Annotated in this window: 51 protein-coding genes and 17 pseudogenes (1 of these 68 cut by a window edge); 32 read left to right on the top strand and 36 right to left on the bottom strand. The window is 69.0% G+C overall.

Annotation, left to right across the window (positions count from 1 at the left end; all coding sequences use genetic code 11):
- Both ACIOHC_RS19915 and ACIOHC_RS19910 read left to right on the top strand, forming a co-directional pair.
- On the top strand, window positions 1-1,553 hold the 3' portion of the coding sequence (locus tag ACIOHC_RS19915; RefSeq protein WP_365692125.1) for a hypothetical protein. It extends 349 nt beyond the left edge of the window; only the last 1,553 of its 1,902 coding nucleotides appear in the window; its start codon lies off the left edge, out of view; it ends in the stop codon at window positions 1,551-1,553.
- Window positions 1,550-2,506, top strand: a complete 957-nt coding sequence (locus ACIOHC_RS19910; RefSeq protein ID WP_365692123.1) for an aldo/keto reductase — start codon at window positions 1,550-1,552, stop codon at window positions 2,504-2,506. Before ACIOHC_RS19915 ends, ACIOHC_RS19910 begins: the two co-directional genes overlap by 4 nt.
- 339 nt (window positions 2,507-2,845) lie before the next feature.
- Here the strand turns inward: ACIOHC_RS19910 and ACIOHC_RS19905 are convergent.
- Window positions 2,846-3,388, bottom strand: a pseudogene (locus ACIOHC_RS19905) (hydrolase); the annotation flags it as partial.
- 36 nt (window positions 3,389-3,424) lie between these two features.
- Here ACIOHC_RS19905 and ACIOHC_RS19900 point away from each other — a divergent pair.
- From ACIOHC_RS19900 to ACIOHC_RS19890, 3 genes and pseudogenes are all read left to right on the top strand, one after another.
- A pseudogene (locus tag ACIOHC_RS19900) lies at window positions 3,425-3,991 on the top strand (DUF4139 domain-containing protein); the annotation flags it as partial.
- A 554-nt stretch (window positions 3,992-4,545) separates the two neighbouring features.
- On the top strand, window positions 4,546-5,271 hold the full coding sequence (locus ACIOHC_RS19895; protein ID WP_401843339.1) for a DUF4139 domain-containing protein: 726 nt from the start codon (window positions 4,546-4,548) through the stop codon (window positions 5,269-5,271).
- Between the two features lie 8 nt (window positions 5,272-5,279).
- Window positions 5,280-6,842, top strand: a complete 1,563-nt coding sequence (locus ACIOHC_RS19890; RefSeq protein WP_365694302.1) for a DUF4139 domain-containing protein — start codon at window positions 5,280-5,282, stop codon at window positions 6,840-6,842.
- Here the strand turns inward: ACIOHC_RS19890 and ACIOHC_RS19885 are convergent.
- Window positions 6,829-7,761: an oxidoreductase gene (locus ACIOHC_RS19885; RefSeq protein WP_351072850.1), complete on the bottom strand. Its 933-nt coding sequence runs from the start codon at window positions 7,759-7,761 to the stop codon at window positions 6,829-6,831. The two genes, ACIOHC_RS19890 and ACIOHC_RS19885, sit on opposite strands and share 14 nt — an antisense overlap.
- A 104-nt stretch (window positions 7,762-7,865) precedes the next feature.
- Between ACIOHC_RS19885 and ACIOHC_RS19880 the strand changes: the two genes are divergently transcribed.
- From ACIOHC_RS19880 to lnt, 4 genes are all read left to right on the top strand, one after another.
- The gene (locus ACIOHC_RS19880) at window positions 7,866-8,468 is read left to right on the top strand and encodes a TetR family transcriptional regulator (RefSeq protein WP_351073213.1); all 603 of its coding nucleotides are present in this window, start codon (window positions 7,866-7,868) and stop codon (window positions 8,466-8,468) included.
- Window positions 8,469-8,933: 465 nt separating this feature from the next.
- The gene (locus tag ACIOHC_RS19875; protein ID WP_365694304.1) at window positions 8,934-9,797 is read left to right on the top strand and encodes a universal stress protein; all 864 of its coding nucleotides are present in this window, start codon (window positions 8,934-8,936) and stop codon (window positions 9,795-9,797) included.
- A 67-nt stretch (window positions 9,798-9,864) separates the two neighbouring features.
- On the top strand, window positions 9,865-10,362 hold the full coding sequence (locus ACIOHC_RS19870) for a nuclear transport factor 2 family protein (protein WP_351072854.1): 498 nt from the start codon (window positions 9,865-9,867) through the stop codon (window positions 10,360-10,362).
- Window positions 10,363-10,461: 99 nt separating this feature from the next.
- The gene (gene lnt / locus ACIOHC_RS19865) at window positions 10,462-12,192 is read left to right on the top strand and encodes an apolipoprotein N-acyltransferase (protein WP_351072856.1); all 1,731 of its coding nucleotides are present in this window, start codon (window positions 10,462-10,464) and stop codon (window positions 12,190-12,192) included.
- Here the strand turns inward: lnt and ACIOHC_RS19860 are convergent.
- The 3 genes from ACIOHC_RS19860 to ACIOHC_RS19850 all read right to left on the bottom strand — a co-directional run bounded on the left by ACIOHC_RS19860 (window position 12,143) and on the right by ACIOHC_RS19850 (window position 14,811).
- Window positions 12,143-12,490, bottom strand: coding sequence for a hypothetical protein (locus ACIOHC_RS19860; RefSeq protein ID WP_351072858.1), 348 nt, complete (start codon window positions 12,488-12,490; stop codon window positions 12,143-12,145). The genes lnt and ACIOHC_RS19860 overlap by 50 nt on opposite strands.
- A 126-nt stretch (window positions 12,491-12,616) precedes the next feature.
- A complete protein-coding gene (locus ACIOHC_RS19855; RefSeq protein ID WP_351072860.1) occupies window positions 12,617-13,516 on the bottom strand; it encodes a Gfo/Idh/MocA family oxidoreductase in 900 nt (299 codons plus the stop codon).
- Between the two features lie 83 nt (window positions 13,517-13,599).
- Complete coding sequence (locus ACIOHC_RS19850; RefSeq protein ID WP_351072862.1) at window positions 13,600-14,811, bottom strand: FAD-dependent monooxygenase; 1,212 nt, start codon at window positions 14,809-14,811, stop codon at window positions 13,600-13,602.
- Between the two features lie 83 nt (window positions 14,812-14,894).
- Here ACIOHC_RS19850 and ACIOHC_RS19845 point away from each other — a divergent pair, with 83 nt between their 5' ends.
- Both ACIOHC_RS19845 and ACIOHC_RS19840 read left to right on the top strand, forming a co-directional pair.
- A complete protein-coding gene (locus ACIOHC_RS19845; protein ID WP_351072863.1) occupies window positions 14,895-15,608 on the top strand; it encodes a TetR family transcriptional regulator in 714 nt (237 codons plus the stop codon).
- 75 nt (window positions 15,609-15,683) lie between these two features.
- A complete protein-coding gene (locus ACIOHC_RS19840; protein WP_365694306.1) occupies window positions 15,684-16,136 on the top strand; it encodes a hypothetical protein in 453 nt (150 codons plus the stop codon).
- 54 nt (window positions 16,137-16,190) lie between these two features.
- Here the strand turns inward: ACIOHC_RS19840 and ACIOHC_RS19835 are convergent, their stop codons facing one another.
- From ACIOHC_RS19835 to ACIOHC_RS19785, 11 genes and pseudogenes are all read right to left on the bottom strand, one after another.
- Entirely contained in the window at window positions 16,191-16,676 is a 486-nt protein-coding gene (locus tag ACIOHC_RS19835) for a hypothetical protein (protein WP_365694307.1), read from the bottom strand.
- 135 nt (window positions 16,677-16,811) lie between these two features.
- Window positions 16,812-17,495 (bottom strand): uracil-DNA glycosylase, encoded by a 684-nt coding sequence (locus ACIOHC_RS19830; RefSeq protein ID WP_351072868.1) that lies wholly within the window; start codon window positions 17,493-17,495, stop codon window positions 16,812-16,814.
- A gap of 88 nt (window positions 17,496-17,583) precedes the next feature.
- On the bottom strand, window positions 17,584-19,164 hold the full coding sequence (locus tag ACIOHC_RS19825; protein WP_351072870.1) for an ABC transporter substrate-binding protein: 1,581 nt from the start codon (window positions 19,162-19,164) through the stop codon (window positions 17,584-17,586).
- A 118-nt stretch (window positions 19,165-19,282) separates the two neighbouring features.
- On the bottom strand, window positions 19,283-20,038 hold the full coding sequence (locus tag ACIOHC_RS19820; protein ID WP_351072872.1) for an SDR family oxidoreductase: 756 nt from the start codon (window positions 20,036-20,038) through the stop codon (window positions 19,283-19,285).
- A 20-nt stretch (window positions 20,039-20,058) separates the two neighbouring features.
- Window positions 20,059-20,820 (bottom strand): 3-oxoacyl-ACP reductase FabG, encoded by a 762-nt coding sequence (gene fabG, locus ACIOHC_RS19815; RefSeq protein WP_351072873.1) that lies wholly within the window; start codon window positions 20,818-20,820, stop codon window positions 20,059-20,061.
- A 235-nt stretch (window positions 20,821-21,055) separates the two neighbouring features.
- Window positions 21,056-21,439: a DUF3037 domain-containing protein gene (locus tag ACIOHC_RS19810; RefSeq protein WP_351072875.1), complete on the bottom strand. Its 384-nt coding sequence runs from the start codon at window positions 21,437-21,439 to the stop codon at window positions 21,056-21,058.
- On the bottom strand, window positions 21,436-22,290 hold the full coding sequence (locus ACIOHC_RS19805) for a HipA family kinase (protein ID WP_365694309.1): 855 nt from the start codon (window positions 22,288-22,290) through the stop codon (window positions 21,436-21,438). The genes ACIOHC_RS19810 and ACIOHC_RS19805 overlap by 4 nt, the downstream gene beginning before the upstream one ends.
- Window positions 22,291-22,787: 497 nt before the next feature.
- Window positions 22,788-23,021, bottom strand: a pseudogene (locus tag ACIOHC_RS19800) (hypothetical protein); the annotation flags it as partial.
- Between the two features lie 81 nt (window positions 23,022-23,102).
- The gene (locus ACIOHC_RS19795; protein WP_401843335.1) at window positions 23,103-23,837 is read right to left on the bottom strand and encodes an IS630 family transposase; all 735 of its coding nucleotides are present in this window, start codon (window positions 23,835-23,837) and stop codon (window positions 23,103-23,105) included.
- Window positions 23,838-23,858: 21 nt separating this feature from the next.
- Complete coding sequence (locus ACIOHC_RS19790; RefSeq protein ID WP_401843333.1) at window positions 23,859-24,089, bottom strand: helix-turn-helix domain-containing protein; 231 nt, start codon at window positions 24,087-24,089, stop codon at window positions 23,859-23,861.
- Between the two features lie 640 nt (window positions 24,090-24,729).
- Window positions 24,730-25,539: a transposase family protein gene (locus tag ACIOHC_RS19785; protein WP_401843330.1), complete on the bottom strand. Its 810-nt coding sequence runs from the start codon at window positions 25,537-25,539 to the stop codon at window positions 24,730-24,732.
- A 384-nt stretch (window positions 25,540-25,923) separates the two neighbouring features.
- Here ACIOHC_RS19785 and ACIOHC_RS19780 point away from each other — a divergent pair, with 384 nt between their 5' ends.
- Entirely contained in the window at window positions 25,924-27,195 is a 1,272-nt protein-coding gene (locus ACIOHC_RS19780; RefSeq protein WP_401843329.1) for an MFS transporter, read from the top strand.
- Window positions 27,196-27,680: 485 nt separating this feature from the next.
- Here ACIOHC_RS19780 and ACIOHC_RS19775 read toward each other — a convergent pair.
- The 5 genes and pseudogenes from ACIOHC_RS19775 to ACIOHC_RS19755 all read right to left on the bottom strand — a co-directional run.
- Window positions 27,681-27,956, bottom strand: a pseudogene (locus ACIOHC_RS19775) (helix-turn-helix domain-containing protein); the annotation flags it as partial.
- 49 nt (window positions 27,957-28,005) lie between these two features.
- The gene (locus ACIOHC_RS19770) at window positions 28,006-29,451 is read right to left on the bottom strand and encodes a sugar porter family MFS transporter (protein WP_351086024.1); all 1,446 of its coding nucleotides are present in this window, start codon (window positions 29,449-29,451) and stop codon (window positions 28,006-28,008) included.
- Window positions 29,452-29,491: 40 nt separating this feature from the next.
- On the bottom strand, window positions 29,492-29,875 hold the full coding sequence (locus ACIOHC_RS19765) for a sensory rhodopsin transducer (RefSeq protein WP_351086023.1): 384 nt from the start codon (window positions 29,873-29,875) through the stop codon (window positions 29,492-29,494).
- A gap of 36 nt (window positions 29,876-29,911) precedes the next feature.
- Window positions 29,912-30,700 carry an SDR family NAD(P)-dependent oxidoreductase gene (locus ACIOHC_RS19760; RefSeq protein WP_351086021.1) on the bottom strand — a complete coding sequence of 263 codons (789 nt, stop codon included), beginning with the start codon at window positions 30,698-30,700 and terminating at the stop codon, window positions 29,912-29,914.
- Window positions 30,697-31,374, bottom strand: coding sequence for a GntR family transcriptional regulator (locus tag ACIOHC_RS19755; protein WP_351086019.1), 678 nt, complete (start codon window positions 31,372-31,374; stop codon window positions 30,697-30,699). Before ACIOHC_RS19755 ends, ACIOHC_RS19760 begins: the two co-directional genes overlap by 4 nt.
- A gap of 289 nt (window positions 31,375-31,663) precedes the next feature.
- Here ACIOHC_RS19755 and ACIOHC_RS19750 point away from each other — a divergent pair, with 289 nt between their 5' ends.
- From ACIOHC_RS19750 to ACIOHC_RS19730, 5 genes and pseudogenes are all read left to right on the top strand, one after another.
- Window positions 31,664-32,803: a mandelate racemase/muconate lactonizing enzyme family protein gene (locus ACIOHC_RS19750; protein WP_351086017.1), complete on the top strand. Its 1,140-nt coding sequence runs from the start codon at window positions 31,664-31,666 to the stop codon at window positions 32,801-32,803.
- A gap of 29 nt (window positions 32,804-32,832) precedes the next feature.
- Window positions 32,833-33,429, top strand: a complete 597-nt coding sequence (locus tag ACIOHC_RS19745; RefSeq protein WP_401843488.1) for a 2-dehydro-3-deoxyphosphogluconate aldolase — start codon at window positions 32,833-32,835, stop codon at window positions 33,427-33,429.
- Between the two features lie 54 nt (window positions 33,430-33,483).
- Window positions 33,484-33,714 (top strand): annotated as a pseudogene (locus tag ACIOHC_RS19740) (PfkB family carbohydrate kinase); the annotation flags it as partial.
- Window positions 33,715-33,799: 85 nt separating this feature from the next.
- A pseudogene (locus tag ACIOHC_RS19735) lies at window positions 33,800-33,964 on the top strand (transposase); the annotation flags it as partial.
- A 90-nt stretch (window positions 33,965-34,054) separates the two neighbouring features.
- Window positions 34,055-34,213 (top strand): hypothetical protein, encoded by a 159-nt coding sequence (locus ACIOHC_RS19730; protein WP_351086032.1) that lies wholly within the window; start codon window positions 34,055-34,057, stop codon window positions 34,211-34,213.
- 34 nt (window positions 34,214-34,247) lie between these two features.
- Here the strand turns inward: ACIOHC_RS19730 and ACIOHC_RS19725 are convergent.
- Window positions 34,248-34,785, bottom strand: a pseudogene (locus ACIOHC_RS19725) (transposase); the annotation flags it as partial.
- Window positions 34,786-35,151: 366 nt separating this feature from the next.
- Window positions 35,152-35,817 carry a GntR family transcriptional regulator gene (locus tag ACIOHC_RS19720; protein WP_351086016.1) on the bottom strand — a complete coding sequence of 222 codons (666 nt, stop codon included), beginning with the start codon at window positions 35,815-35,817 and terminating at the stop codon, window positions 35,152-35,154.
- Between the two features lie 120 nt (window positions 35,818-35,937).
- On the opposite strand from ACIOHC_RS19720, the gene ACIOHC_RS19715 reads away from it, so the two are divergent.
- The 3 genes from ACIOHC_RS19715 to ACIOHC_RS19705 all read left to right on the top strand — a co-directional run bounded on the left by ACIOHC_RS19715 (window position 35,938) and on the right by ACIOHC_RS19705 (window position 39,775).
- Window positions 35,938-37,308 carry an MFS transporter gene (locus ACIOHC_RS19715; protein ID WP_401843327.1) on the top strand — a complete coding sequence of 457 codons (1,371 nt, stop codon included), beginning with the start codon at window positions 35,938-35,940 and terminating at the stop codon, window positions 37,306-37,308.
- A complete protein-coding gene (locus ACIOHC_RS19710) occupies window positions 37,308-38,948 on the top strand; it encodes an amidohydrolase family protein (protein ID WP_401843325.1) in 1,641 nt (546 codons plus the stop codon). The genes ACIOHC_RS19715 and ACIOHC_RS19710 overlap by 1 nt, the downstream gene beginning before the upstream one ends.
- 629 nt (window positions 38,949-39,577) lie before the next feature.
- Window positions 39,578-39,775: a hypothetical protein gene (locus tag ACIOHC_RS19705; protein ID WP_351086010.1), complete on the top strand. Its 198-nt coding sequence runs from the start codon at window positions 39,578-39,580 to the stop codon at window positions 39,773-39,775.
- Window positions 39,776-39,870: 95 nt separating this feature from the next.
- Here ACIOHC_RS19705 and ACIOHC_RS19700 read toward each other — a convergent pair.
- The 3 genes and pseudogenes from ACIOHC_RS19700 to ACIOHC_RS19690 form a co-directional block, all read right to left on the bottom strand.
- Window positions 39,871-40,134: pseudogene (locus ACIOHC_RS19700) on the bottom strand (transposase); the annotation flags it as partial.
- 54 nt (window positions 40,135-40,188) lie between these two features.
- A pseudogene (locus tag ACIOHC_RS19695) lies at window positions 40,189-40,317 on the bottom strand (CBS domain-containing protein); the annotation flags it as partial.
- A gap of 36 nt (window positions 40,318-40,353) precedes the next feature.
- Window positions 40,354-41,442, bottom strand: a complete 1,089-nt coding sequence (locus tag ACIOHC_RS19690) for a glutamate--cysteine ligase (RefSeq protein ID WP_351086008.1) — start codon at window positions 41,440-41,442, stop codon at window positions 40,354-40,356.
- A 359-nt stretch (window positions 41,443-41,801) separates the two neighbouring features.
- Between ACIOHC_RS19690 and ACIOHC_RS19685 the strand changes: the two are divergent.
- Together ACIOHC_RS19685 and ACIOHC_RS19680 are read left to right on the top strand one after the other, a co-directional pair.
- Window positions 41,802-42,017 (top strand): annotated as a pseudogene (locus tag ACIOHC_RS19685) (IS630 family transposase); the annotation flags it as partial.
- A gap of 182 nt (window positions 42,018-42,199) precedes the next feature.
- A complete protein-coding gene (locus ACIOHC_RS19680; RefSeq protein ID WP_401843323.1) occupies window positions 42,200-42,607 on the top strand; it encodes an SH3 domain-containing protein in 408 nt (135 codons plus the stop codon).
- A gap of 22 nt (window positions 42,608-42,629) precedes the next feature.
- Here ACIOHC_RS19680 and ACIOHC_RS19675 read toward each other — a convergent pair whose 3' ends face one another.
- Window positions 42,630-43,178: an IS3 family transposase gene (locus ACIOHC_RS19675; protein WP_401843322.1), complete on the bottom strand. Its 549-nt coding sequence runs from the start codon at window positions 43,176-43,178 to the stop codon at window positions 42,630-42,632.
- Between the two features lie 142 nt (window positions 43,179-43,320).
- Between ACIOHC_RS19675 and ACIOHC_RS19670 the strand changes: the two are divergent.
- From ACIOHC_RS19670 to ACIOHC_RS19655, 4 genes and pseudogenes are all read left to right on the top strand, one after another.
- Window positions 43,321-43,691 (top strand): annotated as a pseudogene (locus tag ACIOHC_RS19670) (hypothetical protein); the annotation flags it as partial.
- A 72-nt stretch (window positions 43,692-43,763) separates the two neighbouring features.
- Window positions 43,764-43,946 carry a hypothetical protein gene (locus ACIOHC_RS19665; RefSeq protein ID WP_389636934.1) on the top strand — a complete coding sequence of 61 codons (183 nt, stop codon included), beginning with the start codon at window positions 43,764-43,766 and terminating at the stop codon, window positions 43,944-43,946.
- The gene (locus tag ACIOHC_RS19660; RefSeq protein ID WP_389636935.1) at window positions 43,943-44,605 is read left to right on the top strand and encodes a HemK2/MTQ2 family protein methyltransferase; all 663 of its coding nucleotides are present in this window, start codon (window positions 43,943-43,945) and stop codon (window positions 44,603-44,605) included. The genes ACIOHC_RS19665 and ACIOHC_RS19660 overlap by 4 nt, the downstream gene beginning before the upstream one ends.
- Before the next feature lie 37 nt (window positions 44,606-44,642).
- Window positions 44,643-44,852, top strand: a complete 210-nt coding sequence (locus ACIOHC_RS19655) for a CDGSH iron-sulfur domain-containing protein (RefSeq protein WP_401843486.1) — start codon at window positions 44,643-44,645, stop codon at window positions 44,850-44,852.
- Here the strand turns inward: ACIOHC_RS19655 and ACIOHC_RS19650 are convergent.
- The gene (locus tag ACIOHC_RS19650; protein WP_351086003.1) at window positions 44,829-45,806 is read right to left on the bottom strand and encodes an iron-containing redox enzyme family protein; all 978 of its coding nucleotides are present in this window, start codon (window positions 45,804-45,806) and stop codon (window positions 44,829-44,831) included. The genes ACIOHC_RS19655 and ACIOHC_RS19650 overlap by 24 nt on opposite strands.
- 501 nt (window positions 45,807-46,307) lie before the next feature.
- Between ACIOHC_RS19650 and ACIOHC_RS19645 the strand changes: the two genes are divergently transcribed.
- Both ACIOHC_RS19645 and ACIOHC_RS19640 read left to right on the top strand, forming a co-directional pair.
- Window positions 46,308-46,871, top strand: a complete 564-nt coding sequence (locus ACIOHC_RS19645; protein WP_365694342.1) for a hypothetical protein — start codon at window positions 46,308-46,310, stop codon at window positions 46,869-46,871.
- A gap of 296 nt (window positions 46,872-47,167) precedes the next feature.
- Window positions 47,168-47,353 carry a hypothetical protein gene (locus ACIOHC_RS19640; RefSeq protein ID WP_365694344.1) on the top strand — a complete coding sequence of 62 codons (186 nt, stop codon included), beginning with the start codon at window positions 47,168-47,170 and terminating at the stop codon, window positions 47,351-47,353.
- A 14-nt stretch (window positions 47,354-47,367) separates the two neighbouring features.
- Here ACIOHC_RS19640 and ACIOHC_RS19635 read toward each other — a convergent pair.
- Both ACIOHC_RS19635 and ACIOHC_RS19630 read right to left on the bottom strand, forming a co-directional pair.
- Window positions 47,368-47,595 (bottom strand): annotated as a pseudogene (locus ACIOHC_RS19635) (IS5/IS1182 family transposase); the annotation flags it as partial.
- Window positions 47,596-47,640: 45 nt separating this feature from the next.
- Entirely contained in the window at window positions 47,641-48,099 is a 459-nt protein-coding gene (locus ACIOHC_RS19630) for a transposase (protein WP_401843319.1), read from the bottom strand.
- A gap of 231 nt (window positions 48,100-48,330) precedes the next feature.
- Here ACIOHC_RS19630 and ACIOHC_RS19625 point away from each other — a divergent pair, with 231 nt between their 5' ends.
- Window positions 48,331-49,173, top strand: coding sequence for a DUF6461 domain-containing protein (locus ACIOHC_RS19625; RefSeq protein WP_365694689.1), 843 nt, complete (start codon window positions 48,331-48,333; stop codon window positions 49,171-49,173).
- 79 nt (window positions 49,174-49,252) lie between these two features.
- Here the strand turns inward: ACIOHC_RS19625 and ACIOHC_RS19620 are convergent.
- A pseudogene (locus ACIOHC_RS19620) lies at window positions 49,253-50,063 on the bottom strand (IS5 family transposase).
- A gap of 369 nt (window positions 50,064-50,432) precedes the next feature.
- Here ACIOHC_RS19620 and ACIOHC_RS19615 point away from each other — a divergent pair.
- Window positions 50,433-51,374 carry a Rieske (2Fe-2S) protein gene (locus ACIOHC_RS19615; protein WP_365694691.1) on the top strand — a complete coding sequence of 314 codons (942 nt, stop codon included), beginning with the start codon at window positions 50,433-50,435 and terminating at the stop codon, window positions 51,372-51,374.
- Between the two features lie 16 nt (window positions 51,375-51,390).
- On the opposite strand, the pseudogene ACIOHC_RS19610 reads toward ACIOHC_RS19615, so the two are convergent.
- The 4 genes and pseudogenes from ACIOHC_RS19610 to ACIOHC_RS19595 all read right to left on the bottom strand — a co-directional run.
- A pseudogene (locus ACIOHC_RS19610) lies at window positions 51,391-51,606 on the bottom strand (plasmid stabilization protein); the annotation flags it as partial.
- Between the two features lie 47 nt (window positions 51,607-51,653).
- Window positions 51,654-51,902 (bottom strand): annotated as a pseudogene (locus tag ACIOHC_RS19605) (GvpL/GvpF family gas vesicle protein); the annotation flags it as partial.
- Window positions 51,899-52,345, bottom strand: coding sequence for a gas vesicle protein GvpJ (gene gvpJ / locus ACIOHC_RS19600; RefSeq protein WP_365694693.1), 447 nt, complete (start codon window positions 52,343-52,345; stop codon window positions 51,899-51,901). The pseudogene ACIOHC_RS19605 and the gene gvpJ, both read right to left, overlap by 4 nt.
- 94 nt (window positions 52,346-52,439) lie before the next feature.
- Window positions 52,440-52,674, bottom strand: a pseudogene (locus ACIOHC_RS19595) (gas vesicle protein); the annotation flags it as partial.
- Between ACIOHC_RS19595 and ACIOHC_RS19590 the strand changes: the two are divergent.
- Window positions 52,653-53,036 (top strand): annotated as a pseudogene (locus ACIOHC_RS19590) (site-specific integrase); the annotation flags it as partial. The pseudogenes ACIOHC_RS19595 and ACIOHC_RS19590 overlap by 22 nt on opposite strands.
- 140 nt (window positions 53,037-53,176) lie before the next feature.
- On the opposite strand, the gene ACIOHC_RS19585 reads toward ACIOHC_RS19590, so the two are convergent.
- Window positions 53,177-53,638, bottom strand: coding sequence for a hypothetical protein (locus tag ACIOHC_RS19585; protein WP_365694695.1), 462 nt, complete (start codon window positions 53,636-53,638; stop codon window positions 53,177-53,179).
- A gap of 343 nt (window positions 53,639-53,981) precedes the next feature.
- Between ACIOHC_RS19585 and ACIOHC_RS19580 the strand changes: the two genes are divergently transcribed.
- Window positions 53,982-54,323, top strand: a complete 342-nt coding sequence (locus ACIOHC_RS19580; protein WP_351087184.1) for a hypothetical protein — start codon at window positions 53,982-53,984, stop codon at window positions 54,321-54,323.
- The last annotated feature ends 92 nt before the right edge of the window (window positions 54,324-54,415 follow it).

The following is a 54,415-nucleotide window of genomic DNA, read 5'->3' as shown; positions in this document are numbered from 1 at the left end:
TTGAGCGCGGCTACGACTGGTTCCACCAGGGTGAGGGGCTGCTCCTCTTCTACGGTCTGTGCCTCGCCGACCCCGGCGACGCCCAACTGCGCGAAATGGCGGGCCGCTTCGCCGACCTCTACCTGCCGGGCGGTCCCAACTACGACGCCGAGCACCGGGTGATCCGTGCCCCGCACAACGGCTCCGCCGGCCCGCGCTGGGGCTTCAGCGACCACGACACGTACTTTCCGTGGAGTCTCGCCCTGCGCCCCTACGGGCTGCCGCTCGACGGGATCGACGACGTCACGTCCTTCGACGAGCTGGCCGCCTCCCCCGAGCGCGCCCGCGCCTACGGCCGGGCGATGTGGGACCGGATGGGCCGCGGCGACACCCTCGTGAACCTGGCCGCGACGGGGCTCGCCACCAACGCGTACCTGCTCGGCGGGGACCGGCGCTACGCGGACTGGGTGGCCGAGTACGTCGGCGCGTGGCGGGAGCGGCTCGCCGGGCACGACGTCGTACCCGACAACGCCGGGCTGCACGGTGAGGTGGGCGAGTATCTGGACGGCCGGTGGTACGGCGGCCACTACGGCTGGTCGTGGCCGCACGGGCTCTCCCCGGTCGGGAGCGCCACCCTCGTCGGAGCGTCCAACGCGACGCTGCTGACCGGCGACCGGTCCTTCCTCGACCTGGCCCGCAACCCGCTGGACGCGGTGCTGCGCCGGGCCGAGCACCGGAGCGCCGACGAGATGGGGACCCTGGGCGAGCGCTGGGAGCCGCATCTGCGGGCGATGGCCGACGAGCGCACGCTCATGGTGCCCCAGCGGCACAACGACTCCGGCTGGTTCGACTTCACGATCATGCCCGGCCAACTTCCCTTGTCGCTCTGGCACTTCAGCCGCGATGCGGTGGATCGGGAACGCATCGAGCAGCTGCGGGCCGGATCCAGCTGGGACTGGACAGCGGTGCACACCCAGCGCATCAAGGACGAGGCCGGGCACGAGGAGCCGTGGTACGAGTTCCTCCAGGGCCGCAATCCGGACTTCCCCGAGCGGATGCTGCTCAGCGCCATGGCCTCCTGCGCCGAACGGATGGAGGCCATCGAGAACGACCCGGTGGATCCGACCGTGGGCCCCGATGCCCTGGACATCCATCACTGGCAGCATCTCAATCCCGTGGTCACCGAGGCCCTGCTGCAACTGACCACCGGATCGCCACAGGTGCTCTACAACGGCGGCCTGGCCCAACTGCATCTGCGCTACCACGACGCCCTCGACCCACGGCCCGGACTGCCCCCGGACGTCGCGGCGCTCGTGTCCGACATCCGCCCGGACCACACCGTGGTGGAGCTGGTCAACCTCGGCGCCACCGATCGCTCGGTGATCGTGCAGGCGGGTTCGTTCGCAGAACACCTCGTGCGCACCGTCCGTGTCGACGACGGACCGGCGCAGAATGTCGGTGGACCGTACTGCCGGGTGGACCTGCCCGGGGCCACGCGGGTACGGCTGACACTGACGATGGCGTTGCGCGCCGGCCGGCCGACGTACCGGTCCCCGTGGGAGGTGGCCCGATGACCGGCGCGTCGGCGCACGGCGCGCCTTCCCGGCTGCCCTTCGACCTGCCCCGGCTCGGGATCGGCACGGCCCCGCTGGGCGGGTTGTTCCAGGAGGTGTCGGAACAGGACGCGGCCGCCACGCTGGAGGCCGCCGCCGCGGCCGGTATCACCTACTTCGACACCGCCCCGCGCTACGGGCACGGGCAGGCCGAGGACCGTCTCGGCCGGCTGCTGGCCCCGGCCGGGATCGCCGAGCCGGTGATCTCCACGAAGACGGGGTGGCTGCTGCGGCCCGAGCCGGACGGCTCGCCGGGCACCGTGGTGACCGACTGGACGGAGCGCGGGATCCGCGCGTCGCTGGAGTCGAGTCTGACGCGGCTGCGGCGCCCGTCGGTCGACATCCTGTACCTGCACGACCCGGACGACTACCCGGACGAGATCCGGCGTACCGCCTACCCGGCGGTACGCCGCCTCAGGGACGAGGGGCTGGTCCGGGCGATCGGGTTCGGGATGAACCACGGCGATCGCCTCGCCGCGTACGTGGCGGAGTTCGAGGTGGACGTCGTCCTCGTCGCCGGCCGGTTCTCCCTGCTCGACCACGAGGCGCTGACGACCCTGCTGCCGCTGTGCGCGAAGACCGGCACCGCCGTGGTCGTGGGCGGGGTCTTCAACACCGGTCTGCTCGCCGACCCTTCGGACGACGCCATGTTCAACTACCGGCCGGTGCAGGCGGAGACGCTGGCTCGCGCACAGCGGTGCCGCGAGCTCTGCGCCGAGTTCGGGGTTCCGCTCGCCGCGGCCGCGATCCAGTTCCCGTACCTGCATCCAGCCGTCACGTCGGTCGTGGTCGGCTGCCGGTCGGCGGCCGAGGTCACGGCGAACGCCGCGGCATCCCGGTTCCCGATCCCGGACCGGCTGTGGCAACGGCTCGCCGAGGAGGGTTTCGTGCCTTCACAGTTGCCGACCGTTTAAGGGCTGTCCCGCAATCCCTGGCGGGCGCGCGACGACAGCCACGGCACCTCGCCGCGTCGTCGGGACGTCCGCATACATCCAGTATGCGGACGTCCCTCCGCCTTGCGATGCACCGCATCCGACGCCGCGCACTGACCCACCACGGATTACGGGACAATCCTCGGCCCGGACAGGCTCGGACCCGCCCGGCCCGTCCGTCGGCCGGAGCGGGTCCGCCCGGCGGGTGGAGGCGGTCGCCGGCCAGGGCGATCCCGCCCGGACGGGGAAGCGGCAGCAGACCGCTCCGGTGCCCGAGCCCGCCCGTGGCGCCGCGGGGTTCGCGCCTCAGCCCACACCGACCGCCGTGTCGTCGAGGACGAACGATGTCTGGAGCTTGCTCCCCTCGGTCCCTGTGACGGACTGGGAGACCGTGTCGGTGGTGGCGGTGCCGTTTCCGTCGAGCCACGCGTAGTACGAGCCGGTGCGCGGGGACTCACCGGAAGCGTTGGTGATGACTCCGCCGGTGGCGCTCCAGGAGGTGGCACCGGACTCGAAGCCGTTGTTGCGCAGCAGTTGGGCGGCGGTGCAGGGATCCGTACCACCACCGCCTCCCCCGCCGTCGCCGGTCGCGCCGGAGAGCCATGCGGTGGCATTGAGGGCGAGAGCCGCGTTGGTGGCGCTGGCGTCGTTCCAGCCGTCGTAGAGGGTGTTGCCCGCCTGGCCGGTGCCGTCGTCGATGGGTGAGCTGTCGCCCCAGAAGGCGACGCGGCCGTTGCCGAAGGTACTGGTCGCGAAGAAGGCGCCGGTGTTCCCGGAGTATCCGGTGCGGTAGAGCAGTCCCTTGACGGTGGAGTTGTCGGCCGGCTTGAGCGTCGCGGTGGTGCCGCTGGCGATGAGGCTCTCGAGGCCGAGCCGCTCGGTACGGGCGCGCCCGACGAGGTGCGGCGCGAGGTCGAACGGCTGGGCGACGAGTACGCGGCGGCGCAGGCACGCCGGGACCGGCAGCTGAATCCGATCGAGGAGGTCAGGGCTCTCCGCCCGGTCCCACCTGCCCGCAGGCGCGAGGACCCGCACCGCCGCACCCCGGTCGACGCGTGGCTGGAGCTCGCCGACTTCGTCGACGAGCGGCTGGCGGGACTGCACAAGCGCCTCGTCGAACTGGAGGAGGCACTGCGCGCTGTCGAGCACGAGCTCACCGTCGCCGCCGACAGGCTCGCCCGCGCCTCCACCGACGCACCGTCAGCACATGTGGAGACCACGGTCTGCGCGGCCCTGACCCTCGACGGCACCGGTGACGCGGAGGTGGAGCTGGAGCTGGAATACGCGGTGCCGGGCGCCGTCTGGGTACCGACCTACCGTCTCACTCACCGTCAGGGCGACGGCAGCGGCCGTCTGGTGCTGCGCGCCTCGGTCGCCCAGCGGACCGGCGAGGACTGGACGGGCGTGCGCATCGCCCTGGCCACCGCCGATCTTCGGCGCCGCACCGACCTGCCGAGGCTCCGCTCGATCCGGATCGGACGCAGTCAGCCCGCCCCCGCACCTTCCGGCTGGCGCGAGCCCCCGGCCGGGCTCGTCGGTCTGTTCTCCGGGTACGACGCGGCAGGCCCTCGCCCGGCCACGACCGCCGCACCCGTGGCTGTCGTGGCGGGCTCCGCGCCCACGGGTGCCGCGGGCGGCGGCTCGTCGTCCGGTCCCGTTCCGCCACCGCCGCCGGCGCCACAGGGCTACGGCGGCCCGCCGGCCGCAGTCCCGGTGCCCGGCGGCGCGGACGGCGCTTCCCCGGAAGTCTTCGGCGGCGGGATGCCCGCGCTCCCGCAACCAGCCGGGGCGCGACCGGGCGACAGGCCGCGCCCAGGCGGCAGGTCCTTCGCGGGTGCCAGCGCCGCCATGGCGCCCGCGGGGCCTGGCCTCGCTGCGCCGCCACCCCCTCCGGCACGGATGGCCGGTCCGCCGCGCGGCCGAGCGGCGCCGAGCTCGACTAGGCCGCCCTTGTCCTGTGCGGCCCCGACGAGCAGAGCGGTCGCAGAGGCCAGCTGTTTCCCGGCTCTCCCTTCGATCCGGTGGCGGCCGAGTACCGCCGCCGTGCCGAAGCGGTGCCCGCGCTGCCGCTGCCCGGACAGGCCGTGCGGCCCCGAGAGTCGGCGGGTTCCTTCGACCACCGCTTCGATGCCGCCGCCCGCGCCGACATTCCGTCGGACGGCACCTGGCACACCGTCACGGTCGGCGAGATCCCGGTCGGCCTGCGTACCGAGTACCTCTGCGTGCCGTCCGTGGAGCAGACCGTGTACGCGACGATGGTGCTCTCCAACTCCACCGACCAGGCACTGCTGGCCGGCCCGGTGGAGATCACCGCCGGCGACGGCTTCCTGCTGACCGCCGCACTGCCCACGCTCGCGCCCGGCGGTGTCAGCCGGGTCGGGCTCGGGCCGGCCGAAGGCATCCGGGTCACCCGCCGCACCAACCTGCACGAGTCGACGTCGGGCCTGCGCAACAACACCACCGTGCTCGACCACTGCGTCCACGTGGAGCTGGCCAACCGGCTCGCCGGGCCCGTCACCGTGGAAGTCCGCGAGCGGGTGCCGGTCACCTCCGAACCGGACGTCCGGATCGAGGAACGGGCCGACTGGACGGCACCCGAGGAAGGCACGGGACCCGATCGACATGCGCCGGGCACCCGCGTCCGGCGACTGGACCTGCCCGCAGGCACCACTGCCGCCTTCGACGGCGGCTACGAGATCCGTATCCCGGCCGGCAAGGCCCTGGTCGGCGGCAACCGCAGGAGCTGACACACGCCATGCCCACGGCCCCGAAGCCGATCGCCCTCCCCGTCACCGCCGTCACGTGCCTTGAGGATCGCGCCCGCGTCGAGCGCGCCGTCGTACTCGACCTGGAGGCCGGGGTCCAGCGGCTGCGTCTCGACCCGGTCAGTGCGCTGGCCGTCGACCGGACCCTCCATGCCGAGCTGACCGCCGATCATCTCGCGACCGTGCTCGACGTGCGGATCGTCCGCAGCTGGATGCCGCGCGGGCCGCTGCCGTCCGCCGACGACGACTCCGCCCTGCGCCACCGCGTACGCACCCTCGAAGAGGAGCGGCTTGCCCTGGGGCAGCGACGCGACCGGCTGCATGCCCGCCTCGACCTGCTCGGCCGCCTCGCCGCCGACGTGCTGCGGGAGATCGGCGAAGGCGCCGGCTCCGGGGGGAGCGAACGGCCCCGCTGGGCACGCGAACTGGACCGGGTGGACCACGAGCGTGACATGCACGGCGAGCGGCTCCGTGCCGTGGAGGCCCGGCTGGCCGCCCTCGCGGTCGAACTCGGGGAAGCCCGCCGGGCCATGGATCTCTCCGAGGAGGAGCCCGCCGAGCTGGTCGGCCACATCGAGTTGACGGTGAAGGCCGCGGTCGCCGGGCCCGTCGAGCTGCTCCTGAGCCATCTCACCCCGTGTGCGCTGTGGCGTCCCGCGTACCGGGCCGTGCTCGACGGGGACTTCCTGACCCTGGAGACCGACGCGATGGTCTGGCAGCGCACCGGGCAGGACTGGTCGGACGTACGGCTGACACTGTCGACGGCCCGCTCGGCGTCGGCGACCGATCCGCCACGGCTGGGCGAGGACCGGCTGACGCTCAAGGACCGCTCCGCGGCGGAGCGCCGCACGGTCGACGTCGAACTGCGCGAGGAGGAGATCGGGACCCTCGGCCCGGCCCCGGTGCTCGGCCTGCCGGGGGTGGACGACGGCGGCGAGACACGGGTGCTGAGATCCCCCGTGCCGGTCTCGGTGCCGGGTGACGGCCGCGCCCACCGAGTGCCGCTCTCCGCATTCACGACGGCCGCGCGCAGTGAGTACGCCTGCGCACCGGCCTTGTCCCCCTTGGCCACCCAGGTGGTGCGGTTCGGCACTCTGTCCGGCCACGCGCTGCTCGCCGGGCCCGTGGACCTGGTCCGCGGCAGCGGGTTCAGCGGCCGCGGCACGCTGGACTTCACTGCCCCGGGCGTCCCCGTCGAGCTGGCCTTCGGCAGCCGCGACGACTACAGGGTGGTCCGGCAGGCCGAGGAGTCCCGCGACTCCGCCGGTATCACCCACCGGACCGTGGTCACCCGTACGGTCCGGCTGCATCTGTCCCGGTTCTCCGCCCCCGGGGAGCACGGCGAGCGGATGGTCGTCCTCCGGGAGCGGATACCGGTCTCCGAGGTCTCGGCCGTGGAGATACGCCTGCACGAGGATTCGTGCTCCCCGGCCCCCGACGTGGTCGACGCCGAGGGCATCGCCCGCTGGGATGTCACCCTCCCACCCGGCGGCCGCCGCACGGTCACCCTGGTCTACGAGCTGTCGGCGAGCGCCAGAGTCACCGGGCTCTGAGTTCGAACCGCACGTCGGTCATTTCTTCCGACACCTCCCACAGACGACGGGCCGTCCCGGCATCGGCCGCCGCGGAGGACAGCCGCACCCGAGTCGGCGCGCCGCGCAGTTCGGCCGGACCGTCCGGCCCGATGAAGTCACCGCTCTCCGCGTTCGGATCGGTCGCCGCGTACAACTGCGGCAGCGCGCCCTGCGCCGGGGCCTGGGCGAAGAGCGGGCCGCCTATGCGGCCGAACACCACCCGCCACAGGGCGACGGCACCCTTCTGCAGGTTGGTGGCGGTGTAGCCGGGATGTGCGAGCACGCTGCGCACCGGGCTGCCGACCTCGGTCAGCCGCCGGTGGAGTTCCCTGCCGAACACGGCGTTCGCGAGCTTCGACTGATTGTAGAAGGCCATGGGTTTGTACCGGCGCTCACCGGCGAGGTCGTCGAAGTGGATGCGTCCCTGCCGGTGATTGATCGAACTCACCGTGACCACGCGCGGGTCGCGCCCGGCAGCCAGCAGGTCGAGCAGCAACCCGGTGAGCGCGAAGTGGCCGAGATGATTGCAGGCGAACTGCAGCTCGTGGCCCTGCGCGCTGGTCGACCGGGGCGGTGCCATCACGCCGGCGTTGTTGACGAGCACGTCCAGCCTCGAATGGTCGGCGTGCAACTGCTCCGCGAAGGTCCGGACCGAGTCGAGGTCGGCGAGGTCGAGGTGGCGGACCTCGAGGTCGGCGTCCGGTTGCTCGGCCGTGATCTCCGCGACCGCCCGGCGCCCCCTCTCCTCGTCACGTACCGCAAGGATCACGCACCCGCCCCGGCGGACGAGCGCCCGGGTGGTCGCCAGGCCGAGCCCGCTATTGGCCCCGGTGACGACGAACACCCGATCGGTCTGGTCCGGGATCTGCTCGGCAGTCCAGCTCTGCTGCTGTGTCATGCGGCACAGATTGCCTTCGGTGACACCAAGTGTCAATACGCTCCTTGGTGTCACGCAGGGCATGGCGTTACGATGATGCGGTGAGTTCCCGTCCTGAAGTGACCATGGCCCAGCGCAAACGTCAGCTCGTCTCGAACGAGTTGACCGAAGCGGCGCTGCAACTGCTGGCGCTGAAGGGCTTCGACGCGGTCACCATCGACGAGATCGTGACCGCCGCCGGCGTGTCCAAGCGGACGTTCTTCCGGTACTTCGCGTCCAAGGAGGACGTGGTCGTCCAGTTCCTGGCCGACATGGGCACCGGCATCCGGGCCGAGCTGGCGGCTCGCCCCGTCGAGGAGCGGCCCTCCGTGGCACTGCGGCACGCTGTCGCGCTCCCCATCGCCGCCTGCGCCGACCATTGCGACAGGGCACTGCGCGTGGTTCAGCTGATTCTGCGCACCCCCGCCCTGCTCGCACGCTTCCTGGAGCGCCAGGCACAGTGGCGCTCCGACCTGACGGCGGAGCTGACTCATCGTCCGGGGCCGGTCCCCGACACCGATCTGTACCCGCAGCTGGCCGCCGGAATGGCGCTGGCCGCCTTCGACGCCGTGCTGCAGCGGTGGAGCGACAGCGACGGCACCGAGGACCCGATGGAACTGATCGACCGGGCCTTCGCCGTGATCGCCCCGGCACTGGACGCCGCCCACATGACGGAGAAGACGGGTTGACCCCGGACCGGTGGGGGCGCGAACGAGTCGGCGTGGCCTTCTGACGCTCGGTCGCAAGCGCGATCCGGAGCCATCAGGGGCTCCACGTCTCGCGCCCGCGGCGCTGAAGGATCGTCGCGTCCGCTGCACACGCTGGGGCCTGCCCCGAGAAAAGGTCGAGGAGCGGCTGGTACGCACCGGGCGGCGGGAGCGCCCCCACCCTTCGCGGGGCGACGACCGCCCGCACCGGCGCCCGGCCGCAGCCGCGTAGGCGGTCGCGGTACGCCGAGCGGGGTACCGGATGCCGTCGCCGGACGCCCGACCGGCCGTACCTTACGTGGCATGCGGCCCCTACATGGCGTGCGACGGCCGTAAACCAGTGGTGGCATCCGTCCGGATTCCCGGCAGATGGGGCCGAAAGTCCCTGCCGCGCCACGTGAGCGCGTACCAGTGTGGGACATGTACCGCCGGAACCTGGAGGGAATCATGACCGCCAACGAGCTTCCCGTGATCGCAGCAGTCGACGGCTCGTCGCACAGCGGTGAGGCGCTCGACTGGGCCGCTCACGAAGCCGTCCGCCGGAGGCTCCCGCTGATGATCGTGCATGCCCGCACGCCGACCCGCCGCGCCGTCCCGGAAGCACAGCGGCGCGAGGCGGAGGAGTTGCTCACCCGGTCCGTGCGACGGGTGGCCGGGATCGCTCCCGATCTGCACCCGAGGACGCTCGCGCCGCTGGACTTTCCCGCGGCGGCGCTGACCTCGCTCAGCAACGAGGCCTCGCTGGTCGTCGTCGGCTCGCGCGGTCTGGGAGGCTTCCGGTCACTGATGCTCGGCTCCAACAGCCTGGCGATCGCCTCGATGGCCAGGTGCCCCGTCGTCGTCATCCACAGCGGACCGTCCGACGAGCACGAGGAGGAGTCGAAGGAGGCCTTCCCCGACATCGTCGCGGGCGTCGCCGCCGACGAGAGCAGTGAAGCAGTGCTGGAGTTCGCGTTCTCGACGGCCGCCTCCCGTCCCGGTGCGCGACTGCGGATCGTGCACGGCTGGACGATGTTCTCCTCGATGCTGTCGGGCGGACCCGTCTTCGACCGGGACGCGGCGGCAGGTGCGGCCGAACGGAGTCTCGCCGAAGTCACCGCGCGCTGGCGGGAGAGGTACCCGCAGGTCGAGGTCGTCAGGGAACCCGTCGGCGGCTCCGCCTCACGCACCCTGGTCACCGCCTCGGCCACCGCGGCACTGACCGTGATCGGGCGGCGCAAGGGCGGTGAGTCCCTCGGGCTCGGGCTCTCCCCGGTCGCGCAGACCACGCTCACGCACGCGCTCGGCCCGGTGGCGGTGGTGCCCTGCTGACGGCATCGCCCCCCGCCGTGCGTGCACGCCCCTTGGCCTCGCACGCCGGGGGGCGGACACTGGCCCGATGACGCAGCGCGTGGATCTCGCGACCGTGATGGACCGGTTGTCCATCGATGAAGTGATCAGCGGCTATGCGAGGGCGGTGGACGACGGTGCATGGGCGGACTACCGCGCCCTGTTCGCCGAGGACGGCCGTGCCGACTACCGCGGTGCGGGCGGTATCGAGGGGTCCGCGGCCGAGGTCGCCCGGTGGCTCGCGGAGACCATGCGGCTCTTCCCCGTACGCCAGCACCTGATCGTCAACCGTCTGGTCGCCCTCCCGGACCTGGACGGCTGTCCGGGCGACCGCGCCGAGGTGCGGGCCGACTACGTCAACCCGATGCGGCTGGAGAGCGCGGGAGGGGGCGGGGACGGCTCCGGGGCGCGGGCGGGCGCGCCGAACTTCGTCTCCGGCGGGCGGTACACCTTCACGCTGGCGCGTACGGGGAGCGGCTGGCGGATCCGTGCCGTCACCGTCCACGAGAGGTGGCGCGGTACCACCGACTCGCTCCTGCCGGGCTGATCCCGCCGTCGGGGCTTCCGCTCCCCGGCCCGGGGGAAGAACTGCGGAACGGGGAGCCAGGGGGGAGACTGCTGATCAGGCGGGACGAGGAGGCGCGGCATGCGAATTCCGGCCGGTCGGCGCGAGCAGTGGGAGCGGATACTGCGGTCCGGCCGGTGGCGAGGCTGTCTCGCACTGCTCGCCGGTGCGCTGCCCGCGCTCGCGTTCCCCGCGCCGTCCCTGTGGTGGCTCGCCCCGGTCGCACTGGTGCCGTGGCTGCTGCTGATCCGCTCCGCCGATACGGGACGCAGGGCGGCGCTCGACGGCTGGCTCGGCGGGATGGGCTACCTGCTCGCCGTGCACCAATGGCTGTTGCCGAGCCTCCATGTCTTCCTCGTGATCCTGGCGGCGCTGCTCGGTCTGCTGTGGGCGCCCTGGGGGCTGCTGGTCCTCCGGGTGCTGCGCGGGCCGGTGTCCGCCGCGAACGCGGCGACCGCGGTCGTCGTGGTGCCGTGCGGCTGGCTGATGATCGAACTGGTCCGTTCCTGGCAGGGTCTCGGCGGTCCCTGGGGGCTGCTCGGTGCCAGCCAGTGGGAGGTGACTCCGGCACTGCGGGTGGCGTCCGTCGGCGGAGTGTGGCTGGTGAGCCTTCTGCTGGTGGCGGTGAACACCGCGGTCGCCCTGCTGTTCGTGACCGCCGCCGCCCGTACGGTCGCCGTCGTAGGCCTCGCGGTGTGCGCCTTGGCCGTGGGGACGATGGCTCAGTGGGCGCCGCGGCCCGAGCAGTCGGGCGTGGCCAGGATCGCCGTCGTGCAGCCAGGAGTGATCACGGGTCCGCGGAGCGTCGAGCGCCGTCTGGCGGTCAGTGAGCGGCTGACCGGCTCTCTGGTGGGGCGCGATCTCGATCTGGTGGTGTGGGGCGAGAGCAGTGTCGGTGTGGACCTCTCCCGGCACCCGGACATCACTGCCCGGATCGCGGCCCTCTCGCGTCGGCTGGGCGCGGATGTGCTGGTCAACATGGACGCCCGGCACACCGGCGGGTCGAGGCGGACCGGGATCTTCAAGTCCGCCGTGCTGGTGGGCCCGGACGGGCTGACCGGGGACCGGTACGACAAGATGCGGCTGGTGCCGTTCGGTGAGTACGTCCCGGCCCGGTCGGTGCTCGGGTGGGTCACATCCCTGGGCAAGGCCGCGGGCGAGGACCGACTGCGGGGCACCCACCCGGTGACGATGTGGCTGCCCTCGGCGCTCGGCGGGAAGGGGCTGCGCATCGGTCCGCTGATCTGCTTCGAGTCCGCGTTCCCCGACATGAGCCGGCGGCTGACCCTGGACGGCGCTCAGGTGCTGATCGCCCAGTCGTCGACGTCGACGTTCCAGCACAGCTGGGCTCCCGCACAGCACGCCTCGCTCGGAGCGCTGCGTGCCGCCGAGAACGGCCGCCCGATGGTGCATGCCACGCTCACCGGCATCAGCGCGGTGTACGACCCGCAGGGGGCCCGGGTCGGTGAGCCGCTCGGTACGGACACGAGCGGCGCCGTCGTGTACGACGTACCGCTGGCGTCCGGTACGACGCTCTATGTGCGGCTGGGCGACTGGCCCGTGCAGGGGGCGGTGGCGGTGCTGGCCGTGTTCTGCGCCTTCGAGGGGGTGCGGTGGTTGCGCAGGCGTGACCGGGACGGACCGGCCGGGGAGAGGGCTGCGGCGGTTCCGGTGGAGTCCTCGGGCCCGATGGATTCCTCACGCTCAGGGACCGTCGGGCCGACCGCTTCGGCCCGGCCCGGACCGGGGACCGCCTCCCGCACTATCCCGGGCCGCGCACGGAGACGATGTGGCCCTGGGCGTCGACGGTGAGCGCGACACGCTCGACCCTGTTCGTCACGGCCAGCGCCAGCCACACGCCGCCCCAGAGAAAGCAGGTGAAGACCATGAGGACGGCGTGCAGCACATGGTTCAGCGGTCGGCCACGGACCATGACGACCTGGGTCTCGGAACGGGACTCCACACGCCAGCCGCTCGCGATCCGCTGATTGACCGCCCAGTCGAGGATCAGCGCGCGCTGCATCGCGTCGGGCGGCCGCCCGTCGGCCGAGTAGTAGCCGGGCGGCGGCTGGAGCGCTCCCCAGCCCTTTGGCTCGTCGTGGGGCCTCACGAGGTCACCTCCACGGGCCGGTGGTCCATCACCCCAGCCTGCATCGGGGTGGGGCCCGACGCATCCCGGGGGTCGGTGGCCCCGGGACGACGTCCGGTCAAAAGGCAGGCGGTGGTTCCTCCGGACTCAGGCAACGTCCAGGTCGCGCAGGATGCGCTCGCACAGCTCGTGGGTGCGCAGGGCGTCCTCGGCGCTGAGCACCTTTCCGGCTCGCACAGCTCCCAGGAAGGACAGCACGCTCTGCTCGATGCCGCGCTGCCGGGCCACGGACACCCAGTCGCCGCGCCGCCGTACGCTCGGCTGCCCCTTGTGGTCGATCACCTCGGCGAGGTTGACGACCTCTCGCTTGGAGTCCTGCCCCGAGACCTCCAGCCGCTCCTCGGTCGAGCCGCTGAGCCGGTTCATCATCCCGATGGCGGTGAATCCGTCGCCGGACAGCTGCAGCACGACATGGTGCATCAGCCCGTCGCGGATCCTGGCCTGCACAGCGGTGTGCTCGACCGGCCCCGGAACCAGGAAGCGCAGGGTGTCGACGACGTGGATGAAGTCGTCGAGCACCATGGTGCGGGGGTCCTCGGGCAGGCCCACCCGGTTCTTCTGCATGAGGATCAGCTCGCGCGGGTGTTCGGCACACTGCGCGTAGCCGGGCGCGACCCTGCGGTTGAAACCGACGGCCAGGCTCACCCCGCGCTCCTCTGCAAGACTCACCAGCCTTTCGGAATCGGCGAGTTCGTAGGCCAGCGGCTTGTCGACGTACGTGGCGACGCCCGCGTCCAGCAGCCGGGCCACGATCTCCGGGTGCACGGCCGTCGGCGCGTGGACGAAGGCGGCGTCCAGCCCCTGGTCGAGCAGCGATTCCAGATCGGTGTGGCACTGCCCGGACGGGATCCGGTGGGACTCGGCGACCTCGGTCAGGGTGGCGGGGGTACGGGTCTGCAGATGCAGTTCGACCCCGGGCCGAGTGGTCAGAACCGGCAGATACGCCTTCTTCGCGATGTCGCCGAGTCCGATGCAGCCGACCTTCACAGGGGTCTCCCTCTCACTGTCCGGCGCGGGCCCGTGCGGTGCCGCCGGACGAGGGTGCCCCGTAGAGCCCTTCGGACCGATGTCTACCGCGGTGACCTGTGCGCCTCCTTCGTCCGGGCAGCATACGTGTGCTGCGGCGGCCGCCAGTCCGCGATGCCGTCGAAGGTCCGCAGGACCAGCGTGGGCCCGAGCCGCGAAGCGACGGACATCAGCGCGTCGCGCAGCGCCACGGCCGGACCACTCGTCAGACACATCAGCCGCGCGGCCTGGGCCGCCTTGCGGACGACGGCGGATGTACGGGGCAGCCGGTCGGCGGTGTACGCCGCCAGACCCGCGCCGAGGTCCCCCTCGGGCGTCACATGGTGGGCGAGCACGATCGCGTCCTCGACGGCCTGGTTGCCGCCCTGTCCCAGGCTGGGTGCCATGGCATGCGCGGAGTCGCCGAGGAGGACGACGCGCCCGCGGTGGAAGGACGGCAGGGGGTCGATCAGTTGGTGCACGTCGTTGCGGAGCACCTGGCCGGGCTCGGCGGCGGCGATGATCGCGGGGATCGGGTCGTGCCAGCTGCCGAACCGCCGCATCAGCTCCGCCTTCTCGTCGTCGGCGGCACGGGCACCGGCGGGAGCCACAGCGGCCCCGTAGGCGTAGATCCGGCCGTCCTTGAGCGGCTGGGTGCCCCAGAGGGCGCCACGCCCCCAGGTCTCGTGCGGGGCGAAGGGCCGCTCGGGCGCGGGGACGACGATGCGCCAGGTGGTGAACCCGGCGTACGAGGGTCCGGGGTGGACCGGGAAGAGGGCTCCGCGCACGCCGGACCTGATGCCGTCGGCGCCGATCACGAGGTCGGCCTCGATGTCCCCGGACGCCGTTGTGACCACGGCCCGCGCCCCGTCCGCGACGCCCGGGTCCAGCAGTTCCGCGGCGGAGTCGGTACGGACGGCGGAGTCGGGCAGCCGGGCCACCAGGCGGTCGACGAGGGCGGCCCGGTGCAGCAGGACGAGCGGGCCACCGAACCGCGCGGTCGCGGCTGCGCTGTTCGTACGGGAGAGCCAGCGGCCGCTCGGGGTGCGCATGCCGCCCTCGCCCTGCCAGGCGGCGAGTGACCTGATCTCGTCGCCGAGACCGATGACGTCCAGGGCGCGCTGTGAATTGGGGGCGAGGGCGATACCGGCGCCGACGGGTTCCAGGGAGGCGGCGCGTTCCAGAACAGTGACCCGCCAGCCACACGCGTGGAGAGCCACCGCCGCGGTGAGTCCGCCTATTCCACTGCCGATCACGATGGCATGGGGATGGTCCATCGTTCCTCCTCGATCCCGGGAACTACACCTGTAGTGACGCCTTCACCGTACTACAGGTGTAGTTAGAAAGGTAGATTGGCCCCATGGCCACACGCACCACCGGCACCTCCCGGGCCGACCTCATCACCGATGCCGCCCTCGCGCTCCTCGCCGAACGCGGGATGCGCGGGCTGACCCACCGAGCGGTGGACGAACGCGCCGGACTCCCCCAGGGCTCCACGTCCAATTTCGCGCGCACCCGGCAGTCCCTGCTGGAGGCGACGGTCCGGCGGCTGGCGGAGCGTGAGGCCCGGGTGCTCGCGCCCGGCGAACTTCCGGCTCCGGGCGGCGGACCGACCGACACCTCACGCACCGGCACGGGGCACGGCTCGGACGGCGGTACGACGCAGGGCCCGCGGCACGGCGCCGACGGAAACACGACGCAGGGGCCGCGCACCGATGCGCAAGCATTGATCGACGGTCTCGCGCTGGCCCTGCACCGCTATCTCACCCGCCATCCCGAACTACTGGTCTGCCGTTACGAGCTCGCCCTTGAGGCGACCCGGCGCCCGGAGCTGCGGGAGTTCTTCGACGCGACGGGACGGCAGTTCCGCGAGCCGCTGTCGGCGCTGATGACCGCGGCCGGATCGGCCGAGCCCGAGCGGCACACCCTGTCCCTGGTGGCCTGGTGCGAAGGGCTGATGTTCTCGTGTGCCGCGGGATCGTTCCACCGCTCGGTACCGACCGAGGAAGAACTGCGCGCCGGCTTCACCGAACTGCTGCGCGGAATGTTGGGTTCCGATTGGACGTTGCGCTGACCGGAGTCACTCGTGCGGGCCAATCAGCGCTTCCCGGCTCACTCCGAACCGGGTCCGCACAGCAGAGTTGCTCAGGTGCAACGAACCAGAATCACCGTGAAGCTCCTGGTCGGCGTCGCCGTCACGACGCTGTCCGGCTGTGTGTCCGTGGCCCCGCAGGCCGACGTTCCGGCCCGGCCCGGGAACAGCAGGCCCGGCCAGGACCTGGCGCCGCAGATCATGCCGCCACCCGCCCACGACAGACTGGAAGCCGTACCGGGCCCGCAGGCGTCCGTCTCCGCGTCCACCCCGACCACCGGCACATCGCCGGACACCCGGCGCGCCGCGCCCCACGCGCCGCGACAACGCAACCACCCAGAAGCGGCACGGCCCCGGCCGCGTCACGCCCCGCCCGCCGTGACCGCGCCCGCCCCGGCCCTGCCGGCCCCCGTCTCCGGGACGGACGTCTGCGCACTGGGGCGGGGGTACGGGCACTGGCCCTCGGGCAGCCCGCAGTCCCGCATCTGTGAGAACACCTACGGTCACTGAGCCCGGCAGGAGAGAGCCGGGTGGGTGGCCCGTCCGCCAGGGACGGGCCACCCCTCACAGCTCGCGCAGCCTCAGCTCCAGCCGCGCGATCGCCGCGCGGACCCCTCCCCCGTATCCGTCGTCCGCCCCGTCGTCCGCGAGCACATCGGAGGCGGCGCGCGCCCTGTCCAGATGGATCCGGGCCGCCTCGGGACGCTGGAGCTTCACATAGTCCGCCGCGAGATTGAGATGGAGCGAGGGGTAGAACGCCCGCACCGCGAGCGCGTCGGCATGTTGCGCCGCACGCTCGTCGGTCAGACTGTCAGCCGCGGTCAACGCCCGCAGGTCCCAAGCCAGTTCATCGCCGGGGTCGTCCTGCGTGTCGGCCATGTAGTGCGCGAGGGTACAGCGGTGCAGGGCATCACCGTCCTCGCCGATCTCCGACCAGAGGCCGCCGAAGCGATTGCGGGCCTCCTCCCGGTCACCGCCGTGCAGCAGCATGATCGCCTGGCCGATCCTGGTCATGACGGCGTCCCTCGACGCCTCCCGCTGCTCCGTCACCGCGGCCTCCCTGTTCCTGTCCACCCGTTCCCGATCGACGCTAGCCGCAGCCGCGGTCAATCCCGCAGAGGCTCGGGCGGGCGCCCCGGGTCTGTCCTCCGGGCGCCCGCCGTCGGCGGGGAGACGGCCCCGGCGTCAGCCCAGATCGGGGATGCGCCAGTCGATGGCCTGGTGCCCCTGCGCCGCCACCGCCTCGTTGATCTGTGTGAACGGACGGGAGCCGAAGAACTTCTTGGCGGAGAGCGGCGACGGGTGCGCGCCCTTCACCACCACATGCCGTTCCTCGTCGATCAGCGGGAGCTTCTTCTGGGCGTAGTTGCCCCAGAGCACGAAGACCGCCGGATCGGGCCGCGAGGCGACCGCGCGGATCACCGCGTCGGTGAACTTCTCCCAGCCCTTGCCCTTGTGCGAGTTGGCCTCGCCCGCGCGCACCGTCAGCACGGCGTTGAGCAGGAGCACGCCCTGCTCGGCCCACGGCATCAGATATCCGTTGTCCGGGACGGGCAGGCCGAGCTCCTCCTTCATTTCCTTGTAGATGTTCCGCAGGGAGGGCGGCGTCTTCACACCCGGCCGTACCGAGAAGCACAGGCCGTGCCCCTGCCCCTCGCCGTGGTAAGGGTCCTGACCGAGGACGAGGACCTTCACCTTGTCGTAGGGCGTGGCCTCCAGGGCGGCGAACACCTGGTCGCGCGGCGGATAGACCGGCCCCTTGGCCCGCTCCTCCTCGACGAACTCGGTGAGCTCCTTGAAATAGGGCTTCTGCAGCTCTTCGCCGAGGACGCCGCGCCACGACTCGGGCAGCAGGTCGGTGTCGGTCACGTCAACAACCTCCGGTAAGTAATACGTTCTTCACCCGAGAACCTACCGGGGGCCACTGACAACGGACCCCGCGAGCCCTGCCGCCGGCCTACCAGCTGGCCTTGCGGTACAGCTCCCACATCTGCATCACCGTCTGCGGGTCCAAGGCGCGCTCCCCGCCGCCGATGTCCTCGCCGGAGGCGACATACAGCTTGCCCTGCCACAGCGGCAACAGCCGTACGTCGTCGACCAGGATCTGCTGAGCCCGTTCGAACTGCTTGCTGACCGCTCCCCGGTCGCTCTCCTTGCGGGTCTGCGGCAGCAGCTGCTGGGTGATCTCGTTCTTCACGTACGGCATCCCGGTGATGCTGTCCTTGCCCACGAAGGGGGCGATGAAGTTGTCCGGGTCCGGGAAGTCCGGGAACCAGCCGCGGCCGAAGACGGGGTACTGGCCCTTGGTGAAGCCGTCCTGGAACTCCTTCCAGGGCTTGCTCCGCAGCGTGATCCGGAACAGCCCGGAGGCTTCCAGCTGACGCTTGAGCTCGTCGAACTCGGGTGCCGTGGAGGAGCCGTATCGGTCGGTCGTGAACCAGAGCGTCATTTCGACGGGCCCGGTGATACCGGCCTTGGCGAGGATCTGCTTCGCCTTGCCCTTGTCCGGTTCGCCGTAGGCGTCGAAGAAGCTGGTGGTGTGACCGGCGATGCCCTTGGGGACCATGGAGTACAGCGGCTCGGCGGTGCCCTGGTAGACCTTGGCCACCAGCGCGTCACGGTCGACGAGCTGGGCGATGGCCCGCCGTACGGCCACGTTCCCGGCAGCCGGGTCCTCGGGGTTGAAGACCAGGAATCGGATGTCCGCACCGACCGTCTCCACGATCTGCAGATTGCTGTCCGGGTCCTTGTTGTCCTCGAGATTGACGACCTCCTCGGCGGTGAGGCCTCGGTAGATCGCATCGATCTCCTTCTTCTTCAATGCCGCGACCACGGGCGCCGATTCCTTGAAGTACCGGATGGTCACGGCGTCGTTCTTACGGTTGGCGAAGCCCTCGTAGTCCGGGTTCTTCACCAGATCGGCCCGATTCCCCGGCTTGTACGAATCAAGCAGGTAGGGTCCGGAACCCGTGACCTTTCCATCGCTGCGGATCTTGTGCTTCGAATAGTCACTGGGCGCCACGAGCGACATCGCGGGAGTGGCGAGGATGAAGGGGAAGGTGGCGTCCGGCTTGGTCAGATGGAAGACGACGACGTCGTCCCCCCTGGTCTCGATCCGGTCGAGCGAACCGAGCATGCCGACGGGTCCGCCCTTGACCTTGATGTCCCTGATCCGGTCGATGGAGTACTTCACGGCCTCGGCATCGAGTTTGTCGCCATTGGAGAATTTCAGGCCCTTGCGGAGTGTGCACCGGTAGGCCGTGCTGCTGGTATCGGTGAACGTGCACGATTCCGCGGCATCGGGCTCGGGACTGGTGCTGCCCGTGGGAAAACTCACCAGGGTCTGGAAGACATTCCGCATCAGCTCCCAGGAGTTGTCCCACGCCGCCGCCGGATCGAGGGTGGAGGGCTCACTGGTCGTACCGACGACTATTTTCTGCGCCTCTTTCGAGCTGCCGTCGGAGAGAAGTCCGCAGCCTGCCAGCAGAGAAAGGGAAGCAAGGATTGCAGCGGCCTGCACACTGGCCCGGTAGAACACGTGAACGCTCCTCGATCAGCCATGGGTCGGCAGACCTTACCGCAGTGCCCCGTCGGGTCAATCCACAGGCCCGACAGGGCACTTGAGTCAATCAGGGCCAAAACCGCTCAGGCCGTGCTCAGCTCACGCCGGCATTCAGGAAGATCCCGCCGTCGACGACCAGGGTCTGTCCGGTGATCCATTCGGACTGGCTCGACGTGAGGAACGCGGCGGCGCCGCCGATGTCCTCGGGAGCGCCCAGTCGACCGAGCGGATAGGCGGCGGCAGCCTCCGCCTCACGGCCCTCGTACAGCGCCCGGGCGAACTTCGTCTTCACCACCGCGGGAGCGATCGCGTTGACCCGGACGACCGGCGCGAACTCATGCGCCAACTGGAGGGTCAGATTGACCATGGCGGCCTTGCTCATGCCGTACGCGCCGACGAACGGCGAGGCGGAGATCCCGGCGATCGAGGCGATGTTGACGATCGCCCCGCCGTTCTCCCTCTGCCAGGCCTTCCAGGTCTGCTGGGCGAATCCGAGCGCCGAGATCACATTGGTCTCGAACACCTTGCGGGCGACATTGAGATCGAGGTCCGCGATCGGACCGAAGACCGGATTCGTCCCCGCGTTGTTGACGAGGAAGTCGACCCGGCCGAACGCCTCCATGGTGCGCTCGACGGCCGCCGCCTGGTGCGCCTCGTCGTGGGCCTTGCCGGCCACGCCGATGACCCGGTCGGAGCCGAGCCGCTCGACGGCCTCCTTGAGCGCCTCCTCGCCGCGTCCGGTGATGCACACCCGGTCACCGCGGGCCACGAGCGCCTCCGCGACGCCGTAGCCGATGCCCCGGCTCGCGCCCGTGATGAGCGCGACCTTCCCGCTGTCCTGCACAGTCATGACGTGCGTCTCCCTTCGGATCAGTTGAGCGGTCCGCCGGCGACGTACATCACCTGGCCGGAGACGAAGCCCGCCGCGTCGCCCGTGAAGAAGGCGATGGCGTTGGCGATGTCCTCGGGACGGCCGACGCGCTGCACCGGGATCTGCGTGGCGGCAGCGGCCTGGAACTCCTCGAAGCCCATCCCGATGCGGGCCGCGGTCTGCGCGGTCATCTCGGTGACGATGAAGCCGGGAGCGACGGCGTTGGCGGTGATGCCGAACTTGCCGAGCTCCTTGGCGAGGGTCTTCGTGAAGCCCTGCAGACCGGCCTTGACGGCGGAGTAGTTGGCCTGACCGCGGTTGCCGAGCGCCGAGGAGGAGGAGAGCGAGACGATGCGGCCGAACCCGGCGTCCACCATGTGCTTCTGGACGGCCTTGGCCATCAGGAACGCGCCCTTGAGGTGCACGTTCATGACGGTGTCCCAGTCGGACTCGCTCATTTTGAAGAGCAGGTTGTCGCGGAGCACGCCCGCGTTGTTGACGAGGATCGTCGGAGCCCCGAGCTCGGCGGCGACCCGCGCGACCGCGGCTTCCACCTGGGCGCTGTCCGACACATCGCAGCCGACGGCGAGGGCGGCGCCCCCGGCGGCGGTGATCTTCTCGACGGTGTCCTTGCAGGCCGCCTCGTCGAGGTCGAGTACGGCGACGGCACGGCCCTCGGCCGCCAGGCGTACCGCGGTGGCGGCGCCAATGCCCCGCGCCGCTCCGGTCACGATGGCGACGCGCTGCTCGGTGGTGGACATGCTTGGTTCTCCTCGCCCTTGGATCGCCGCTCAGCGGACGTCGGGGCACCCCGGCACGCAATCTTCGTGTGCGCGGAACCTTCCCGATAGCTGAGCAACCGCTTAGTACCTTCAGCAGACGAGACGCTAGAAGCCCTGGCACCCGGTGTCAACGGCCCACGGCCACGGGGGTGCATGTCACACCCGACGGCGCCGCCGCCTCGATGGTCAGGCGCGGCGCCGCGGGGCTGGAGGATCAGCGGACGAGCAGCTCGAACAGCCGCGTGACCTCGGCTTCCGGGTCGTCCGTGAGGCCGCTGTGCACGGGGCTCGGCTGAATGACGGTGGAGCGCGGAGCGATCAGCCAGCGGAAACGGCGGCCGGCGTCGTCACCGGCCGCCTGGCCCGCGTCCGCACCACCGCGGCAGACTCCCTCCACCGCATGCAGGGCGGCCCGCACACCGACCACGTCGGCATTCGGATCCAGCGCCTTCAACTTGGCCTCGTCGAGATGGGTGCGGGCGGCGACGAACCCCCGCGCGCGGCAGTAGACGACCACGCCCGCGTTGAAGAACTCGCCGCGCTGCACCCGCGGCACCACGCGCAGCAGCGCGTACTCGAAGACATCGCGCTCACTCACCGCTGGCCGTCCTTGTCGTTCTTCTTGGTGGGGTGCGGCCACGGGGTGAGGTGCTCGGTGAGCCAGCCGGGGGCCTGGGAGGGCTTGGGTTCGGTGGGGGCCTCCATCGTGATCCGCTCGTGGATGGTCGCGGCGCGCGGCAGCAGCGCCGCCACGTAGGCGCGGCGCAGCTCGTCCGTGGAACCGAAGCCGGGCTCGTCCACCAGCCACTCGTCGGGGACGTCGGCCGTGACCTCGGTGAGCAGTTCCTCCGTGACCAGCGGAGCGAGCTCGGCGGCGGCCGCCGCGACATCGGGGGCGAAGGGGGCGAGCGCGTGGTCCGAGGCGTTGTACGGCTTGGCGGCGGAGGCCTGGGCTCCGGGCCAGTTGTGATGCCAGATCATGGTGGCACCGTGATCGATGAGCCACAGGTCGCCGTGCCAGATCAACATGTTCGGATTGCGCCAGGAACGGTCGACGTTGTTGATCAGTGCGTCGAACCAGACGACCCGTCCGGCTTCCTGGGAGTCCACCTGGTAGGCGAGCGAGTCGAAGCCGATCGATCCCGGCAGGAAGTCCATCCCCAGGTTGAGCCCGCCGCTGGCCTTCAGGAGTTCCTGCACCTCCTGGTCGGGCTCGGCGAGCCCGATGACCGGGTCGAGCTGGATCTGCACGAGATCGGGGACGCGCAGACCGAGCCGGCGGCCGAGCTGTCCGCAGATGACCTCCGCGACCAGGGTCTTGCGCCCCTGTCCGGCACCGGTGAATTTCATGACATACGTGCCCAGGTCGTCGGCCTCGACGATCCCGGGGAGCGATCCGCCCTCCCGCAGGGGTGTGACATAGCGGGTGGCAGTGACTTCGGTGAGCATTTCCCCAGGCTATATGGCTCATATCCCTGGAGATCCACGGACCGAGGTCAGGGCCGTACAGCCTGGGGAATCACTCCGATCACCCTGGCGAGAATCTGGGGAGTTTTGGCCGGCGACCCGCTTTCCGAGGAAACCGTCGATCACAGCCCGGCCCCGGTTCCCGGCCGGCATGAAGTGCACGTAGTAACCGAGCGTAATCGTGGGCGATGAGTGCCCCAACCGCTGGGCCAGGGTGACGACAGACTCGCCTGCCTGGTTAATCCCTCACATGCCTTTTCAGCTCTTCAGCCACGGACGGCGGCATGTCGACGACACGGGCCTTCCGAGACGTCGGAAGCGCGTAGTACAACTTCCCGTCGATCGTCTGAGTCTGTCGACGAACGTGGAGGACACCGCGTGCGTAGTCAATATCATCAGGACTCGGCCCGAAGACCTCCCCTTGCCGGAGACCACACCCCAGGCCAAGGACAACGGCGATCCAGTTCCGCTCATTGATCCCTCAGCTCCGGGCTCTCAGCGTCAGCCGGGCGGGACAGAACTGCCTCCGCCCGAGGCACTGGCAGCACCGTCTCGCCTTCGGAGTACTGAAACGTCCAGCCGCTCACGCTGACGAGGTCCAAAACCGCCTGCCAGTCCTCAACCGAGGCATCAGGAACAACCACGTCCGGCAGCGACCCCATCAAATCCGGGTCGAAGAAGCTCACTACGTCATCCCACAACAAGTCAGGCATCACGCCATGCTGCCCCGAACCTCACCAGAACGCAGCCCGATTCCCTTGACGAACCCCATATTGATCAGAAACTCATTGGGTTCACTCGTCGAGGACGTATCGGACGTGCGGGGCTTTGAAGTAGCCGGTGACGATGTGGGGCTGGCGCTGTCGGCGGTGGAAGAACCTGCGGGTTTCAGTGGCGAGTTCGGCCCGGTTCCTGGCCCGCTGGGTGTGGGGCAGGCTGCGTTCGAGGTCGGCGTTGACCAGCTCGTCGGGGTTCAGCTCGTTTGAGTACGGGGGCAGGAAGTGCAGCTCGATCTCGTCCTGGTGGTCGGCGAGCCAGGCCCGGACGGATTTCGAGCGGTGGGCCGAGTGCCGGTCGACGATCAGGTGGACCTTGTGGTCGAAGTGTCCGACGAGCCGGGCGAGGAAGTGGCCCATGACTTTCGCGTCGAACGACTCGGTGAAGACCATGACGTGCATCCGGCCGCGGGTGCTGATCGCGGACATCGCGTTTACGGAGAACCGGTTCCCGGTGCGGCGGACGACCGGCGTCCGCCCCTGCGCACCCCAGGTGCGGCCGGTGACCTGGTCCGAGCGGATGCCGACCCGGTCGGCGAAGAGGACTTCACCGTTCTCCGCCTTCGCCCTGGCCCGGATGGCCGGCCAGGTCTCCTCGTGCCAGAGACGGACCGCTTCCGGATCCTGCTGGAGGGCCCGTTTGTCTGGACGCTGGAAGGTCGGGCCCCAGCGCTTGACTTGCCCACGCCGGGCTCGGTGAAGCGGACTCGGTACAGCTTGAAGATCAGCTCGCCTATCTGCCCGCGTGTCCACAGCTGACCGGAAAGCCCCAGGTCAGGGGGTGTGATCGAGCACGTCCTGCCGGACGGCGGCCTGCTCGGCCTCGGACAGGACCTGGTGTTCCCCCACGCGACGACCTCGGGTGCGGGACAGCAGTGCGTCCCGTCCACCGGCCTGCCGCTTGGCCCACCAGTTGTCCACTGCCCTGGCCGGCACCTTGAACAGAGCGGCGACCTCTACCCGGTCCCGGCCCTCCACCAGCGCGGACACCGCAAGCAACCGCACAGCCTCCTGCGCGTCCGGCGACCAGGTCCGCGTATCCCCCACCAGATCACTCACACACCGTCAACGAGCCTGAACCCAAAGCGTTTCGGATCAATAGGTCCCCCTGCGCCGAGCCCAAAGAGGGCGGGTGAAGCGAAGCGGGCGGATCCAATAGCGGAATCCGACAGACGAGCCTCCCAAATAGGGACCTTGCCAGCAAGGCAGCCCAGTGTGGTGCGGGGTTGCGAATCAGTCGCAGCCCTGACCACACCGGAGTAACTGCATCATCTGACCTGGTGTTTTCCGGGACGTTGTACGTTGACATGGTCCCGGCGAAGGTTCCAGTCTTTTGGAGTTCTTTTCTGTCTGCCGTGGTCGGATGCCCGCCGACGGCCCTGCGTGGAATCCTCACGTCGCGGACCTATTGAGACGAAAGGAATGCGCCGGCGCCTGCACCGCTAATTCGTTACACAATCTCGTCGGCAAGGCCCTGGTCATTCCCGACCGGGTGGACGCACTCGGCCGTAACCGCCCTGCCACCTGCCGGGTCGAATACGGCAGCGGCGATGTGTACTTGCGGATGGCGGTGTGGGCGGCGTGGCCCGAGCAGACGGTGCGGCATCCGGTGTGCCCTGGCCGACTGAGGATTTCTCAGTGAAGATCACTTCCAGTGGCGGTTGAGGGCAGGGGCGGCGCGGGCTATGTCGCCGATACGGCTGGGGCTGAGGGTGACGCGCTTGAGCGTGCGCCAGCGTTCTTCGAGTTCGGCAGCGGTGCGCTCACCGAGGGCGCGGAGGTCTCTGACCAGGCAGTTCGTGGTGCGGGTGTCGGCGTCGAGGGCTTGTTCCGACTTCCGCTTCGGGCGGCGGACCGGGACGCGGATGCCGATGCCGGCGCCGACGTATCCCTCGTCGGCCAGGGTGGGCAGGCCGTCTGCGGCTGCCTTGTACAACGCGGGCAGGACGTGCAGCCGGGCGGCGGTGATGTCCGGGGTGGAGCCCGGCTCGACATCGGAGACCCACAGCGGGGTGCCGTCCGGGGCGGACAGGAACTGGACGTTGCCGCCGAAGCTCTTGTGTTTCTGGCCGAACCACAGGTCGTTGCCGTTGTCCCGGGTGCCGGCCAGGCGGTCGCTCTCGATGAGCATGCCGTCGAGGATCACGTGACTCATCTCCTCCTCGCGGCAACGGTCCAACACCTCGTGCAGATCGGGTGCTTGGGCCGCGAGGATGCCGATCCCCTCGTGCAGGTAGCGATAGCTGGTGGCCTGGGAGATGCCAGCGTCCCTGGCCAGGCAGTGCACGCAGCCCCGCTCACGGAACCAGCGCAGCACGAGGACCGCCTGCCGGAACGTGCCCAGTGCCCGCGAGCCCCGCGGGGTGCCCAGACGACGGCGATGCGCGGCAAGCAGCCGGGAGAGGTGTACCACGATGTGGCGCGGGACATCGAGCGTGGCAGCACAGGTGACCAACGTGAAGCCGCTGGTTCAGCGGACGATCTTGTGGTGAGAACCGTCCTACCAGGGGCTTCACGTCTCTCGACGATCGGGGCCCACCTGCCCCACCCGTCCCGGATCGAGCGGTTCACATAGCTCAGCGAAGATCATTTCTCAGTGACGAGGTCTGGGATTTCCCTGACTCACGCCTACGCCGGCTCCAAGATGTGCGCGACCGTTTCCAGAAGATGCACGCTACTGTTTCCAGCATGTGACGCCACCGCCGAGGATGGCCGGGGCGCCGGCAACGGTTCCCCGAGGATCGGCTCAATGTCCTGCGCGAAGTATGGACTGGAGGTTCCGGTCGACGGTGGAGGCCCCACACCAATGATCACCGGAGTCACCAGGGGATCCCGCAGCATGACCGGCACCACGGAGGCCCTTGGCGGGTCGGCTGCAGTCGACAATGCAGCACCAAGTGTCACGCGCCCGTTCTACGTATACGCCGTGCTCGCCAACTCGCTGTTCCAGCGTGGCGTATTCGTCCTCTTCCTTCAGCAGCGAGGCTTCTCCGCCGGGCAAGTGGCCCTCCTTCAGACACTGCTCTACCTGGTCAGCGGACTTGCGGAGTTGCCGACGGGAGTCATCGCCGACCGAATCGGCAGGCGTGCCAGCATTGTGATCGGCCAGGTGCTGATAGCTGGATGCCTGATCGGTCAGGTGACATCCTCCAACTACTGGGTGTTCCTGACGCTGTTCATCGGCCAGGGCGTGGGCATGGCATGTGTATCCGGTTCGGACACCGCCCTGCTGTACGACCTGCTCGTGCGTCGTGGTGCAACGGCCAGCTACGTCAAGATCAAGTCCCGGTTCACCATGCTCGGGACGGTCACCTCGGGAGCCGCCATCGTCCTCGGCGGCCAACTGCAGCAGTTTTCCTGGGGAATCGTCTACGTCGGTTCGGCGTCGTGCCTCGTCCTGGCCGTGGTGGTGCTGATGTCGCGGGTGCCCGAGATCCGCGGCGCGGACGCGGTGGACGAGCAGGAGGAAGCCGAGGAGGAGCACGGCGACGCCACAGCATGGCGGGCGATGCTTCGGGTAGCCACACCGGCGCTCGTGACGCTTGTCGTGGTGTCCGGATTGATGCATGCGACTTTGACGCCGTACATCATTCTTACGCAGAAGACCCTCTCCGATCAGGGAGCGGGCACCGCATTGGTCAGCGTGGTCATATCGGCGGGATTCTTCGTCGGCGGACTCACTCCCTTGCTGTCGGAGCGCGCGGACCGGCGCATCGGGTATCGGATGATAGTCCCGGTGTCTCTCCTGACGCTCGCCGCGGCACTCGCCCTGAGCGGCCTCGGCCTTGTCTGGGTCACCATCGCCGCGTTCCTGGCCCTGGTAGGAATTCCCGAGATCACCGCCGTGCTCGTGGACAACGCGTTCAACGAGGCAGTGTCGTCGCGCCACCGGGCGAGCCTGCTGTCGATGATCGCATTCGTGGAGTCGGCGCTCATCGGCACCGGCTATCTCGTCCTCGGCGCGCTCATGGACGGGATGGGCTCCAGTGTGGGCATGGCCACCTACGCCGCAGTCCCCCTGCTGGCATGTCTCCTGTGGCTCCCGGTGCTCTTCCGAGGGGCACGGGTGACCACCGAGATCAAGAAGCCCGCCGACCAAAAGGCATCCTGAAACAGACCATCTCGCGCAACGTCCTGCCCGATGGCAGAGGCGCTGCTCGTTGACATGTCGCTCCCGGTCAGCGACGGAACTGTCATCGCGACGATCAGCGCCGAACGGGATGGGAAGAATCGCGCCACTGAGAAAACCTCGCTGGCCCGGGGCGCGGTCGAGATACGAGACAAGGAGCAGTGCGGGAGGTCGTGGATGCCGTTGGTGGTTGGGCTGTTAGAACAGCGTGAGCTGGGTGCTCGCCGTCGCGTGGACGGGCTACGGGAGGATGCCGACCGTATCCAGGCCGAGTTGGCCGTGGCCGAGCCGGAATGGGAGTGGCTCACCGCCCGCTCGCGGGTCGGTGAGGTGCTGGGCCCCGGCGGGCGAGACCGGGCAGGACCACGCCCGGGCCGACCTGACCGCAACGGCTGCCGAGGAGCAGCCCGGAAAGACCGCGCAGGCGCCGGAGGCGGCGAAGGTGAACGGGTACCACGGCGCCTCGGTCAACGCGCGATGCCCACCGACCAGCGCCTCGAACTCCCCAGCAAGGTCACAGCGCCGCTTGGCGTCCGTGGCCCGGCCGGGCGGCGACCGCGCAGTGCTGCGCTGCTCACCGCAGTGGCAGGAAGTGACGGAGCCCCAGACCTTGCCGTGGGTGCGCAGCCACGTGTCAGCACGGTCAATCTGGCCAGATAGAGGCGCTCGAGGGTGGACATGATGCGGGAGGTGGTGGAGGAGCCGAGTCCGGTGAGTTGGGCGATGTCCGAGACGCGTACGGTCCGACGGGCTCGGCCGGCGGCCGGGGCGAAGAGAGGTCGCTGGCGCGTATTACTTCAGCGGGCTGGTCGCCGGCGTGGCGTCTTCCTGCATGTCCTCCAGCGAGCGCCCCTTCGTCTCGCTGACGAAGAAGAAGACGAGCAGCCACGAGAGCAGGGCCATGAATGCGTAGACCGCGTAGCTTCCTGCCAGAGAGAGGTCGCGCAGGCTCGGGAACGAGAAGTTGAGCAGGACACCGGCGAGCCAGTTGGCGGCGGCGCACGCCGACAGCGCGACGCCGCGTATGCGGTTGGGGAACATCTCGCCGAGAAGGACCCAGACGGCCGGACCCCAGGAAACTGCGAAGGCCACGACGAACACGTTTGCGCCGACGAGAGTGACCGGCCCCCAGACTCCGGACAGTGCGGGCTCGCCGTCTGCGGTGATGGTGGCGGTGGAAAAGCCCACCGCCACCGTGACGAGGCTCACGAATATGCCTGCTGATCCGGCGAGCAGCAGCCGACGGCGGCCCACCCTGTCGATGAGAAGAATCGCGACCACTGTCGCGATCACGTTCACGAAGGAGCTCAGTACCGACAGGGCGAACGCTGCCGACTCGTCGAAACCGACCGACTGCCACAGTGACGTGGAGTAGTAGAAGATGACGTCGACGCCGACGAGGGCTTGAAGGGCTGCGAGCCCGATCCCCACCCAGACGATGGGGAGGAGAACGTGCCGTCGATCAAGGAGGTCCTGGAAGCGGGCGGAGCGGTCGGTCCGCAGCGTCGCGGCCATGCGATCGGTCAGCGTGGCGGCTTCTTCGTCTGTGATGTCCTGGAGCCTTTGCAGCACGTCGCGCGCTTCGGCGGCTCGCCCGCGCGCGACGAGGAACCGCGGCGACTCGGGGACCGCGAGCGCGATAACCAGGTAGATGAGGGCCGGCACGATGCCTGCGATGAACATCCACCGCCACGCGGGGAGACCGAGGAACGTCTGCGCATCCGCGCCCTCGAGCGTGAGTGCGATCGAGCTGTCGGAGAGAAGAGCGGCGAAGATGCCGAGGACGATCGCCATCTGCTGCAGGGACGCAAGGCGGCCGCGCACGCTCGCCGGCGCGATCTCCGAGATGTAGAGCGGCCCGATCACCGTCGCGAATCCGACCCCGTAGCCGGTGAGCAGGCGCCAGATCGCGAGGTCCCAGAGGCCCTGTGCGAGGCCGCAGCCGATCGCGGCGACAAGGAAGACGGCGCCGGCGACCGCCATGGTGCGCGGGCGCCCGATGCGGTCGGCGAGCCAGCCGGCGCCGAACGAGCCGAGTGTGGCTCCCAGCAGGGTGACGGCGACGATGGTGCCGAGTCCGATGGAGTCGAGCCCGAAGTTGCTCTCGAGGGCGTTCACGGCGCCGTTGATCACGGCGGTGTCGAATCCGAAGAGGAAGCCGCCGATGGCGGCGGCCACCGCCATCGTGGCCACGCGGCGGGTCAGGCGGCCGCTCTCTCTGGGGTGTGAATGGGACATGGTGGGATCCTTGTCGATTGTGGATTGTCGACCACGCCGCTCACAGGGATGAGGGGTAGGCGATGGTGGACATCAGGGCGTTCTCCGCCTGTCGCGAGTCGAGACGGGTGTGCTGGACGACGATGGGGTGGTCGCTTCGGATCACGAGGCAGTAGTCGATCCCCGGAAGGATCGGCTCGGGGCCGCGGAGGTCGTTGATCCGCTGGTGGTGTGCGCGGCGTGCGGGAACGGTGAGCTCATAGGGTCCGGCCGGCTCGCGATCGGTGTAGAAGACCTCGATGGTGACGTGTGCGGGGTCGCCGCCGGCGTTGAGCATGCAGATGCTGTCATGGCTGGTCATTGCGGGTGCTGGTCCGGTGCTGCCCGGGGGGATGTAGCCGTCCGCGACTACCCATGTCGTGGTGCCGATCGCCTGAGTTGCCATGTGAGTCCGCCTTTCTGTGGTGGGTTTCGGGTTTTGTCAGAAGTCGTTCGCGCTCTTGGCCATGAGGCCGCCGTCGCATACCAGGTGACTGCCTGTGACATACGAGGCGTCGTCGGAGAGCAGCCAGGTAGCGGCACGCGCGATTTCGGCGGGGTCGGCCATCCGCCCGAGCGGGATCTGGCGTGCCGCGGCGTCTCTCAGACGCGCGCGCTCCGCTTCGAGCTCGGCACCGGCGAGGCCGAAGTAGAGCATCGGTGTGTCGGTGGCGCCGGGGACGATCGCGTTGACGCGGATGCCGTGAGGGGCGAGGTCGATGGCGGCGGCGCGCACGAACGCGGAGACTCCGCCCTTGGACGCTCCGTACGCGCTGTTCGAGCCGCCCGCGAAGCCGACGAAGGCGGAAGGGGACGACACGCACACGATGGAGCCCGGCCTCCCGGCGCCCCGCAGAGCCTGGGCGGCTGTGCGTACGGTCAGGAAGGTGCCGGTGAGATTCACGTCGAGAACACGGCGCCATGTGTCGAGGGGCATGTGCGGCAGGGGCGCGTTGATCTCGATGCCGGCGCTCGCGGTCACCCCGTCCACCGGGCCCAGTGCGGTGCTCGCCGCACCGAACGCGTCGACGAGCTCCCGTTCGTCGGTGACATCCGACGCGGCCGACCAGACTCTGTGGGCGCCGATGCGCCGGGCTTCGGCCGCCGCCCGCTCGGCGCTCTCGCCGTCACGGTCGAGGATGCCGACGGCCCAGCCCCGGCGTGCGGCTTCGAACGCGGTGGCGCGGCCGATGCCGCTTCCGCCGCCGGTGATCAAGATAGTCCTGGTCATTCGGAGGGGTCCTTGGTGGCTCTGAAATGGGTGTTGATGTGGGCGGTGACGGTGCGGTCCAGTGCGTGCTCGTCGCCCGCGCGGAGTGCGTCGATGAGCTCGCGGTGCTGCCCGGCGACCACGGTCGCGTCCGAGTAGTGGCTCGCGTCGCGCCGGAAGTAGGAGCGCACGCGGGGCTGGATCGACCGCCAGATCTGCAGGCAGTGCTGCTGCCCGGACAAGGTGACCACCGCCTCGTGGAAGCGGATGTCCTCGTCGGCGAGCAGCGCCGCGTCGGACGCGTCGGCCGCTGCCTCCATGGTGCGGACGAGCGACTGAAGATGGGCGTAGTCCGCGTCGGTCAGACGGGGCATCGCCTTACGGAAGGCGAACTTCTCCAGGGAGATGCGGACCGGTACGAGGACGTTCTCGATCTCCTCCTGGGAGACGCCGAGCACCTCCGTACCGCGGTACGGGTAGGAGATCACCAGGCCCTCCTGTTCCAGCTGGCGCAGCGCCTCGCGGACCGGCGCCCGGCTGGTTCCCAGCTGTTCGGCGACTCCAGACTCCGTGAGCTTCTGGCCCGCTTGGAGACGGCCCGAGGTGATGGCCTCGCGCAGGACGTCTGCGACGGTTTCGCGGCGGGAGGCGAGGGAGGCGGAGGGGAGCGCGGGAAGCGCGGGAAGATCAGACATGGCCGGAGCGTAACAGGATCGTACTTTGTCGACAATCAAGTGCGGTGGCCCCTTCGGGCGGTGGGCGCGGACCTATGGAGGCGGAGGCAGGGGGATTTGAGGGGTGGCTGGGGCGGGGAGTGACGCTTCGCCGCACGGCTGCCCCCCCTGGTGGTGCGGCGGGCGGTTCGGCAGACTGTAACCGAATAGTCGATTGTCGACAATGGTCCTCTCGGTCGGGTACGGTCCCGAATTACAGCCGCCGCCTCGTCGGCGTCCGCGGCGATGGCACCCGTTACGAGAGGCACTCATGAGAATCACCAGGGTCGAGACATGCGGTCTTCGCGGGGCGACCCCCGAGGGCGGTTGGTCGAACGAACTGCGCCCGGACGATGTCGTGCACACGCTCGTCGCCGTCCACACCGACCAAGGCGTCACGGGCATCGGCAGCGCGTTCACCACCGAGAACCTCGTCCGGGGAGCGATCGACCTCCTGCTCCCGCACCTCGTCGGACAGGACCCGGTGGAGGTCGAGCGGATCACCGAAACGCTGCACCAGACCGCGTTCTGGATGGGCCGGGGCGGCTCGCTCACGCACGCGACGAGCGCGATCGACATCGCCCTGTGGGACATCGCCGGTCAGGCGCTCGGCCAGCCGGTCGGCCGGCTGCTCGGCGGGCGCCACCGCACCCGGGTACGCCCCTACGCGTCGGTGCTCATGGACGAGGCCGGACCGATGACGGACAACCTCACCGAACTCGTGGAGCAGGGGTTCACCGCCTTCAAGATCGGCTGGTGGAAGTTCGGACGGGTGGACGCCGCCACCGACGAGCGCACCGTCGCCGCCGCCCGCGCCGCGATCGGCGACCGGCTGCTCGCTGTCGACGCCGGCGGCTCCGAAGGCTTCTTCCCCGGCGGTCTGGCATGGGCGAAGCGAACCGCGCGGATGCTCGCCGACTACGACGTCGCCTGGTTCGAGGAGGCACTCGCGCCGGACGACCTCGATGGTTTCGTCGAACTGCGTGCGGGTTCACCCGTCCCCATCAGCGGTGGCGAGGTCCTCACCCGCAGGCAGAGTTTCGCCCCCTACCTGCGGCGCCGCGCCTTCGACATCGTCCAGCCAGACACCACGAAGGGAGGCGGTCTGAGCGAGTCACGCCGGATCGGCTGGGAGGCCCAGGACCTCGGTATCCGCCTTATCCCGCACGGATGGAACACGGCCATCGGTCTCGCCGCCGATCTGCAGCTCTCGTCCGCACTCGCGTCCACCGACCTCGTCGAGTACAAGACCGGGTCGGCCTATGTGGACGACCTGGTCGCGGGGGGCTGGCGACTCGACGCCGACGGCTACCTCGACATCCCCTCCGGCCCTGGACTCGGAGTGTCCCTCGACCCCGAAACGGTCGAGAAGTACGGCACGCGGCCCGCGTTCGCGGACCCGAGGGCGTGAGCATACCGACCACACCCCTGTAGAAGGTCATCGCGGACCTCCGCGCCCCATCGGCCGACCGGTACCGCCCGGTCGTCGACGGACTCGTCGACGGAGGCGTCCGCGAGATCGAGCCCACTCACCACGCCGGGAACGCTCGACGCTGTCGGCCACCTGCGAGCACACGTCGGCTACGTCGCACGCATCGGCGTCGGTACGGGACCGACGGCGTACTGGCCCGAGCCGCGCTCGACGCAGGCGCGCAGTTCCTCGTCACTCCGAGCGTCGTCCGCGGAGCGGCGGAGCCGGCGCGCGAGCACGGCGTGCCGGTCATCATGGGCGCGCTCACGCCCGCCGAGGTGATGACCGCGACGGCCTCGGGCGCGGACCTCGTGAAGATCTTCCCCGCGTCCGCGGTCGGAGCCGAGTACGTGGGGCAGCTCCGCGGGCTCTTCCCGGACCTGCGCGCCGTGCCGTCCGTGGGGATCGGTGCGGCAGAGGCACGCGCGTCGCTGGCCGCGGGAGCGGCCGCCGTCTCCATGGGAGGACCTCTCATCGGTGACGCGCTGAACGGCGGATCGCTCCGGCCCCTCACCGACCGCGTGCGGCTCCTTGCCGAGGAGATCGGCGAGGACGTGATCACGTGAACGGACGGCCGCACCCTCGGGTGCTGACGCTCAGCGAGACGATGCGGCTCGTCCATGCAGGAGAAACCGGCCCCGTGGGCCGGGGCCTCCGCGCGCATAACGATCGGTGGCACGGAGACGAACGTTGCGATCGGGCTGTCCCGCCTCGGCATCGGCGCGCTCTGGCTGGGGCGCGTCGGCGACGATGCGATAGGCGAAGCCCTTCTCGCCGCGCTGCGCGCCGAGGACGTGGAAGTCGCCGTGGAGGTCGGCGCGCAACGCGCGACCGGGCTGATGGTCAAGGAATCCCGGGTTCCAGGCGCCTGCCGCGTCACCTACGACCGGTCCGGAAGCGCGGCGAGCGCGATGTCCCCGGAACTCCTGCGGCCGGATCGTGGACCAGCCCGCATACGTCGGCGCCCTGCCCTTGACCGTGGCCCGGGACGCGGGCTGCCAGGTCGCCCACCTGCCCCGGTCTCGCGATGCGGCGGATCGCCGACCTCTACCCCGGCGAGGCGAAAACCGATGCCGCGATGCCACGGTGATCGCGGACGCCCCCGCACTCCGGCTTGAGGTCGGCCCTGACGGGATCGTGGCGGTCAATCCGTGAGGGACCCACCGCCTGGGGCTGGACGAGGTGGCTTCGGTGAGGCTTGGCGCGTGGGGTGCGGAGTTCCACCACGGAGACGGCTTCAAGACCACGGCTTATGCGCTGAGCGAGATGGCTGCGGGAACCTCGCAGGACCGGCGCTTCGCGGAGCTGCTGGCTGCTCTGGAGGCGGACCCCGCTTCCTCACCGCGGTGACGCCTGACGGAGACGGCGGCCAGGGACTGGCCGGGCGCGGTTCGTAGAAGGCGCCGTCTCGGAGCATGGCGAACAGGATGTCGGCTCGTCGTCGGGCGAGGCAGAGCAGGGCTTGGGTGTGGTGCTTGCCCTGGCTGATCTTCTTGTCGTAGTAGGCCCGGGATGCCGGGTCGGGCAGGGCTGCGAACGCGGAGAGGAAGAAGGCCCTTTTGAGCTGCTTGTTCCCTCTCCGGGAGGGCTGTTCGCCGCTGATTGAGGAGCCTGAACTGCGGGTCGCGGGGGCGAGCCCTGCGTAGGTGGCGAGGTGTCCCGCAGTGGGGAAGGTGCTGCTGTCGCCGACCTCGATGAGGATGCGGGCTCCGGTCCTGACGCCGACTCCCGGCATCGAGGTCAGGACCTTCGAGAGAAGGTGGGCCTCCAGGAGTTCTTCGATCCGTCCGGTCAGCTGCTTTCGCTGGTCGAGGACGGCGCTCAGGGAGGCGGCCAGGCTCGGACGATCAGGGGGCCGGGGATCCGAACCGTTCCAGCAGGGCGAGGACGGCCGGGTGGTGCAACCGCGGTCCCAGGACCCGTCGGGCCGCTCCGGGGTCGGGAGGGGTGTAGGTACATGACGCCCGTGCCCGTGGTGCCCAGCCGGGCTTCGGCTCGGGCGGCGGCCGCGGCAGGTCGAAGTGCGGACCGTCGAGGGTGTCCGTGACCATGTCCGGCCTCGCCTGCAGCCAGTCACGCGGCGGGGCGCCTGCCGCGACCCGCTGCGTGACTGGGATTCAAGCGTGGATCGTGCAGTCCCACCGGCCGGCTGTTCCTCGTCCGGTCCTCGTCCCGGACACTTTCGAAGAGCCCGAGCAGTTGCTATCGCGCCCGACGCGGGGGCCACCCGCCGCGCGAGCCGACCTTCTGCCAGTGGCGGTAGGCGGGTTCGCCGACTGGTTGCGCCGTCACCCGCGCCGCTCACCGTCGTCAGCGCCGAGATAGATCCCGATGTGCTCTGCGATCTCGCCCCCGATCCGCTCCGGATCCCCGGATCGCAGAGCATCGAGCAGAGATCGGTGCTGGTCGACGACACCATGGGGGTTCTCGTGGTGTGGGGCGTCGCGGAGGAAATAGGCCCGCACGCGGGGCTGGATGGTGCGCCAGATCCGCAGTGGCTGCATATGTCCGGCGGCGGTGATCACGGTCTCGTGGAACGCGACGTCGAGGTCGGCGAGCGCCTTGGCGTCCAGAGGCTCGGCCGCCGCGGACTCCATCTGTTCCACGAGTACGGCGAGGGCTTCAAACAGCTGCTGGTCAGCTACCTCGGCTGCGGCGCGGAAGGCAGCCTTCTCGATCACCAGCCGGATCGGGACCAGGATCTCTTCGATCTCCTTCTGGGAGACCTCGGTGACGACAGCGCCCCGATAGGGATGGGTGATGACCAGCCCCTCCTGCTCCAGAACCATGATGGCCTCGCGGACCGGGCCCCGACTGATGCCGTAGTGCACCGAGATGTCCCGTTCAATGAGCCTCCCCCCTGCGGGGAGTTCACCGTGGGCGATGCGTTCGCGCAGGTTGCGCAGGATCCAGTCGCGCCGGGATTCGGGCGGATGCGGGGGCGATGCCGCCATCGTGTAGGGCTCCTTTGGTCGTCCCGCCAATGATAACAAATGGCGGATGGTTGACCATCTGCCATTTGCTCGTCTACGTTCATCGCCCTGGGCCAGAGGCCCCACATGAGAGGCGGAGCTATGGAGCTGACGAAGCCGGCGACGCCGTCCGCACGTGCGGACGGCGGCCGGGGCGTTCCGGGCAGCGTCACGGCGGCGGCGGTGCTGGGCACCCTGCTGGAGTGGTATGACTTCGCGATCTACGCGTCGATGGCGGCCGTGATCGGGCGACTGTTCTTCCCCTCGGATGACCCGACCGTCTCGCTGCTGGTGACGCTCGCGTCGTACGCGGTCGGGTTCGTGTGCCGACCGCTGGGGGCGATCGTCCTGGGGCGGCTGGGCGACCGTGCCGGGCGCCGGAGCATGCTCGCGATCACGATGGTGACCGTCGGCGTCGCCAGCGTGCTCATCGGGCTGCTCCCCACGCACGCCTCGGCCGGGATGCTCGCTCCGACACTGCTCGTGGCGCTGCGGATGGTCCAGGGGCTGGCGGCGGGCGCGGAGTGGACAGGCGGCGCGACGTTCCTGATCGAGTACGCACGCACCGGCCGCCGCGGTCTCTACTCCGGGGTGCTGCAGGCCTCCACGGTGGCGGGCTTCCTGATGGGGACCGGCGTCGCCATGGCGGTCGTCCGGCTCATGCCTGAGGCGGCTGTGGACAGTTGGGGATGGCGGATCCCGTTCCTCCTCGGTGGCATCGTCGCGGCGGTCGGGCTGTTCATCCGCCTGAAGCTGGACGAGTCCCCGGCGTACCGCGAACTGCACACCCCCCACAAGCCGGTACACCAGCAGGGGGTGAAGCCCGAGGACGCCATGCCCGGCGACAGCGGCATCAGCAGTGCCGACGCGGACAACGGCATCGGCGCAGCCACGGAAACGCGGCGCAACTGGCTGCTCGTGCTGGGCATCGTCTTCGGCGTAACTCTCTACGGGTACACGGCGACCAGCTTCCCGGCCTTCCTCGACGCGGTCGGCGCGCTCTCGCTGGCGGACGCCCTGACGACCAACGCCATCGCCCTGCTGATCGAAGTGCCGCTCATAGTCGCGGCCGGCGCGCTCTCCGACCGGGTGGGACGCAAGAAGGTGATGGGCGGCGCACTGGCGCTCTACGCACTGGCCACGTATCCGGTCTTCCTGCTCGCCACGAGCGGCACCCTCGCCGGGGCGCTCGCCGGGCAGGTGGTCTTCGTCGTCCTGTTCGCCGCCGTCTCCGGGCCGATGGCCGCGCTGTTCGTCGAGCTGTTCCCCACCCAGGTCCGCTCCACCGCGTTCTCCAGTTCGTACAACATCGGGGCCGCCGTCTTCGGCGGCACGGCGCCCTTCGTGAACACGTTTCTGGCCACCCAATCCGGTGTATCCGTCGCCCCCGCGTTCTACCTGGTCTGCGGCGCCCTGGTGTCGCTCGCCTTCCTCAGCCGGGTACACGACCGCTACCAGGAGGATCTGCGCTGATGCCCACCCCTGCCTCGTCCGCCACTGTCTCGTCAGGCGTCGACCTCCTGCTGTCCGGCGGTCAGGTCGTCGACGGCACCGGAGCCCCGGCTCGCCAGGCCGATGTCGCGGTGCGGGACGGTCGCGTCGTAGCCGTTGGCGCGAGCCTCCGCACGGAAGCGGCCCGGCGCATCGACGCGACCGGCCTGACCATCACACCCGGATTCATCGACCCGCACAGCCACAGCGATTGGTCCGTGCTGGGCAACAGGGACGCCCAGAGCACCGTTCGCCAGGGCGTCACCACCGAGATCGTCGGGAACTGCGGAGTGACCTACGCGCCCCTGGCCGAAGCGGGCGCCGAGGAGGCCCGCCGCGCCCTGCGTGCCTACGGGTACGAAGGGCCGGTCTCCTGGCGCACGTTCCCCGAACTGCTGGACGTCGTGCACCGGCAGGACAGGGGCACGGCGCAGAACCTCGCCTGGCTCGTCGGGCACACAGCCCTGCGTGACGCCGCCCAGGTACGGGGCGAGTCCGTCGGCGCCGACGGACTCGCACAGATGGCCTTCCTGCTCGAAGAAGCCATGGAAGCCGGAGCTCTGGGGATGTCCAGCGGCCTCGAGTACGGCTCCGGGCGGGACGCAACCACCGGTGAACTCGCCCATGTGACGGCCGTCCTCAAGCGGCATGACGGGATCTACGCAAGTCACATCCGCAACCGGGACGCGCACCTGATCGACGCCGTCGAGGAGTTCCTCACTGTCGCCCGGCACAGCGGGCTGCGCGCCCAGCTCTCCCACCTCAACGTCCGCCACGACACCGGTGCTCCCGACGGCGCCTGGCACGACGCCGTCACCCGGCTCGCCACCGAGCGGGAGGCGGGACTGGACGTACTCGCCGACATGACGCCGTATCCGCACGGTATCGGACTGGCCGCCGGGCTACTGCCCAACTGGCTGCTGGCCGACGGCCCCGGGAGCGCGGCCTGCCGGCTCGGCGACCCCGACGTCCGGCGTCAGCTGCGCCAGGACTGCGACCGCTACTGGCGGTTCGTGCACAAGGACCAATGGGAAAGGGTCGTCCTCGCGACCAGCCCCGCCACACCGGAGCTGGAGGGCCTGTCCTTCCCCGAGATCGCCGCGCTGCGCGGCCAGGACTGCTGGGACGCATTCTTCGACGTCTTGCGGGCGGCTGGATCCGACATGCCGACTGTGCAGCTCATGGGGCGGCTGTTCACGCCCGAGCATGTCGCCGAGGCGGTCGCGCACCCGCTGTTCTGCCTCGGCGTGGACGGCTTCACCAGCCGCACCGAGGGCCCGCTCGCGGCGCGGACCCGCCATCCGCTGTTCTTCACGGGCCACGTTCACTACCTCGCCCACCACGTGCTGCGCGCCAAAACCCTCGGCCTGGAGGAGGCAGTGCGCAAGATGACCTCGATGGTCGCCGACCGCTTCCGGCTGTCAGAACGTGGTCGTATCCGGCCCGGGCAGCATGCCGACCTGGCCGTGCTCGATCTCTCAGCCCTCGCCACGCAGGACACGTTCGCCTTCACCGGCACGTACGCGGCCGGCGTTCCGCACGTGCTGGTCAACGGCGAACTGGTCGTTTACCACGGCCAGCACCTCGGCACCCGTCCCGGCCGGTACCTGTCCGGACGCTGAACCATCTCGTGCGCACCCTCGAGTTACGTTCTTCGTGGCTCCGCGATGGGGCCTCCGGGGCATGACCTCCCCCCTTGTTGTTCATGATCCGGGCTTGAGCACCGGCTTCACCGAACCAGCACCTTGGAAGCCTCCTCCACGCTCCCCGTTCCGTCCCAGGTTCTCGCGAGCGAAGAGCTACGGCCTGGTTCGTCGGGCGGAGTTCCCGTGCCGCGTGCGACGCATCGGCCGTACGACACGGGTCGTCACCGCATCCCTGCTCCGCGTGCTCGAAAGCGGAGAGCCGGAGTACAACCGCCCGCCCGGCACCCTCGACGCCGGCATAGTCCACCGGGCACAGAAGCCCCGCCGAAGCATCCCGGCGGGGCTTCCTTGTCTCACTGAAGCCCCTATAGCCGGGGCCCGCGGAGAGGCGGACCGCGACGCGCCTGAGACCCGAAACGGTGCAGATCACGCCCCCGGATCGAGGGCAGGATTCGGCTCCGAGCGACGTGGAACGCAACGCTCGGTTCGGAAGGTGTGGCACAGCTTTCCGAAGCGCCACCGAGGCAGTCCGGTTCGTCGCGGAGGGCGCTCGTCGCGGACGTCCGCCGCGCGTTCGAGTAGAACCGAGTGCACATCCCAGCACCGTGCATACGCCGCTCGAAGAGCTGTCCGGCCGCTGCCCGGAGCTCCCCGACGACCGCCCGCTCATCACCTTCCGCATCAGCGGTATCCGGTCCGCCAGTGCTGCGAACCTGCTGGTAGAGAACGGCTTCTACGCGGTCGACACGAACTGGGGGCTCGCCGACCGGCGTGCCGCCGGCAAGCCGCTCACCACTCGGTGAGCGGTCGCCGCTGGCCCCGGCAGACGCAAGCCGTGGCCACCGCGTTCGCGTACGGAACAGCCCGGTGGACCGCACCCCTGGAGAGACGCTGTTGGTCAATTCGGCCCCGGCTTTGCCCCGTCGAGCGTCAGCCCGGCGGGGCAAAGTGCTGCGAAGTGGCTGGTCCCGGTGCGCGCTCGTGGTGTGTCGGTGAGGTGGGCGTCGATGCGGGCGAGGTTGATCGCGGCTCCGGTGAGCTGGTACTGGAGACTGGTCTTTGCCAGGCCCGAGTTGCGGGATCTGCGCAGGCCGCAGCGCCCTACAGCCTGGAAGATGGTGCCTTCGACACCGGCGCGGATCTTGTAGCGCTCTTTCCAGGCCGCGCTGATGTCACCCAAGGCTGAACCAGGCTCGCGCTCGATGGCCACGTCGCCGAGAGACACGACGCCGACAACTCTGCCCTCTTCGACCACTGGCAACCGACGTACCGCCCGGTCCCGCATCAAGCCGAGAGCCTGGTCCACGTCGTCGTCCGGGGCAACGGGTCGGCAGTAAACGTGCAGGCCAACTGATGCGGGAGCGGGGCAGGCCCCCCACGGTCAGCCACGTGTCCTGGACACGCACTCGGCCACTGCGTCACGAAGACTCCCGGTGCGAACGAGCAGTTCCCGTTGCGTTTGTGCCCCGGTCCCCCGCTCCAGCACATCCATGAGCGCCTTCTCAGCCGAAGTGAAGTCGTGGCTGTCCTCCAGCGCATTTCGAACGTGCGCGAGCAGGGCCCCGACGACATCGGCAGCGGGCTCCGGGCGCATGGTGCGGGGGTGGAGCAGTTGCCCCTCCAGTCCCGACCGGCTGGCCTGCCAGGCAGCCATACGCAGGACGCCCGCTCCCACCGGGTCCGGCGGATCGCCAGCACGCCACTCGCGTGCCGCGGTCTCGACGAGGCCGCGGACGAGCGTGGCGAGCAGCACGGTGTCGGCCGGGTCCAGGCACACGTCCGCCACTCTGATCTCGACCGTCGGGTACCGGTGCGAAAGCCGCGCGTCGAAATAGATCATTCCTTCGTCACGCAGGACTCCCGTGTCGATGAGTGCCTGGACCTGTTCGTGGTATCGCTCCGCGCAACCGAAGATCTCGACCGGTCCGGCGGAGGGCCAGCGCTCCCAGACCCTGCTCCGGTAACTGCTGTACTTGGTGTCGCGGCCTTGCCAAAACGGCGAGTTGGCACTCAGTGCCAGCAAGACTGGCAACCATGTGCGCACCCGGTCCAGCACACCGACGCCCTCCTCGTCAGAGGCCACGGAAACGTGTACATGGCATCCGCACGTCAGCTGTTCCTGCGTGGTCCGACCGAACCTGTCAGCCAGCCAGCTGTACCGCTCCCCCTGACCAATCGAGGGGCTGACCGGCAAAGGGGCCGTCGCAAGAGCCACCACCGCTGCCCCGCTCCGGGCGGCACTCTCTGCGGCCTCAGCGCGCCAGCGGCGGATTTCGTCGGCGAGTTCGCGCATCTCACTGCACGGTTCGGTGGCGAATTCCAATTGTTGATGATGAAGCTCCGGCTCGAAGACCGAGTCTCCCCCCGAGCGGCGTTCAGCGACGGCCAGCACGGCCGTCGAAAGCGCCCGGGGCTCACTGCTGGAAGGATCGACGAGCAGCAGTTCCTCCTCAACCCCAACGGTCCTCACGGTTGCATTCTCCCAGCAGCGGCTCTCAGGCGCTTGTCATGAGCCGTCGCGCAGTGTCGCCTTGCCGCAACCGCGTGAGGATCGCGACCATGAACCAGCCCATGACAGCAAACCGGTCGTGACCATGCCGAAATCGCTCCGGCCGGCTTCCCGGCCGTGCCGGAGAGAGACGGAGTCGGAGTTCGCACGACTGGCTGCGCGACTCGGCCCGCGGGGGGGCGCCGACTACTACATCCGGCTGCCGCTCAGGAGCGCGCCACGTTGACGGCGGGTGGTAGCCGTCTGAATGACGTAGTCCTCGTCCCACCAAGCTCGGCAAGCCCTTCACCCGCTGGTCGACCCGCAGGCTCGCCGACCATTTGCACCGCAACGCCGCACGTCCGATACAGATCGGCCGCGAAGCCCTGCGGGGCCTGCCCGCCGGTCGCGGGATCACCTTCCAGCGCACCACAACCTGGAAGGAATCGAGCGACCCGGACTTCGACACCGAGCTGGACCAGATCGAGTACGCACTTCATGAGCGGCCCGATCGCACCTTCACCTTCGACGAGTTCGGGCCCCTGGGCATTCAGCCTCAGCCGCCCGACGCCGAAGCCGGTACGGCTCAGAGCCCGACCACGAGACGAGTGGCCCGTTCGCCCGATTGCGATCGTCTTTCTGGGGGATCAGTACGCTGCCACAGCACAGGGTGCAGGGCGCATAACCCGATGAGTGATCGGATGTGATCCGAGTCAGGAAATGAGCGAGAGGAATGGTCATGTTGAAGGTCTTGGAGAGGCGCGCTCAGCGTATTGCCGCGGTCTCGGGCGCTGCCGCAACCATCGTGCTCGGTGCTCCGCTGCTTGCCGCTGCGGCTCCCGCTCCGGCTTCATTTCCCGTGGAGCCCTACGCCACGGTGATCAGTCAGAGTGGGGTGAACGAGCGGCAGTACCCCAGCACCGACTCGTCGGTGCTGGGCATCCTCCAGTACGCCGATCAAGTGGGCCTGCGATGCAAGGTCCGTGCGCAGGACATCGCCGACAACAGCGTCTGGTACCTGCTGCGTGACGAGCAGGCATGGATCTCGGCCAGGTACGTAGTCCAGACCGGGACCGTCCCTTACTGCAAGGACGCCCAGCCGATGGGTCTCACCAACAGCCCACAGGCCGCCGACGCCATGGGCTGAGCTTGACGTTTAACGTCGCTGGTCACTCAACCTGCTGAGATCGGCGGGTTTCGGGCATGGGTACGGCGGCCGTTCTCCACGCTTCGAGATGTCGAGTAACGAAGTGTGAGAGAACGGCCGCTGCCCATGAGTCTGCCCGTCGATTGCCCGCAGGTGAGGTGTTGGGTCTGTTGTCCCGCGTTCGGGTCGAGTAGGTGATGTCCCCGACGATCTTTGTTCCGGGGCAGGTGGCGGTGAAGTCCCGGCCGATCAGATCCGGTGACGGGGCGGCCTGAGTGTCGGCCTCGGTCAGACCGCGGCGCCGGATGCGCCGGCTGATTCCGGCGATGCCGTGCTCCCGCATGACCCGCTCCACCCGTTTGCGGTTGACTGGCCGGCCTCGCCGACGCAGTTCGGCGGTGACGCGCGGGACGCCGTAGTTTCGATGGGACGCGAGGTGGATCACCGTGATCTCGTGGGCCACTTGCCGCCGAAACGCGCCGGTTCTTCCGCAGACGCCGGCGACAGCCACACATCGTCCGGGGCTACTTCGGCGGCCCCACCGTCCTCTACGTGCTGGACGAGAACCCATTGAGTTTCTGATCAATACGATCTCGGCCGATCAGGGCATCCCCGCATGCAACAAATGCCCGAATTTTTCTATTTAGTTATGCTTGGAATCGGCTACTGCTCCGCATCCGCGCGGCCGCGGAGACTCGAAAGGAAGCCCGGCCATGCCGAAGAACGAGAGCTCGTCCCAGCCCTCGCACGGCGAGGGACCGAGCCCCCACAAGGGCGCCCACCAGCACGGCTGGGCGTCGGATGTGGACGAGACCCATCAGGAGGCCAACGACAGCGCGCACCGGCCCTTCCATCCCGACGGATACGCGCCGAAGCCCGGCCCTGACAGGAAGGTCTCCAAGGAGGAAACGAAACCGAGGAAGTCCCTGGCAACACGGTCAAGAGTACACATCGCCCGAGTCAGGAACGCGCCGGGAAATCCGGCGAAAGCGGCCTGCACGACACCGGCCCCAGGGGCCGGTCCCAGCGCCCCAGCGGAACCCGGGACGCCTCCGCATCCACGGGAGTCGACCCGCAGGACCCGCGCTGGACTCCGACTGACCCCACCACGGCTTCTCGGCAGGGACTTCTCCGCCCAGTCGAGGAAGGACTGCTGATGGTCACCGCCGACCTGAACCAGGGCGATCTCCGTGAAGCGCGCCTCGGCGTAGGCACGCACTGCCTCGACAAGGGTGCCGACGTCGTCACCGCACGGCATGGAATCCGCAATGTCGTCCAGGCGCACGAACTGGGAGGCTGCCCTCCCTGCGTGATCTCCGAGAGCCAGTCGCGGCAATGAGGTTCCTCCAGCCTCCGGGTGTCTACGCGCCACAGGAAGACACAGCCATGCTGATATCCGCTCTGCGGCGCGAACGTCTGTCACCCGGAGCGGAGGCACTCGACGTGGGTACCGGTACCGGCGCGGTGGCGATCGCCGCCGTCCGCCACGGCGCTGCCCACGTGATCGCCATCGACACGTCGGCCGCGGCGGTGCTCACGACACGACTGAACGCGCTGCTGTCCGGGCACACGCGGGCCATCCGGGCCAGCCGCGGCGACCTGACGGAGCCCGTGACCGGCCTGAGGTTCGACCTGGTGCTGGCGAACCCGCCGTACGTACCGTCCGCGAACATCCGCATGCCCCGTCGCGGTACTGCTCGCGCCTGGGAGGCGGGGATCGACGGCCGGGCGGTGATCGACCGGCTCTGCGCGAAGGTCCCCGCTCTGCTGCGCCCTGGGGGCGTGCTGCTCGCGGTCCACTCCGCGCTGAGCGGCCCAGCGATCACCGAAGCACGGCTGGCCGAAGCCGGACTGGACGTCACCGTGACCGACCGCCGGTTCGTTCCCTTCGGGCCTGTCCTGCGTGAACGGGCCGACTGGCTGGAGATGCAGGGCCTGATCGAGCCGGGCCAGGAGAAAGAGGAACTGGTGGTGATCCGTGCAGAACGACCGTACTGAACCGGAGACCACACCTCGGGCAGCTGCACGGCGCGTCATGCAGGAGCCGGGCGGACCCATGCTCGTGGAAGGGCCCGTTGAAGTGGTCCAGGAGGACGGCACCCTTGCCCGCTCGGACCGTCCGGTTGTCGCACTGTGTACCTGCCGGCGGAGCCGCATCTTCCCTTGGTGCGACACGAGCCACCGCGGCCGGAAGAAGCCGAAGAAAGCCCCATCGCCGGCCTCAGAGCGGCACACGGAGCGATGACTCGCCGTGCCGCCAGGCGCCGAGCAACTGCTCCCCGAACCGGTCCTCCAACCATCCGGTGGCCGCGATGCCGAAAGTGACGTCTGGTGCCAGATCCGGCTCCTCCTGGAGCAGACCGGCAACGACCTCATGCCTCATGAGTTGCTCATGCACGGCGTCGGCCTCCACATGCTCCGCATAGAAGTGGACCGCCGCAGACCCGGCACCGACTCGCTCCAACGCCTCGGCGAGGCGCCTAGACCCCGGTGATGAGGTGATCTCCACTGAGGCGAAGTGACCGACCAGCGCACCACGGTGTGAGCGGTGGAGTCCAAAGAGCGACATGAGGTTGACGGTCGCGAGCATCTGCCGCGAGCCAGCGTCGAGGTAGCGCCCATACGATGTGTCCAACTGGAGGTCCGCCATCAGATCGGCGAACAACTGCGCGTGGACCTGTTCCGCCCGTCCCGCACCGAATTCGTCGTACTCCACAGCAGCCATTCCTGCCTTGGCCCGGCCCGTCAGGCGCGGGAGCACCCACACGTGCGGATCGGCCTCCTTGAGGTGGTAGAGCGAGCGGTGGGCGGCGTACTCGCGCAGATGCCGCAGCTCGCCCTCGTCCCGCAGGAAGTACGACACGCCATCAGCGTCCACCGGCTCCAGAACGAGTTCGTCCAGCGCGCTGCCGACATTCTTGGCCACCGGCACGTCAGCGCGCAGAGCCGCCAGGAACTCCCGCTCCAGCTCGGCACGCACCCTGAGCAGTTCCGGATCCCACTCCCAGGCACCGTCCACACCGTCGAAGCCGCGGTAGTGCAACTCATAGCAGACGTAAAGGGCGAGCTGGAGGTCGTCGCCGTACGGGTCGCCACCCGCTACCAGGCACGTGTCCGGCAGCCTGCGCCGACCCGGTTCCCGGCCGAGCGCCTCGATCAGAGCGGCAGACATCTCACCCCGGGTCTCCGGCAGCTTCATGGTCCTTCCTCTCCTCGGCCCGTCGGCTCGTTCCGTGGGGGCACCGCGAGGGAGAAGGAGTGCCCGGCGAGATCGGCGAAAGCGAACGCCGCGCAGCCCACCGCCGACCTTCGCCTCCATCGACATTGCCCCGAGGCTCACTCCGTCTCGTTCCGCCTCGTCCGGATCACCGTGTGCGACGAGTATCCGAAGATGCCCCTGCCGGGCGCTGGCCGGCAGCTGCCGGCCGGCCGGCCGGCAGCGTCGTAGCCGTGGTCCGGCGGATTGCCAGGTGCATGCCTTGTGGCCGACAAGTTCCACAAAATCAGGATCGCTCACCATCTGGATTTCCGCATCGAGCAGTGCGCAGTGACGCGTAGAATTCCGCCAGGCTTCGGGCTCCGCGCAGTCCGGAACGAGGACACTTAGGGGCTGTCCGGCGGATCTTCATGGCTTACCGGACACCTATGCTGAGGCGGTCACTGTCGGCAGCCTCAGCTCCTCAATTCAAGGGAAGGTCAGTTGACTCCGCATTCCCTCGCGTTCTACGTGGATGTGATCAGGTCCGGAACGGTGCTCGGCGCCAAACCGACGGACGGTCCCGATCAGGTCACCGCGATCCTGGGTTCCGACTTTGCCGAGAACTCCTTTGACGACCAGAGCATGTGGCGTGAATACGGGATGGTCGAGTTCTTCTGGGGCCGGGAATCGCGCGACGATCCGTGGGTGGGATATCACTTCACCCTGCAGGTGCATCGGCTTTCGTCTTGGGGCGGCAGCATTGTCAACAGGGTGATTCGCGAGCGGTACGGCCGCTTCGACCGTCATCTCCGCTTCGACAAACTGGAGCGGCTGCTGGCCAAGCGCGGTGTGCGCATGGAGGACGTCCCAGATTCCAACGCCCCTGCCTACACCCTGCACTGGCAGCCTGTTTCTCAGGTGTCCGTCCTAACGTGCGGGGTTCAAGAGAGGGGGAAGTATCGTCGTAGCGGCGAACGTATTGGAGACGTGTATGGCGTCTCTTCATCGATGAGTGCCGAGCGGGTGGCTTGGTTCAGGACGCGTTACGGCCGCCAGAATGTCTAAGCCATCCACGTGATCATGGGCTTCATCCTCGGAACAACCCTCGGCGCCATCGCCAGATAGAACGGGATGATGGCCAGCAGGGCACGAAGAGCCCCCGTCGCGAGGCAAGGGCTCCAGCATGTGTGAATGGTGCAGCGCGGCGGGGTCTAGGCCGTGTCCGGCGGATCGTGAGGCCATAGGGTCTGACCGTGATTAACCTCCAGGTCCGAGGCGAGAACGGCACGATCGAGGCCCGCGCGAAGCACGGTGTGGTCTGGGGTCTTGAGCTGGCCGGTCTAGATCAGTAAGCGTTTCCAATGCTGGGACACCTGCTGCCGTACGCGGACACCGTTTTCAACCACCGGCAGGTGTCCACCCTGGTGGAGGAGGTACTGCGGCTGCCTGCAGGCGTGCTGACTGATGAGCTCGCGCGCGAGTTGATCGAACTGGGTCAAGTAGTTCTCGACGGACAGGGCCTGTACCTGTGGTTCCTCGGGGACTGAGACTGCAGGCTGGCTCAGCCCTGGAGCCATAGCCGGGCAGCTGCGGTGGTGACAGTGCCGTGGAAGACGTAGGCCCTCTTGTCATAGCGGGTGGCGACGGCCCGGGAGTTCTTGAGCCGGTTGATCGTCCGCTCGACTTCGTTGCGGCGTTTGTATGTCTCGCTGTCGAAGCCGGTGGGCCGGCCGCCCCTGCTGCCGCGGCGTTTGCGGTTGGCCCGCTGGTCCTTCGGTTCGGGGATGGTGAGGTGACCCCCGGAGTGTGGACACAGGGGTTCATGCTCCGGGGGTCACCTCACTTCGTCGGGGATCCGGCAGTGGGCCCGCCGGTCCGCCGCTTCTGGGCTGTCCCAGCTCTGGGGCAGGAACAGCCGCCACGAGAGCGGGCAGGATGCGGTGTCGGAGGCGGCATGGACGCTGACGCCGATCTGGCAGTTGCCGACCTTGCCCAGGGTGCCGGAGTACTGCCGGGCCACCCCGGGCGAGGACACTCCGTCCTTGGGGAAGCCGGTGTCGTCCACCACCCACACTTGCGGACGCACCACCCCAACCGCACGGCGGGCCAACCCCGCGCGGACTGTGCCCACCGGCCAGGTCGAGGACGTCATGAACTGCTGCAACTGCTGATGGTCCACACCCAGACGCCCAGCCATCGGCTGCATCGACTTCCGACGCCCGTCCAGCAACAGACCCCGCAGATACAACCGGCCCTTCACCCGCTGGTCAGCACGTCTCAGCGGAGCGAACACCTCCCCGGCGAACTCCTCCAACCGGCGACGACACAAAGCGAGTTCATCCGCCCTCATACCAGCAGGAAACCACCAGAACCACCGCCTGCCCAGACACGTAACAAAGCCCTACTAGGGCTCGTAACACGATCATGCTGCTGACACGGACTGGGCGCAGCCCGAGTACCAGCTCCAGCTGTAAGAACCGGCTTGCACCGCGCATTGTCAGAGGCATCAGGCACACTGCGCCGTATGAACTTGGTGACCGCGCACGACTACGCCTGGATCCGCACCTCGCCGCTCTTCCGCCACGCAATGGAGAGCGGATACACCCTGACACTGATACAGGGGCGGAGCCCGCACGAGGTGCTGCGCGCGATGGAGGCGGAACCGCGCGGCACTGGGGAGGGAACGGCCGGGCTGATCGAGGCGGACGACGCCCACCGCGCCGAGACGGACTACGACTACTGGGACGAGTCCTACGTCGCGGGCGCCTTCAGCACTCCGGGCGAGAACGGCGACTGGACACTCGTCCTCGGCTTCGACGGTGGCCTGGGGATCGAGGGCGCGTGCGTGGAGACGCTGTCGAAGGGCGGCCGGGTCGTGGCGCACTCGAGCAACGGCGGCAAGCCCATCCACCTCTTCCACTGGTTCGAGGACGGTGAGCTCTGTACGACGTTCGAGGGCCCCTCGGCGCGCGACGGCAACAGCCCCGATGAACTGGTTCCCCTGTTGCGGGAAGTCGGCTTCCCTCTGACTCCCGAGGGAGAGCACGACGAGAGCGCCCCGGTCGTCGACGGGAAGGCGGCGGTCCTCGCTCTGGCCGAGAGACTCACCGGCATACGCGTCACCGAATCCCTCCTCCAGGACGCCACGTACGAACTGGGACTCGTCCCCGAACAGCCTGCCGAGGAGTGGACCGGCCTAGTCATCGACATCACCGATGCCCACGGGGAGCGTCTCTACAAGGAATGGACCTACGGGGAGATCGCGGCGGCTTCGGACCGCGCACGGACGGAGGCGAACGCGCCGGTCGTGATCACCTACAACGAGCCTGTGGCCATGGATCGTTCGGAGCACGAGACAGGTGAGTAGCGAACGGGCGCGTGGAGGGTGCCCCCGGGGCACTCGCCGCCCTCTACAGGGGAGCTTGCCGCCATGAGAGCTTCTTCGATCACGGAGCGGCTGCCCTCTTGAGCCGTCGGTAGCAGATGAGGCTGCAGGCGAGGGAAATGAGGGCATCGTGGAGTTCGGTACGGCGTTCCCACGGACGGTGAGTCGTTTGAAGTGGTGGAGCAGGGCAAAGGTCTGCTCGACGACGTAGCGGAGCTTGCCCAGGCCCTTGATGTTCGGGCAGCCCTTGCGTGAGATGACGGGCAGGATCCTGCGCTTGCGCAGTTCCTCTCGGTTGGGGTTGGAGTCGTAGCCCTTGTCGCCGAGCAGGGCTTCGGGCCTTCGGCGAGGTCGTCCGGGGCGGCTCGCGACGGGCGGGACGCCGTCGACCAGAGCGAGGGTCAGGGGGACGTCGTTGACGTTGGTCGCAGTGGTGATGACTTTGAGCGGGGTGCCGCGTCCGTCGCAGATCAGGTGATGTTTGCTGCCCGTTTTCCGCCGGTCGACCGGCGACGAACCGGTGTCGGGTCCCCCTTTTTCGCGCGGATGTGGGAACCGTCCACGCACGCCCGCGACCAGTCCAGTTCGCCGGCCGCGTTCAGCTCCGCGAGCAGGGTTCGGTGCAACCGGTCGAAAACCCCTTCCTTCTGCCATCGGTCCAGGCGACGCCAGCAGGTCTGCCCTGAGCCGAACCCCAGCTCCAGGGGCAAAAGTTGCCAGGCTATGTCGTTGTAGAGGACGAACAAGATGCCCTGAAGGCAGAGCCGGTCCGACACCGGCCGAGGCCCCGGCAACCGCTCCGGCCACGGAGGCAGCAACGGCTCGATCAACGCCCACAACTCATCGTCCACGATCCACGGTCGAGTACCCACACCATCACGAACGGCCGAATCGTCACACCGGTAACGCCCAACCAGAGCATCTCAACAAGATTGTGTTACAAGCTCTTATCTTTGCAACGGACATGTTCTTTCGGGTACCTGCCGACGCTCAGAACACAATGGCGACGGCCAGTGCGTACGGGGACACGCTTCCGTCGTCGAGAACCGCCTGGCTTTGGCGAGCAGTAGTCGACTGGGAAGAGGACGACGAAGAGCAAGGATACGAAGAAGAGGAGTGAGTGGAGGCACCGGTAGTCCTCACAGGCATGATGACATCCCGCCCGAGACTCCTGCAGCCACCAGAGTGGAACGGAGCCGACGCCTGTTTGGGAATCGGCCGCACATGGCAAACCGCTCATCATGCGGCTTTCAGCGGGGTATACGAAATTCGCGGTTCTCGCTCCAAGCATCGGCACGGTGAAAGTGGCGGCCGTCCGCACCGAGGACCTCTTTCTGAGGTCCCTCGACGCGCTGGGCCGCCTGAAGAAACTTGATGTGGTGATCAGCCCCGTGCGGCGGTTGGTGCGCGGCGTGCCTCTGGGGCGCTACCGCGATGTGCTGCACGGTCTGCCGATCGGCCATCCCCTGCATCCCGCGCTGGTGCAGGTTCCGATGGGCGCGTGGTTTTCCGCCGCAGTGCTGGACGTCGTGCCCGGCACCCGGCGCAGTGCCCGCATCTTGGTGGGTGTGGGCCTCCTGGGGGCCGCGCCGGCCGCGTTGGCCGGCTGGGTGGACTGGGCTGAGCAGCACCAGGACCAGATGCGTACCGGACTGGTGCACGCGACGTCGATCGCTGCGGCCATCGGACTCTACGCGGGATCCTGGGTGCATCGCGGCCGTGGCCATGCGGCATTGGGCAAGGCGCTCGGCTTTGCGGGGCTGTGCATGGCCGGTACCGGCGGGATGCTTGGTGGCCACCTCGCCTATCGCCAGGCCGCAGGCGCCAACAAGACGGCAGCGGTCCCGCATCTGTTGGAAGAGGGGTGGCACCCGGTCGGCAGAGTGGAGGACTTCCCAGTCGGCGAGGCCGTGCGGCGGGAGTTGGGCGAGGTGCCTTTGCTGGTGTTCCGTCAGCCGGACGGTCGCATTCACGTCCTCGCGGAGCGGTGCAGCCACCTGTCAGGGCCCCTGTCGAACGGGAAGACCGCCGACGGCTGCGTGGAATGCCCCTGGCACGGCAGTGTCTTCCGACTGTCGGACGGCGCGAACGTGCGTGGGCCGGCCACCGCACCACAGCCGTCCTTCCAGGTGAGTGTGGACAGGGACGGCACCGTCCACGTACAGCTGCCCGGCCTCGGCTGAATCCCGCGACGATGTATCAGCGGCCCAGGGCATTCCGAAGCTGCTGCTTGTTCATGGAGGAGCGGCCGGCGATGTTGCGATTCTTCGCCTCCTCGTACAGCTGATCCTTCGTCGGCCCTTGCGATCCGCTGTGGGAGCGTTGGCCACCACGTGGTGAGGCGGACTTCCTGTCCTGAGTGGAGACCTTGCTGGAGGTCTTCGACTCGCCGGACCGCGCACGCTCCTTGTGAACTCGTCCGTACGGTCCTCCAGCACCGCGTGTACGGCGTTGTCTTCCGTGGCGGTGAAGCCGAACTGCAGCGGTAGAACCGTGCCGTCGGCCATCAGCCGCTCCTGGACGGACTGGTGCGCGCCGAGGTCGCGGCGTTTGAGCCCTAGCTCCTCGGGGGTGTCGCTGACGACCGCGACAGTATTTCGGTGCGCACCGTGCGGAGGGTCGCAGGTGACTCCCCCACCCCGTGGAGGCCGTCCAAGCGCTGAGGATGGGTGGCCAGGACAATGGAATACACGTACACGGCCATGGCTCACTCCTCGCGGCGTCGGGCGGCAGGCCGAATCCGCGGCCGCTTCCGCCTCTCCTCGCGCTCCTCGATCTCCTCGTCGTCCTCATGTCTTCCCTTAAGGGCGTCGGTGACCACTTCTGCGGCCTCACAGAGGGCTCCCTCGGCCTTGCCATGCGATCCGCCTTCGGTCACCTCGCCGACCATGTTGGTCAGCTCGGAGGGCGCCTTGCGGCCCTCTTCGAGGTCGAGGCGGTTACAGGCCTCTGCGAAGCGCAGGTACGTGTCCACGCTCGCCACGACGATGCGTGCGTCGACCTTGAGGATCTCGATGCCCACCAGCGACACACGCACAAACACGTCGATGACCAGGCCGCGGTCCAGAATCAGATCGAGGATGTCGTAGAGGTTCCCGGATCCTCCTCCGCCGCCCCTGGAAATCTTTCCTCCGCCTTGCGGCGCCACAGTCATGGCGCCTCCTCTCAGCGGCTCACGCCCGGTTCCGGGCGTGCCCTCCGTTCGCCTTGCGAACAGTGCTGCGGTAGCAGCCCGGACCCTGGCCACGCCGGTCGATCTGCCCTCGGGTGTAGCGACGGGTGCGCTCGTACACCACCAGTTCGCCTTCCTCGTCCAGCGTCACCCGATACGTCGCCATCACGTTTAAGCTCCAACACTTCCACGTCCGCCTGCCAGCCGTCCTTCGTCGGCTTCACCGCCGAGACGGACTCGGGGGCTCGCCCCAAAAGCTCCTGGAGTTGCTCAGTCCCGTAGCCCGCAGGGCCGAAACCGGCTCCTGCCACGCCTGCTGCGCGGCCGGACCCGCGGGCCGGTGTTCGTCACCCACCGCCGCCCCGGCCCGGGGAAGGTCGTCAGCCCGCGCGACGTGTGCCCGGACACCGGCCTGGCCCGTCTCTCCTACGGCCAGGCCCGCGCGTTGCTGGACGAGCACACCGCCGCACGCGGGCCGGGAACCGGCTGGGACCTGCACGAGTACCGCCATTCCGCCCTGGCCCATCTCGGTGAGCAGGGCGCCTCCTTGCCGATGCTGATGGCGAAGTCCCGGCACAAGAAGCCGGAGAACGTCCGCCGCTGCTTCAAGCCGTCCCCGGAGGCAATCTCGGAGCAGACCAGCCTGCTCGCGCCTGGCGACGCCCTGCGCTGAGGAGGAACCACGGCCTTGACGGCAGCGTACGTCCTCCAGCAGCTCCAGGTCCCGGCCGATCTCGGCGGCGATGGGGGCCTCTTTCTCAGCCGCTGAGCGGCCAGCAGCTTCCGGAGAACTGCTTCCGTCAGGGCCACGGATCACCGGCTCTTGGCGGACGATCCGGTCGACGGGGAGTCGTACAGGTCGTACGTCTCGATCCCAAGGTCGGTATTGCAGTGAAGTCGGTGGCCGTTTTGCTGGATGGTGCCATGCAAGTCGCCGCCTGTCAGCCCCAGTTGCTCTCCCGGCACGCTGATCTCGTTGCCGTGCTGCGTGCCCTGGAACGGCTTAGGGTCGGTCAACGTGTCCTCCCACGGAGACGCGTCCGTCTTCCGCTGCTGCACCGTGTAGGTCCCGTCGATGGGACCGTTGTCATCTTGAGACGTCCAGCTGAGAACCTCACGCATGCCAGAGGCAGCAGGGTCATAGCCGTAAAAGGTGTGCCTGACGATCTTGTGGGTTGGCTGTGCCGGCTGTGCCGACTGGTTGTCGCTGCAGCCGGAAAGAACCACCACGGTCATGGCAATGCCAACAGCAACTAACGCGGGTCGGAAGCCCATGCGCATTCACTTCCTTGTGTGACGTCGGTGACTCCTTCTTACCCAACCTAATCTGGTTGGTGCCTTCCTCAGTTCAGTGGCGTCGAGCGATGCGGAAGCGGAACGACCGCAACAGCTCCCACAGCGGGCAGAAACGGCCGCCCACACGCCCAACGTCTGTCTGCCGCACGCGCAGCTCGATGCAGCACCGGCTGCACCGCCGGACGTTCCTCCTGGCCATACCTCCAGGAGCCCCTTGTCCGGCGGCGCGGGCCAGGGTCATTCCTCGTCGCTGGCGTCCGGATCGCGCAGCGGACGCAGGCCGCCGGGCAGGTCGGGAAGCTGGAAGGAGTATCGGCCGAGCATGCCGCACGAACGGGGAGAGGCGAGCGACGTCCTCGTCGCGGACGTCGAAGCCGTCCGCCCGGAGCTGGTTCACCGCGGCGTCCATGTATCACCAACTTGGTTTCTCAGAGAGCTACGGATCAGAGGCTTGGGACAGACCGGCCCCAAGTTCAGAGAAGCCTGCATCCGCTGCCCCGTCCTGCGGCCCGATCCCGAGCAGATGCCCCGCTTGGAAGAAATCCACGCCAATCTGCTCGACCGGCTCCAGGAAGCCAAGGAACAGCGATGGCTCGGCGAGGTTGCCGCGATCGAGGCCAGCCTCGCCGCCGCCGAGCAGAAGCTCGCCGCCATGCGCGACTGAGGTGACCCCCGGAGTGTGGACACAGGGGTTCATGCTGCGAGTGAGAGTTTAGCTGTCTTGTGGTGGTGCTGTTCGAATTCCATCGGGGAGAG

Source organism: Streptomyces sp. NPDC088252 (assembly GCF_044740965.1).
Lineage (GTDB): Bacteria > Actinomycetota > Actinomycetes > Streptomycetales > Streptomycetaceae > Streptomyces.
Note: the sequence above shows the minus strand (reverse complement) of the source record. Positions and strands in the feature narration are given on the sequence as shown.

Bases quoted from the DNA above. Each gene is read 5' to 3' on its own strand.
- ACIOHC_RS19910 (WP_365692123.1), top strand. From the start codon at position 1,550: ATGACCGGCGCGTCGGCGCACGGCGCGCCTTCCCGGCTGCCCTTCGAC.
- ACIOHC_RS19890 (WP_365694302.1), top strand. From the start codon at position 5,280: ATGCCCACGGCCCCGAAGCCGATCGCCCTCCCCGTCACCGCCGTCACG.
- ACIOHC_RS19885 (WP_351072850.1), bottom strand. From the start codon at position 7,761: ATGACACAGCAGCAGAGCTGGACTGCCGAGCAGATCCCGGACCAGACC.
- ACIOHC_RS19880 (WP_351073213.1), top strand. From the start codon at position 7,866: ATGGCCCAGCGCAAACGTCAGCTCGTCTCGAACGAGTTGACCGAAGCG.
- ACIOHC_RS19875 (WP_365694304.1), top strand. From the start codon at position 8,934: ATGACCGCCAACGAGCTTCCCGTGATCGCAGCAGTCGACGGCTCGTCG.
- ACIOHC_RS19870 (WP_351072854.1), top strand. From the start codon at position 9,865: ATGACGCAGCGCGTGGATCTCGCGACCGTGATGGACCGGTTGTCCATC.
- lnt (WP_351072856.1), top strand. From the start codon at position 10,462: ATGCGAATTCCGGCCGGTCGGCGCGAGCAGTGGGAGCGGATACTGCGG.
- ACIOHC_RS19850 (WP_351072862.1), bottom strand. From the start codon at position 14,811: ATGGACCATCCCCATGCCATCGTGATCGGCAGTGGAATAGGCGGACTC.
- ACIOHC_RS19845 (WP_351072863.1), top strand. From the start codon at position 14,895: ATGGCCACACGCACCACCGGCACCTCCCGGGCCGACCTCATCACCGAT.
- ACIOHC_RS19820 (WP_351072872.1), bottom strand. From the start codon at position 20,038: ATGACTGTGCAGGACAGCGGGAAGGTCGCGCTCATCACGGGCGCGAGC.
- fabG (WP_351072873.1), bottom strand. From the start codon at position 20,820: ATGTCCACCACCGAGCAGCGCGTCGCCATCGTGACCGGAGCGGCGCGG.
- ACIOHC_RS19805 (WP_365694309.1), bottom strand. From the start codon at position 22,290: ATGCTCACCGAAGTCACTGCCACCCGCTATGTCACACCCCTGCGGGAG.
- ACIOHC_RS19780 (WP_401843329.1), top strand. From the start codon at position 25,924: ATGACCGGCACCACGGAGGCCCTTGGCGGGTCGGCTGCAGTCGACAAT.
- ACIOHC_RS19770 (WP_351086024.1), bottom strand. From the start codon at position 29,451: ATGTCCCATTCACACCCCAGAGAGAGCGGCCGCCTGACCCGCCGCGTG.
- ACIOHC_RS19765 (WP_351086023.1), bottom strand. From the start codon at position 29,875: ATGGCAACTCAGGCGATCGGCACCACGACATGGGTAGTCGCGGACGGC.
- ACIOHC_RS19760 (WP_351086021.1), bottom strand. From the start codon at position 30,700: ATGACCAGGACTATCTTGATCACCGGCGGCGGAAGCGGCATCGGCCGC.
- ACIOHC_RS19755 (WP_351086019.1), bottom strand. From the start codon at position 31,374: ATGTCTGATCTTCCCGCGCTTCCCGCGCTCCCCTCCGCCTCCCTCGCC.
- ACIOHC_RS19750 (WP_351086017.1), top strand. From the start codon at position 31,664: ATGAGAATCACCAGGGTCGAGACATGCGGTCTTCGCGGGGCGACCCCC.
- ACIOHC_RS19720 (WP_351086016.1), bottom strand. From the start codon at position 35,817: ATGGCGGCATCGCCCCCGCATCCGCCCGAATCCCGGCGCGACTGGATC.
- ACIOHC_RS19715 (WP_401843327.1), top strand. From the start codon at position 35,938: ATGGAGCTGACGAAGCCGGCGACGCCGTCCGCACGTGCGGACGGCGGC.
- ACIOHC_RS19710 (WP_401843325.1), top strand. From the start codon at position 37,308: ATGCCCACCCCTGCCTCGTCCGCCACTGTCTCGTCAGGCGTCGACCTC.
- ACIOHC_RS19680 (WP_401843323.1), top strand. From the start codon at position 42,200: ATGTTGAAGGTCTTGGAGAGGCGCGCTCAGCGTATTGCCGCGGTCTCG.
- ACIOHC_RS19675 (WP_401843322.1), bottom strand. From the start codon at position 43,178: ATGGGTTCTCGTCCAGCACGTAGAGGACGGTGGGGCCGCCGAAGTAGC.
- ACIOHC_RS19665 (WP_389636934.1), top strand. From the start codon at position 43,764: ATGGTCACCGCCGACCTGAACCAGGGCGATCTCCGTGAAGCGCGCCTC.
- ACIOHC_RS19660 (WP_389636935.1), top strand. From the start codon at position 43,943: ATGAGGTTCCTCCAGCCTCCGGGTGTCTACGCGCCACAGGAAGACACA.
- ACIOHC_RS19655 (WP_401843486.1), top strand. From the start codon at position 44,643: ATGCAGGAGCCGGGCGGACCCATGCTCGTGGAAGGGCCCGTTGAAGTG.
- ACIOHC_RS19650 (WP_351086003.1), bottom strand. From the start codon at position 45,806: ATGAAGCTGCCGGAGACCCGGGGTGAGATGTCTGCCGCTCTGATCGAG.
- ACIOHC_RS19640 (WP_365694344.1), top strand. From the start codon at position 47,168: ATGCTGGGACACCTGCTGCCGTACGCGGACACCGTTTTCAACCACCGG.
- ACIOHC_RS19625 (WP_365694689.1), top strand. From the start codon at position 48,331: ATGAACTTGGTGACCGCGCACGACTACGCCTGGATCCGCACCTCGCCG.
- ACIOHC_RS19615 (WP_365694691.1), top strand. From the start codon at position 50,433: ATGCGGCTTTCAGCGGGGTATACGAAATTCGCGGTTCTCGCTCCAAGC.
- gvpJ (WP_365694693.1), bottom strand. From the start codon at position 52,345: ATGACTGTGGCGCCGCAAGGCGGAGGAAAGATTTCCAGGGGCGGCGGA.
- ACIOHC_RS19585 (WP_365694695.1), bottom strand. From the start codon at position 53,638: ATGGGCTTCCGACCCGCGTTAGTTGCTGTTGGCATTGCCATGACCGTG.
- ACIOHC_RS19580 (WP_351087184.1), top strand. From the start codon at position 53,982: ATGCCGCACGAACGGGGAGAGGCGAGCGACGTCCTCGTCGCGGACGTC.